Annotated in this window: 62 protein-coding genes (2 of these 62 running past the window's edge); 17 read left to right on the top strand and 45 right to left on the bottom strand. The window is 70.0% G+C overall.

All coding sequences use genetic code 11. From position 1 onward, the window contains the following. Positions 1 to 129 carry the final stretch of an alpha/beta fold hydrolase gene (locus ACYVF6_RS20080; RefSeq protein WP_460523493.1) on the top strand. 672 nt of this gene lie to the left of the window's left edge, so the window shows 129 of its 801 coding nt (coding positions 673–801); its start codon lies off the left edge, out of view; the stop codon is at positions 127 to 129. A gap of 10 nt (positions 130 to 139) precedes the next feature. On the opposite strand, the gene ACYVF6_RS20085 is transcribed toward ACYVF6_RS20080, so the two are convergent. Genes ACYVF6_RS20085 through ACYVF6_RS20100 form a run of 4 tightly spaced genes read right to left on the bottom strand, consistent with a single transcriptional unit; the run spans position 140 to position 2,706 of the window. Continuing rightward, positions 140 to 448 carry a nucleoside triphosphate pyrophosphohydrolase family protein gene (locus tag ACYVF6_RS20085; protein ID WP_460523495.1) on the bottom strand — a complete coding sequence of 103 codons (309 nt, stop codon included), beginning with the start codon at positions 446 to 448 and terminating at the stop codon, positions 140 to 142. Positions 449 to 460: 12 nt separating this feature from the next. Then, positions 461 to 1,378 carry an esterase/lipase family protein gene (locus tag ACYVF6_RS20090; RefSeq protein WP_460523497.1) on the bottom strand — a complete coding sequence of 306 codons (918 nt, stop codon included), beginning with the start codon at positions 1,376 to 1,378 and terminating at the stop codon, positions 461 to 463. A 59-nt stretch (positions 1,379 to 1,437) separates the two neighbouring features. Continuing rightward, the gene (gene trhA / locus ACYVF6_RS20095) at positions 1,438 to 2,118 is read right to left on the bottom strand and encodes a PAQR family membrane homeostasis protein (RefSeq protein WP_460523499.1); all 681 of its coding nucleotides are present in this window, start codon (positions 2,116 to 2,118) and stop codon (positions 1,438 to 1,440) included. A 48-nt stretch (positions 2,119 to 2,166) separates the two neighbouring features. Beyond that, positions 2,167 to 2,706: a GNAT family N-acetyltransferase gene (locus ACYVF6_RS20100; protein WP_460523501.1), complete on the bottom strand. Its 540-nt coding sequence runs from the start codon at positions 2,704 to 2,706 to the stop codon at positions 2,167 to 2,169. 30 nt (positions 2,707 to 2,736) lie between these two features. Between ACYVF6_RS20100 and ACYVF6_RS20105 the strand changes: the two genes are divergently transcribed. Then, complete coding sequence (locus ACYVF6_RS20105) at positions 2,737 to 2,886, top strand: DUF3885 domain-containing protein (RefSeq protein WP_460523503.1); 150 nt, start codon at positions 2,737 to 2,739, stop codon at positions 2,884 to 2,886. Here ACYVF6_RS20105 and ACYVF6_RS20110 read toward each other — a convergent pair. After that, entirely contained in the window at positions 2,883 to 4,529 is a 1,647-nt protein-coding gene (locus ACYVF6_RS20110) for an ABC-F family ATP-binding cassette domain-containing protein (RefSeq protein ID WP_460523505.1), read from the bottom strand. The genes ACYVF6_RS20105 and ACYVF6_RS20110 overlap by 4 nt on opposite strands. Before the next feature lie 211 nt (positions 4,530 to 4,740). Between ACYVF6_RS20110 and ACYVF6_RS20115 the strand changes: the two genes are divergently transcribed. Next, positions 4,741 to 5,574 (top strand): sugar phosphate isomerase/epimerase family protein, encoded by an 834-nt coding sequence (locus ACYVF6_RS20115; RefSeq protein WP_460523507.1) that lies wholly within the window; start codon positions 4,741 to 4,743, stop codon positions 5,572 to 5,574. Here ACYVF6_RS20115 and ACYVF6_RS20120 read toward each other — a convergent pair. Then, entirely contained in the window at positions 5,547 to 6,410 is an 864-nt protein-coding gene (locus ACYVF6_RS20120) for a GNAT family N-acetyltransferase (protein ID WP_460523509.1), read from the bottom strand. The genes ACYVF6_RS20115 and ACYVF6_RS20120 overlap by 28 nt on opposite strands. Before the next feature lie 70 nt (positions 6,411 to 6,480). Here ACYVF6_RS20120 and ACYVF6_RS20125 point away from each other — a divergent pair, with 70 nt between their 5' ends. Then, positions 6,481 to 6,918: a pyridoxamine 5'-phosphate oxidase family protein gene (locus tag ACYVF6_RS20125; RefSeq protein WP_460523511.1), complete on the top strand. Its 438-nt coding sequence runs from the start codon at positions 6,481 to 6,483 to the stop codon at positions 6,916 to 6,918. Here ACYVF6_RS20125 and ACYVF6_RS20130 read toward each other — a convergent pair. Together ACYVF6_RS20130 and menD are read right to left on the bottom strand one after the other, a co-directional pair. Continuing rightward, on the bottom strand, positions 6,913 to 7,266 hold the full coding sequence (locus tag ACYVF6_RS20130; protein ID WP_460523514.1) for an MmcQ/YjbR family DNA-binding protein: 354 nt from the start codon (positions 7,264 to 7,266) through the stop codon (positions 6,913 to 6,915). The genes ACYVF6_RS20125 and ACYVF6_RS20130 overlap by 6 nt on opposite strands. 150 nt (positions 7,267 to 7,416) lie before the next feature. Further along, on the bottom strand, positions 7,417 to 9,198 hold the full coding sequence (gene menD / locus ACYVF6_RS20135) for a 2-succinyl-5-enolpyruvyl-6-hydroxy-3-cyclohexene-1-carboxylate synthase (RefSeq protein ID WP_460523516.1): 1,782 nt from the start codon (positions 9,196 to 9,198) through the stop codon (positions 7,417 to 7,419). A gap of 200 nt (positions 9,199 to 9,398) precedes the next feature. Here menD and ACYVF6_RS20140 point away from each other — a divergent pair, with 200 nt between their 5' ends. Then, positions 9,399 to 10,517: an AMP-binding protein gene (locus ACYVF6_RS20140; RefSeq protein WP_460523700.1), complete on the top strand. Its 1,119-nt coding sequence runs from the start codon at positions 9,399 to 9,401 to the stop codon at positions 10,515 to 10,517. Here the strand turns inward: ACYVF6_RS20140 and ACYVF6_RS20145 are convergent. Genes ACYVF6_RS20145 through ACYVF6_RS20155 form a run of 3 tightly spaced genes read right to left on the bottom strand, consistent with a single transcriptional unit; the run spans position 10,484 to position 13,042 of the window. After that, on the bottom strand, positions 10,484 to 11,329 hold the full coding sequence (locus ACYVF6_RS20145) for an arylamine N-acetyltransferase family protein (protein WP_460523518.1): 846 nt from the start codon (positions 11,327 to 11,329) through the stop codon (positions 10,484 to 10,486). The genes ACYVF6_RS20140 and ACYVF6_RS20145 overlap by 34 nt on opposite strands. Continuing rightward, positions 11,326 to 12,084, bottom strand: coding sequence for a GNAT family N-acetyltransferase (locus ACYVF6_RS20150; protein WP_460523520.1), 759 nt, complete (start codon positions 12,082 to 12,084; stop codon positions 11,326 to 11,328). Before ACYVF6_RS20150 ends, ACYVF6_RS20145 begins: the two co-directional genes overlap by 4 nt. Before the next feature lie 22 nt (positions 12,085 to 12,106). Then, positions 12,107 to 13,042 (bottom strand): LLM class flavin-dependent oxidoreductase, encoded by a 936-nt coding sequence (locus tag ACYVF6_RS20155; RefSeq protein ID WP_460523522.1) that lies wholly within the window; start codon positions 13,040 to 13,042, stop codon positions 12,107 to 12,109. 145 nt (positions 13,043 to 13,187) lie between these two features. Here ACYVF6_RS20155 and ACYVF6_RS20160 point away from each other — a divergent pair, with 145 nt between their 5' ends. Further along, on the top strand, positions 13,188 to 14,060 hold the full coding sequence (locus ACYVF6_RS20160; RefSeq protein ID WP_460523702.1) for a 1,4-dihydroxy-2-naphthoate polyprenyltransferase: 873 nt from the start codon (positions 13,188 to 13,190) through the stop codon (positions 14,058 to 14,060). A 57-nt stretch (positions 14,061 to 14,117) separates the two neighbouring features. On the opposite strand, the gene ACYVF6_RS20165 is transcribed toward ACYVF6_RS20160, so the two are convergent. After that, entirely contained in the window at positions 14,118 to 15,188 is a 1,071-nt protein-coding gene (locus ACYVF6_RS20165) for a MalY/PatB family protein (protein WP_460523524.1), read from the bottom strand. 37 nt (positions 15,189 to 15,225) lie between these two features. Then, positions 15,226 to 16,323 carry a PLP-dependent cysteine synthase family protein gene (gene cds1, locus ACYVF6_RS20170; protein WP_460523526.1) on the bottom strand — a complete coding sequence of 366 codons (1,098 nt, stop codon included), beginning with the start codon at positions 16,321 to 16,323 and terminating at the stop codon, positions 15,226 to 15,228. 224 nt (positions 16,324 to 16,547) lie between these two features. On the opposite strand from cds1, the gene ACYVF6_RS20175 reads away from it, so the two are divergent. Next, on the top strand, positions 16,548 to 17,777 hold the full coding sequence (locus ACYVF6_RS20175) for a rhamnogalacturonan acetylesterase (protein WP_460523528.1): 1,230 nt from the start codon (positions 16,548 to 16,550) through the stop codon (positions 17,775 to 17,777). 21 nt (positions 17,778 to 17,798) lie between these two features. On the opposite strand, the gene ACYVF6_RS20180 is transcribed toward ACYVF6_RS20175, so the two are convergent. From ACYVF6_RS20180 to ACYVF6_RS20195, 4 genes are read right to left on the bottom strand one after another with little or no spacing between them, the layout of a single operon-like run. Next, complete coding sequence (locus ACYVF6_RS20180) at positions 17,799 to 18,458, bottom strand: hypothetical protein (protein ID WP_460523530.1); 660 nt, start codon at positions 18,456 to 18,458, stop codon at positions 17,799 to 17,801. A 34-nt stretch (positions 18,459 to 18,492) separates the two neighbouring features. Next, a complete protein-coding gene (locus tag ACYVF6_RS20185; RefSeq protein WP_460523532.1) occupies positions 18,493 to 18,744 on the bottom strand; it encodes a DUF4229 domain-containing protein in 252 nt (83 codons plus the stop codon). A 17-nt stretch (positions 18,745 to 18,761) separates the two neighbouring features. After that, positions 18,762 to 19,715 (bottom strand): threonine ammonia-lyase, encoded by a 954-nt coding sequence (locus tag ACYVF6_RS20190; protein ID WP_460523534.1) that lies wholly within the window; start codon positions 19,713 to 19,715, stop codon positions 18,762 to 18,764. A gap of 11 nt (positions 19,716 to 19,726) precedes the next feature. After that, on the bottom strand, positions 19,727 to 20,089 hold the full coding sequence (locus tag ACYVF6_RS20195; protein ID WP_460523537.1) for a winged helix-turn-helix transcriptional regulator: 363 nt from the start codon (positions 20,087 to 20,089) through the stop codon (positions 19,727 to 19,729). A gap of 90 nt (positions 20,090 to 20,179) precedes the next feature. Here ACYVF6_RS20195 and ACYVF6_RS20200 point away from each other — a divergent pair, with 90 nt between their 5' ends. Beyond that, entirely contained in the window at positions 20,180 to 21,352 is a 1,173-nt protein-coding gene (locus ACYVF6_RS20200; protein ID WP_460523539.1) for an MFS transporter, read from the top strand. Here ACYVF6_RS20200 and ACYVF6_RS20205 read toward each other — a convergent pair. Then, the gene (locus ACYVF6_RS20205) at positions 21,349 to 21,804 is read right to left on the bottom strand and encodes an Lrp/AsnC family transcriptional regulator (protein WP_460523541.1); all 456 of its coding nucleotides are present in this window, start codon (positions 21,802 to 21,804) and stop codon (positions 21,349 to 21,351) included. The genes ACYVF6_RS20200 and ACYVF6_RS20205 overlap by 4 nt on opposite strands. 110 nt (positions 21,805 to 21,914) lie before the next feature. Here ACYVF6_RS20205 and ACYVF6_RS20210 point away from each other — a divergent pair, with 110 nt between their 5' ends. From ACYVF6_RS20210 to ACYVF6_RS20220, 3 genes are all read left to right on the top strand, one after another. Then, entirely contained in the window at positions 21,915 to 22,094 is a 180-nt protein-coding gene (locus ACYVF6_RS20210; RefSeq protein WP_460523543.1) for a hypothetical protein, read from the top strand. Positions 22,095 to 22,164: 70 nt separating this feature from the next. Beyond that, on the top strand, positions 22,165 to 22,557 hold the full coding sequence (locus ACYVF6_RS20215) for a PLD nuclease N-terminal domain-containing protein (RefSeq protein WP_460523545.1): 393 nt from the start codon (positions 22,165 to 22,167) through the stop codon (positions 22,555 to 22,557). Between the two features lie 125 nt (positions 22,558 to 22,682). Then, positions 22,683 to 23,840, top strand: coding sequence for an aminoglycoside phosphotransferase family protein (locus tag ACYVF6_RS20220; RefSeq protein WP_460523547.1), 1,158 nt, complete (start codon positions 22,683 to 22,685; stop codon positions 23,838 to 23,840). On the opposite strand, the gene ccsB is transcribed toward ACYVF6_RS20220, so the two are convergent. From ccsB to ACYVF6_RS20305, 17 genes are all read right to left on the bottom strand, one after another. Continuing rightward, a complete protein-coding gene (gene ccsB, locus ACYVF6_RS20225; protein ID WP_460523549.1) occupies positions 23,837 to 24,892 on the bottom strand; it encodes a cytochrome C assembly family protein in 1,056 nt (351 codons plus the stop codon). The two genes, ACYVF6_RS20220 and ccsB, sit on opposite strands and share 4 nt — an antisense overlap. After that, positions 24,889 to 26,541 (bottom strand): cytochrome c biogenesis protein ResB, encoded by a 1,653-nt coding sequence (gene resB, locus ACYVF6_RS20230; RefSeq protein WP_460523551.1) that lies wholly within the window; start codon positions 26,539 to 26,541, stop codon positions 24,889 to 24,891. Before resB ends, ccsB begins: the two co-directional genes overlap by 4 nt. A 3-nt stretch (positions 26,542 to 26,544) precedes the next feature. After that, positions 26,545 to 27,312, bottom strand: coding sequence for a cytochrome c biogenesis CcdA family protein (locus ACYVF6_RS20235; protein WP_460523553.1), 768 nt, complete (start codon positions 27,310 to 27,312; stop codon positions 26,545 to 26,547). Positions 27,313 to 27,334: 22 nt separating this feature from the next. Continuing rightward, positions 27,335 to 27,949 (bottom strand): TlpA family protein disulfide reductase, encoded by a 615-nt coding sequence (locus ACYVF6_RS20240; protein WP_460523556.1) that lies wholly within the window; start codon positions 27,947 to 27,949, stop codon positions 27,335 to 27,337. Next, a complete protein-coding gene (locus tag ACYVF6_RS20245; protein WP_460523558.1) occupies positions 27,949 to 28,593 on the bottom strand; it encodes a histidine phosphatase family protein in 645 nt (214 codons plus the stop codon). Before ACYVF6_RS20245 ends, ACYVF6_RS20240 begins: the two co-directional genes overlap by 1 nt. Positions 28,594 to 28,598: 5 nt before the next feature. Further along, on the bottom strand, positions 28,599 to 29,915 hold the full coding sequence (gene hemL, locus ACYVF6_RS20250; protein ID WP_460523560.1) for a glutamate-1-semialdehyde 2,1-aminomutase: 1,317 nt from the start codon (positions 29,913 to 29,915) through the stop codon (positions 28,599 to 28,601). 707 nt (positions 29,916 to 30,622) lie between these two features. After that, positions 30,623 to 30,874: a hypothetical protein gene (locus ACYVF6_RS20255; protein ID WP_460523562.1), complete on the bottom strand. Its 252-nt coding sequence runs from the start codon at positions 30,872 to 30,874 to the stop codon at positions 30,623 to 30,625. Between the two features lie 159 nt (positions 30,875 to 31,033). Next, positions 31,034 to 31,615, bottom strand: a complete 582-nt coding sequence (locus ACYVF6_RS20260; RefSeq protein WP_460523564.1) for a hypothetical protein — start codon at positions 31,613 to 31,615, stop codon at positions 31,034 to 31,036. After that, on the bottom strand, positions 31,612 to 32,586 hold the full coding sequence (gene hemB / locus ACYVF6_RS20265; RefSeq protein WP_460523566.1) for a porphobilinogen synthase: 975 nt from the start codon (positions 32,584 to 32,586) through the stop codon (positions 31,612 to 31,614). The genes ACYVF6_RS20260 and hemB overlap by 4 nt, the downstream gene beginning before the upstream one ends. Before the next feature lie 59 nt (positions 32,587 to 32,645). Further along, entirely contained in the window at positions 32,646 to 32,801 is a 156-nt protein-coding gene (locus ACYVF6_RS20270; protein ID WP_460523568.1) for a hypothetical protein, read from the bottom strand. 9 nt (positions 32,802 to 32,810) lie between these two features. Next, positions 32,811 to 33,233 carry an NUDIX hydrolase gene (locus ACYVF6_RS20275; protein ID WP_460523570.1) on the bottom strand — a complete coding sequence of 141 codons (423 nt, stop codon included), beginning with the start codon at positions 33,231 to 33,233 and terminating at the stop codon, positions 32,811 to 32,813. A 14-nt stretch (positions 33,234 to 33,247) separates the two neighbouring features. Further along, positions 33,248 to 34,867, bottom strand: a complete 1,620-nt coding sequence (locus ACYVF6_RS20280; RefSeq protein ID WP_460523704.1) for a bifunctional uroporphyrinogen-III C-methyltransferase/uroporphyrinogen-III synthase — start codon at positions 34,865 to 34,867, stop codon at positions 33,248 to 33,250. A gap of 23 nt (positions 34,868 to 34,890) precedes the next feature. Then, complete coding sequence (gene hemC, locus ACYVF6_RS20285) at positions 34,891 to 35,811, bottom strand: hydroxymethylbilane synthase (RefSeq protein ID WP_460523572.1); 921 nt, start codon at positions 35,809 to 35,811, stop codon at positions 34,891 to 34,893. A gap of 8 nt (positions 35,812 to 35,819) precedes the next feature. After that, entirely contained in the window at positions 35,820 to 37,184 is a 1,365-nt protein-coding gene (locus ACYVF6_RS20290; RefSeq protein ID WP_460523574.1) for a glutamyl-tRNA reductase, read from the bottom strand. Beyond that, entirely contained in the window at positions 37,181 to 37,987 is an 807-nt protein-coding gene (locus ACYVF6_RS20295) for a redox-sensing transcriptional repressor Rex (protein WP_460523576.1), read from the bottom strand. The genes ACYVF6_RS20290 and ACYVF6_RS20295 overlap by 4 nt, the downstream gene beginning before the upstream one ends. A gap of 140 nt (positions 37,988 to 38,127) precedes the next feature. Next, entirely contained in the window at positions 38,128 to 38,367 is a 240-nt protein-coding gene (locus ACYVF6_RS20300) for a glutaredoxin family protein (RefSeq protein WP_460523578.1), read from the bottom strand. Continuing rightward, positions 38,360 to 39,865: an acyl-CoA synthetase family protein gene (locus ACYVF6_RS20305; RefSeq protein WP_460523580.1), complete on the bottom strand. Its 1,506-nt coding sequence runs from the start codon at positions 39,863 to 39,865 to the stop codon at positions 38,360 to 38,362. The genes ACYVF6_RS20300 and ACYVF6_RS20305 overlap by 8 nt, the downstream gene beginning before the upstream one ends. Before the next feature lie 173 nt (positions 39,866 to 40,038). On the opposite strand from ACYVF6_RS20305, the gene ACYVF6_RS20310 reads away from it, so the two are divergent. Then, positions 40,039 to 40,908: an HAD family hydrolase gene (locus ACYVF6_RS20310; RefSeq protein ID WP_460523582.1), complete on the top strand. Its 870-nt coding sequence runs from the start codon at positions 40,039 to 40,041 to the stop codon at positions 40,906 to 40,908. Positions 40,909 to 41,044: 136 nt separating this feature from the next. Here ACYVF6_RS20310 and ACYVF6_RS20315 read toward each other — a convergent pair whose 3' ends face one another. Further along, complete coding sequence (locus tag ACYVF6_RS20315) at positions 41,045 to 41,239, bottom strand: hypothetical protein (RefSeq protein WP_460523584.1); 195 nt, start codon at positions 41,237 to 41,239, stop codon at positions 41,045 to 41,047. 36 nt (positions 41,240 to 41,275) lie between these two features. Here ACYVF6_RS20315 and ACYVF6_RS20320 point away from each other — a divergent pair, with 36 nt between their 5' ends. Both ACYVF6_RS20320 and ACYVF6_RS20325 read left to right on the top strand, forming a co-directional pair. Continuing rightward, on the top strand, positions 41,276 to 41,848 hold the full coding sequence (locus tag ACYVF6_RS20320; protein ID WP_460523586.1) for an ECF subfamily RNA polymerase sigma factor, BldN family: 573 nt from the start codon (positions 41,276 to 41,278) through the stop codon (positions 41,846 to 41,848). Positions 41,849 to 42,011: 163 nt separating this feature from the next. Next, positions 42,012 to 43,316 carry a DUF5667 domain-containing protein gene (locus tag ACYVF6_RS20325; protein ID WP_460523588.1) on the top strand — a complete coding sequence of 435 codons (1,305 nt, stop codon included), beginning with the start codon at positions 42,012 to 42,014 and terminating at the stop codon, positions 43,314 to 43,316. 146 nt (positions 43,317 to 43,462) lie between these two features. Here the strand turns inward: ACYVF6_RS20325 and ACYVF6_RS20330 are convergent, their stop codons facing one another. From ACYVF6_RS20330 to ACYVF6_RS20355, 6 genes are all read right to left on the bottom strand, one after another. Next, a complete protein-coding gene (locus ACYVF6_RS20330) occupies positions 43,463 to 44,386 on the bottom strand; it encodes a lysophospholipid acyltransferase family protein (protein ID WP_460523590.1) in 924 nt (307 codons plus the stop codon). Further along, positions 44,379 to 45,422 carry a Rossmann-fold NAD(P)-binding domain-containing protein gene (locus tag ACYVF6_RS20335; RefSeq protein WP_460523592.1) on the bottom strand — a complete coding sequence of 348 codons (1,044 nt, stop codon included), beginning with the start codon at positions 45,420 to 45,422 and terminating at the stop codon, positions 44,379 to 44,381. The genes ACYVF6_RS20330 and ACYVF6_RS20335 overlap by 8 nt, the downstream gene beginning before the upstream one ends. Positions 45,423 to 45,507: 85 nt before the next feature. Next, a complete protein-coding gene (locus ACYVF6_RS20340; RefSeq protein WP_460523594.1) occupies positions 45,508 to 45,609 on the bottom strand; it encodes a 30S ribosomal protein bS22 in 102 nt (33 codons plus the stop codon). A gap of 94 nt (positions 45,610 to 45,703) precedes the next feature. Beyond that, positions 45,704 to 46,900, bottom strand: coding sequence for an acetoin utilization protein AcuC (locus ACYVF6_RS20345; RefSeq protein ID WP_460523596.1), 1,197 nt, complete (start codon positions 46,898 to 46,900; stop codon positions 45,704 to 45,706). Between the two features lie 52 nt (positions 46,901 to 46,952). Beyond that, a complete protein-coding gene (locus ACYVF6_RS20350) occupies positions 46,953 to 47,846 on the bottom strand; it encodes an ROK family protein (protein WP_460523598.1) in 894 nt (297 codons plus the stop codon). Further along, on the bottom strand, positions 47,843 to 48,334 hold the full coding sequence (locus ACYVF6_RS20355; protein ID WP_460523600.1) for a GNAT family N-acetyltransferase: 492 nt from the start codon (positions 48,332 to 48,334) through the stop codon (positions 47,843 to 47,845). Before ACYVF6_RS20355 ends, ACYVF6_RS20350 begins: the two co-directional genes overlap by 4 nt. 194 nt (positions 48,335 to 48,528) lie before the next feature. Here ACYVF6_RS20355 and trpS point away from each other — a divergent pair, with 194 nt between their 5' ends. Then, entirely contained in the window at positions 48,529 to 49,512 is a 984-nt protein-coding gene (trpS, locus tag ACYVF6_RS20360; RefSeq protein WP_460523602.1) for a tryptophan--tRNA ligase, read from the top strand. Positions 49,513 to 49,520: 8 nt separating this feature from the next. Here trpS and ACYVF6_RS20365 read toward each other — a convergent pair whose 3' ends face one another. Next, complete coding sequence (locus ACYVF6_RS20365) at positions 49,521 to 50,261, bottom strand: CHAP domain-containing protein (RefSeq protein WP_460523604.1); 741 nt, start codon at positions 50,259 to 50,261, stop codon at positions 49,521 to 49,523. Positions 50,262 to 50,339: 78 nt separating this feature from the next. On the opposite strand from ACYVF6_RS20365, the gene ACYVF6_RS20370 reads away from it, so the two are divergent. Continuing rightward, the gene (locus ACYVF6_RS20370; RefSeq protein WP_460523606.1) at positions 50,340 to 51,221 is read left to right on the top strand and encodes a protein kinase family protein; all 882 of its coding nucleotides are present in this window, start codon (positions 50,340 to 50,342) and stop codon (positions 51,219 to 51,221) included. 32 nt (positions 51,222 to 51,253) lie between these two features. Here ACYVF6_RS20370 and proC read toward each other — a convergent pair whose 3' ends face one another. Then, positions 51,254 to 52,072 carry a pyrroline-5-carboxylate reductase family protein gene (proC, locus tag ACYVF6_RS20375; protein ID WP_460523608.1) on the bottom strand — a complete coding sequence of 273 codons (819 nt, stop codon included), beginning with the start codon at positions 52,070 to 52,072 and terminating at the stop codon, positions 51,254 to 51,256. 9 nt (positions 52,073 to 52,081) lie between these two features. Beyond that, complete coding sequence (locus ACYVF6_RS20380) at positions 52,082 to 53,536, bottom strand: helix-turn-helix domain-containing protein (RefSeq protein ID WP_460523610.1); 1,455 nt, start codon at positions 53,534 to 53,536, stop codon at positions 52,082 to 52,084. Positions 53,537 to 53,657: 121 nt separating this feature from the next. On the opposite strand from ACYVF6_RS20380, the gene aceA reads away from it, so the two are divergent. Further along, positions 53,658 to 54,645 carry the 5' portion of an isocitrate lyase family protein gene (gene aceA, locus ACYVF6_RS20385; RefSeq protein ID WP_460523612.1) on the top strand. The gene runs 344 nt beyond the window's last position, so the window shows 988 of its 1,332 coding nt (coding positions 1–988); it begins with the start codon at positions 53,658 to 53,660; its stop codon lies off the right edge, out of view.

The raw sequence follows: 54,645 nt of genomic DNA on the forward strand, positions 1-54,645 counted from the left end.
CTGCGCGCCGCGATCCCCGGCTCGCGGCTGGCCGTCTACGACGACACCGGCCATCTCGTGCTGTGGGAGCAACCGGAACGGGTCGCCCGCGACGCCGCCGCACTCGTCGCGTCCGTGACGACCGGTTGAGCACGCGGGCTCACCGCGGCCTGGCCTCACGGAGCACGCCGGTGCGTTCGTCGCGTTCGTAGACCCGCGCTGCGTTCTTGGCGAGCTTGCGTTCGATCTCCGCACTCAGGTCTACGCCGGTCATCTCGGCGAGGCTGAGCACGTAGATCGCGACGTCGGCGAGCTCTTCGCCGAGCTCCGGCGGCTGGTGGCGCCAGGCCTCGAACGCCTCGGTGATCTCGCCCTGGAGGTAGCAGAACTCCATGGGCACGTCAGTGGTGTTGAAGCCCTTCGCGAGCTTGTTCGCCCACGCCGTTCGCTGTGCTGCTTCGACGTCCATGACCGCCTATTGTCACGGAAGAACCGGCGGAACGAGACCGCAGTCGGGCTTGCGGGCGTGTGCCGGGTCGAGGGCGTTGCGGACCAGGCGCATCGCCACCGGATCGTAGGCGACGGCGACATGCTCGCTGACCTCGTTCGCGCAGACGTCCTGGAGCAGGACGTTGGTGACGCGGGCGCCCGGGCCGGCGGTGAGGAACTGGTTGGTGTACGGCGTGACCACCTCGTCGTACCTGCTGACGATCGTGGTGTAGGTGACGCCGGACACCGTGTCGTAGCCGGCGTCGAGCCTGCGGTTGACGGCCGAGCCGACCTGCTGGTCGGCGGCGGCCTGGCCGAGGACCGGAGCCGCCAGGCCCCACACGCGGAGCTGCTCGGCCAGCGCGCCGATCCCGTCGACGGTCGTGCCGTGGTTGCTCGGCGCCATGCCGACCAGGCTGTGCACCTTGCCGGCGCCGCCCTCGAACTTGAGGTACCAGCGCGGCAGCAGACCGCCGCCCTGGGAGTGGCCCACGATGTCGACCTGTTCGGCGCCCGTCGCCTGCAGCACCTTGTCGACGAACAGCGCGACCTCCGTCGCCGACTGCGGGACCGCGGCCGTGCCCTTGACCGCGATGCCGTGCTCGTCGCCGTAGTTGAGCGCGAAGACGCAGTAGCCGTCGGCCGCCAGCTCCGGCGCGACCATGCCCCAGTTGGCGTAGGAGTTGAAGAACGTGCCGTGCAGCAGCACGACCGGACGGGGGTGCGCCTTGGTGGGCCGGCACCGCCAGTTGTTCGCGCCCGGCGGGTCGGCGTTCGGGAACAGGACGGACGTCGTGATCGCGACCGCGGCGTCGACGACCCTCGTTCGTTCGGCCGCGTCGGCGGCCTGGGCCTGCGGGACCGCGGCACCAACCGTCAGCGAACCGGCAAGCAGGACAACGGTGGCCAACCGGCGAAAGCTCCACATAACCCGTGGAGCGTAGTGACGTTACGTACCGCCGTCTAGTGCTAAGCGTGAACGGCCAGCGAGATGCCGACGTAATGCGTGATGAACGCGAGGATCGTGAACGTGTGGAAGACCTCGTGGAACCCGAACCACCGCGGCGACGGGTTGGGCTTCTTGGTCGCGTAGATGATCGCGCCGGCGGAGTACAGCAGCCCGCCGACGATGACCAGCGTGGCGATCGCGACGCTGTCGTGGAAGAAGTCGGGCAGCCAGAACGCGGCCGCCCACCCGAGCGCGATGTAGACGGGTACGTAGAGCCAGCGTGGGGCCTTCAACCACAGCACCCGGAACGCGACGCCGATCAGCGCGCCACCCCACACCAGGCTGAGCAGGATCGTGGCGTTGCGGTTGTCGAGCAGCATCAGCGTGAACGGTGTGTAGGTGCCGGCGATGATCAGGAAGATGTTGGCGTGGTCGAGCCTGCGAAGGACCGCGGCGACCTCGGGCGACCAGTTGAAGCGGTGGTAGAGAGCAGAGCCACCGAAGAGCATCGCGGCGGTGACCGCGAAAACCGCCGTCGACACCTTGGCGACCGTGGTGGGCGCGAGAACAACCAACACGATTCCCGCCGCGACGGAGATGGGGAAGGTGCCGGCGTGCAGCCAGCCACGCAGCTTCGGCTTGACCGCCTTGACGGTCTCCTTGACCTCGTGGGCGGCGGTGCCGACGTCTGGCATGTGCATGGGGTGGCCCTCCCTTCGCGCGGTTTCGCAGAGCTCCTGCAGCCAACCCTACCGGTGAGTAACAAACGGCGAGTCGAACTCCGAGCGAAGGATGCCCATCACCACTGTGTCGACGTATCGCCCGGCGAGCCACTGGTGTTCCCGCAGGCGGCCCTCCTCCACGAAGCCGACCGCCCGGTACGCGCGGATCGCGCGCTTGTTGGCTGCGTGGGTGCGCAGCCAGACGCGGCGGAGGTTGGCCAGGCGGAACGCGTAGTCGAGCAGGAGCTGGATCGCTTCCCGGCCGTAGCCCTGGCCCCAGCAGTCCTTGGCGCCGATCGTGATGCCGAGTTCGGCGTGGCCGGCGGTCTCGTCGAGGTCCTGTAGGAGGCACGTCCCGATGAAGCGGCCGTCGACCTCGATGGCGAAGCGGCGCATCGGCTGCTGCTCCACCAGCCGCTCGTACCACTTCTCCAGCCGCTCCATCGACGTCGGTGACGGCAGGTCGCCGGCGGCGAGGTCGACCTCGGGGTCGTTGTAGTACGTGAGGAGTACGGGCAGGTCCGCGCGCGTCACGCCGCGCAGGGTCACCTGGTCGCCGGTGAACATCGCCCCAGTATGTTCGCGAGAATCGGCGACGTGAACCGGATTTCGCCCGAGGAGGTGAACGGAAGCCTGCATCATACGTACGACGGTGGCGCAGACTGCATCCTCGACACCACCGCCGAACGTGACCGGCTGCGCGCGGCCCACCCCGGCTGGTTGTCGCGACATCCCCAGGGGCTCTAGGCCGACTCCACCGTCACCTCACCGGCATCGACCCGGACGAGGTGGGTCGGCTGCACCGCGGACAGCAGCTTGCGGTCGTGGGAGGCCAGGATCAGCGTGCCGTCGTACGACGCGAGTGCCTGCTCCAGTTGCTCCACCGCCGGCAGGTCCAGGTGGTTGGTCGGCTCGTCGAGCACCAGCAGGTTCGCCTGCCGCGCGACCAGCAACGCCAGGTCCGCCCGCGTCCGCTCCCCCGGCGACAGCGAGCCCGTCAGCCGCAGCACGTCGTCGGCTTCCAGGCCGAACTTCGCCAGCAGCGAGCGCGCCTCCGTCTCGTCGAGACCGGACGCCGACCGGAACGAAGCCAGCAGCGCCTCCGACGGCGACATCCCCCGCCGCACCTGGTCGATCTCGCCGATCACGACTCCACGGCCGAGCCAGCGCGAGCCGGATGTCGGCTCGAGCGTCCCCAGCAGTACGGAGATCAGCGTCGACTTGCCCGACCCGTTCGGCCCCACGACCACCAGCCGGTCGCCGTAGCGGATGTCGAGAGACACCGGCCCCAGCTGGAACGACCCCCGCTGGACCACCACCGACGACAGCCCCGCCACCCGGTCGCTGCTACGCGAAGCAGCGTCCAGCGACAGCCGCAACTCCCATGGAGTACGCGGCTCCTCCACGGCCTCCAGCCGGTCGATCGCCTTCAGCGCCCGCGCCGCACCCGCCGCACCTTTCTCGGTGCGGTTGATCCGGAAGTCGCGCTGCGCCTTGTCGTTGTCGCGCGGGTGACGCTGCTCTCGTCCGACGCCGGACCGCGCCCATTCCTTCTGCCGCCGCGCCTGCTCGGTCAGCGCCTCGCGCTTCTCCTCGTACTTCTCGTACGCCTCCTGCGCCAGCGCCCGCGCCCGTTCGCGTTCCTCGAGGTAGACGTCGAAGCCGCCGCCGTAGACCGTGCCGGTACGCGAGAACTCGTCGATGTCCAGCACCGACGTCGACACCTTCGACAGGAACGTCCGGTCGTGTGACACCAGGACAAGCCCGCCTTGACGGCCGAGGAGGTAGTGCTCCAGCCGCTCCAGCCCGGCCACGTCGAGGTCGTTGGTCGGCTCGTCGAGCAGCAGGACGTCGAACCTCGCCAGCAGCACCGACGCCAGCGCCAGCCGGGCCAGCTGCCCGCCCGACAGGCCCGAGACCTGCGTCGGCAGCCGCGACGGGTCCAGGCCGAGCTCCGCGAGTACGCCAGGCGCGCGCACGTCCAGGTCGGCGGCGCCGAGCGCGAGGTAGCGCTCCAACGCCAGGGAGTACCTCTCGTCAGCGCCCGCCGCGCCAGCCGCGAGCTCCTGCGTCGCCGCCTCCAGCTCGGCCTCGGCGACCGTCACGCCGGTACGCCGGGCGAGATAGCCCTCCAGCGTCTCGCCGGCTCGCGCGTCACGCTCCTGCGGCAGCAGGCCGACCGTCGCCGTCGACGGGCTACGACGCACCACGCCGGAGTCGGGCGTCAGCTCACCTGCCAGGACGCGCAGGAGAGTGGTCTTGCCCACACCGTTCGGCCCGACGATCGCGAGCCGGTCACCAGCGCCGACAGCGGCCGAGACGCCGCCCAGCACGAGCTGAGGGCCGAGGAAGAGTTGGACGTCCCTGAAATCGATAGAACCAAGTAGCACTGACAACTCCAATGAGCCAAAGCGCCGTACAGAGATGACGGCAGCCGTAACGAGCGGAAAAGCAAGCTCGGGCTCACGTTGTCATTCAGTGTGCTCCTTCGTCGGGGACGCCTAGAAGCATAGCCCACCACGTCAACCTGGAAACCGATGTCCGAACCCGGTCGCCGCCCAATCGGGCATCTGGCCGGGCGCCTGGGAAAGACTGGAAGCCATGTACACGAGTCTCAGCCCCGGAGCACAGGGCATCAAAGTCGAGTTCGAGGAAGCCGTCAAGCTGGCGGCGGAGTTCGGCTACGGCGGGATCGACCCCGACCTCCGTTACCTTCGTACGCTCTCCGCAAGCGAACGCGCCGCGCTGCCCAACCGCCTTGCCGAGCAGGGATTGCGCTGGGGCTCGGGCGGTGCGCCGATCGACCTGAACGCCGACGCCGCGACGTTCGGCCGGCAGCTGGCAGACCTCGGCGAGGCAGCTGGCGTGCTGCGCGAGGCCGGCGTCGAGCGGGTCGGCACCTGGATCCGCCCGATGCACAACGAGCTGACGTACCGCCGCAACTTCGCCAAGCATGTCGAGCGGATCGCGCTTGCCGGCGAGGTGTTCGCGGCCGGCGAGCTGCGGTTCGGACTGGAGTACGTCGGGCCCAAGACGTTCTGGTCGACCGAGCTCTACCCGTTCGTGCACACGCTGAAGGAGGCGCGCGAGCTGATCGCCGCGGTCGGGAACCCGAACGTGGGCATCGTGCTCGACACGTTCCACTGGTTCACCTCGGGCGAGACGGCCGACGACCTGCGTACGCTCACCAACCAGCAGATCGTCGCCGCCGATGTCAACGACGCCTTGCCTGGTCGTACGGCCGACGAGCAGATCGACAACGAGCGCGGCATGCCCGGCGCGACCGGCGTGATCGACGTGGCCGGCTTCCTCGGAGCCCTGCGCGAGATCGGGTACGACGGGCCGGTCAAGGCCGAGCCGTTCATCCGCGACCTCGGCACGCCGCAGGAGGCGGCGGAGAAGACCGCTCAGGCGCTGCGTTCGGTGAACTTGTAGATGACGAGGTCGGCGACCGGACGGTAGCCGACCGCCGCGTAGATCTTGTTCGACGTCGGGTTGGCCAGGTCGGTGTAGAGCGCACACCGCCTGGCACCCGCGTCGAGCGCACCTTGGGTGACGGCCGCGACCAGCGCGGAGGCGTACCCACGCCCGCGCAGCTCGGGCGGCGTGTAGACCGGGCCGACCCTGGTCACGCCGGCGATCGTGTGTGAGATGCCGGTGTACGACACCGGGCGGCCGCCGTCCTCCCAGACGAACGCCCGGTCCTCCAGCAGCCGGGCGTCGACGTTGGCGCCGGCGGTGCCGGAGGGTACGCCGAGGCCGCTCTCGGCCTCCAGTTCGAACGCCTCGGTCCAGGCGACCAGCAGGTCGCGGTCGTGCTGCCCGGCCAGGCGCGGCTCGCCGGTCACCGGGCGGGCCGGGATCACCTCGGCGACGTCGTGCAGGCGCTGGCGCATCGTCACCTCGACGCCGCAACCGGTGCGTTCCGACCAGATCCGGGCGAACTCCGTGGCGTACTCGAAGATCCCGGTGACCCCCGGCGCGTCGGGGCAGACCTTCAGCAGCGCGTCGGCAAGTGCCTCGATTCCCGGGAGGGGCATCGCGGTCATCATGACCTGGAACGGCGGCGTGTGCATCGCGGCGCCGACGACCTGGCCACCGGCCTCCTCGAGTACGGCGGCGAACGTCGCTCGCGCACCGGCAGGAGGCCGGGCGTCGCGACGGGAGAGGACGTTGCCCAGGATCACGGAGTGCAGTGCCGGCTCGCGTTCCAGCCAGGCGTGCGCCTGCTGCCAGAACACTTCGGCATCACTGGTCGTTTCGCACCGCATGCCGGGCAGACTAGACGACCCGCGAGCGTTGGGAGAGGTGTTCTCGCCGACAGCCGAAAGGATCCCGATCGTGACCGACATCTCGGCCTTCGCCGGCCTGGTTCCGCTCGACCATGGCCTCTGCGTACTCAGCACCGCGCGCCCGGACGGCAGCCTCCAGTCGTCCGTGGTCAACGCCGGTGTGCTGCCACACCCGCTCACCGGCATCGAGGTCGTCGGGCTGGTGGCGATCGGAAGCTCGCGCAAGCTCAGCCACCTGCGTGCCGACCCACGAGCGACGATCGTCGTCCGGGCCGGCTGGCGCTGGGCAGGAGTCGAGGGCAACGCCGACCTGATCGGCCCGGACGATCCGCGCCCGGAAGTCGACAGCGAAGCGCTGCGGATCCTGCTGCGTGACATCTTCACGGCCGCCGGCGGCACCCACGACGACTGGGACACCTACGACCGGGTGATGGCAGAGGAGCGGCGGACCGCGGTGCTGATCACGCCGGCGCGGGTGTACTCATAGCCCGAGCTTGGCGCGCTCCGCCTTGGGCAGCTGACTGACGACCCGGTCGTGAGAGTGCTCGATCATCTCGATCAGTTCGTCGTCCTCGATCGACCCGTCCAGCACGACGGTGTTCCAGTGCCGCTTGTTCTGGTGATAGCCAGGTGTCACGGCCGGGAAGCGCGCCCGCAACTCCAGGGCCAGCTCCGGCTCGCACTTGAGGTTCACGCTGGCCGGGTCGCCTTCGAGCGGCAGCAGCGCGAACATCCGGCCGCCGACCTTGAACACCGCGACCCCATCGCCGAACGGATAGTCCTCGACCGCGTTCGGCAGGCCCGCACACACGCGAAACACCTCGTCCCTCGTCATGGCGGCCACGCTAGCGCCGCGTCGGGCCGGCCGGCTCCGCCGGCCGGTCCAGGCCGCGAGGAAGCCGACGCCGCCCGGCTCGCCGGCGTACGTGGCGATCGGCCGGGACCGTCCCTCGCACGGCGTTCCTCCCAGTCCGACGGACACTTCTCAGCCGCTGAGGGAGGCGAACACCGCCTTGCGCAGCCGGTCGTGGAGCTCTCGGGTGCGGGAACGGTCGATCGGAACCTCCACCAGCCGCAGGCCGCGGGCCCTCGACAGCGCCGCCTGCAGTTCTTCGCCGTTGGTCGCCAGGGTGTACGGCGTGCGGGTCGCCGCGGCGAGAGCGGCGATGTCGACACCGTGCGGGGTGCCGAAGAGGCGCTCGAACGACTCGGAGTAGGTCGGCGCGCCCTGCTCCAGCGTGGAGAAGATGCCTCCGCCGTCGTCGTTGACGATGACGACCGTGAGGTCGGGCCGAGCCTCGTACGGGCCGCGGACCAGGCCGTTCGCGTCGTGCAGGAACGTGAGGTCGCCCATCAGCGCGTAGGCCGGGCCGGTCCGGTGCACCAGTGCGGCACCGATCGCGGTCGAGACCGTGCCGTCGATGCCGGCGAGTCCGCGGTTGCCGATCACCTTGCGATGTGCCCGCGGGTCGATCCGGCCGCCCTCGTCGACCAGGCGGTTGTCCCACGGGAGGCCGGCGAGGTCGAGGTCTCTTACGGGGTTGGAGGAACCCGCCACCAGCAGGCCTCCACCCGGCACCGCCGAGGCGACCTCGCGCGCCACGTGCAGTCCGGTGTAGCGCGGCTCGCGCAGCAGGACGTCCTCCACGGCCTCCCGCGCCGTCTGGTCGGCGGCCAGCCATCCGGCCAGCCAGGCGTCCGGCTCGCGCCGCCCGGCGCCGTCGGTCGTACCCTCCAGCGCCACCGTCGCCGTCACGCGGGTCGCACGGTGTGCCGGGTCGGGCCAGGGCGGGCGCCGGGCGACCACGACGATCTCGATGTCGTCGCGTGCGAGCAGCCGGCTCACCGGCCGCGACAGCGTGGGCCAGCCGTAGACGACGACCCGCTGGATGCCCTCCACCAGGTCGATCCCGGAGTCGAGCAGCAGGCGGTACGGCCCGAGTGCGTTCGGCCCCGAGCGCGCGCCGCTGGTCGGCTCGGCGAACAGCGGCCAGCCAGCGGTCTCGGCCAGCCAGCGGGCCTGCGCCTCGGCGCCGTCACCGGCGACGACGACGGTTCGCGGGCCGGCCTCCAGCCAGCTGATCCGGTCGGTCGCGAGCCGCTCGATCCGCGTCCAGCGCACGTTGCCGCGCCGCCCGGACAGCGACTCCGGCCAATCGCCCGAGCCCTCCTCGACGTCGGGCACCAGCGGCTCGCGGAACGCGAGGTTGAGGTGTACCGGCCCGGGCGCGCGATCGCGGAAGCCGCGAGCGACCGCGAGCGAACGGTTGACCAGCTCGCGCCAGTAGGCGTTCTGGCCCGCCCGCCGCTCCGGCGCGCCCACTTCGTGGAACAGGCGCACGGCGTCGCCGTACAGCTTCACCTGGTCGGTCGTCTGGTTGGCACCGACTCCGCGCAGCTCGGGCGGCCGGTCGGCGGTCAGCACGATCAGCGGTACGCCGGTGTGGCTGGCCTCGAGCACGGCCGGATGGAGGTTGGCCGCGGCGGTGCCCGACGTGCACACGATCGGAACCGGCCGGCGCGACGCCTTGGCCAGGCCGAGCGCGAGGAACCCCGCGCTGCGCTCGTCGACGCGTACGTGCAGGCGGACCCGGCCCTGCTGGTCGGCGCCGTGGAACGCGAACGCCAGCGCGGCACTCCGGGATCCGGGCGCGATCACAGCTTCGCGTACACCGCAGCGCCACAGCTCGTCGACGAAGACCTGAGCCAGTGCGGTCGACGGGTTCGGGATCCGCGGCCGCTGTCTCGGGCGGGTTGGATCAGTCACGGTGCAGCGTCCCCACGCCTGATCATGAGCGCACCCTCCTGCCTTTCGTGCTCCGACAAAGCGACAGTCTGGTCAAGCTTTGGCAAGGCTGTCGCAAACCGTTACGAAAGATGCCCTCGTAGCCTTGCCTGGTGGATACCCGCCACACAAGGCCCATCACGCTCTCGGCCGCGACCTACGACGACGTGTCGCACACGCTCGTGCCTGCGCTGGAGCGTGCCCTCGCTGGCCAGGGCCCGGCCGTCACTCCGCTCGGCCAAGACCCAGGTGACGACCGTATCCGAGCCGCTTTGTCCAGGGAACTCCCCCTCTCCGAGTCACTCCCTGGCACACGGCCCGCTGTGGTGCTGCCCACATCGGGTTCCACCGGCGAGCCGAAGCTCGTCATGCTGTCCGCCGAGGCGCTGCTGGCCTCGGCTTCGGCGACCTACGAGCGGATCGGCGGCCCGGGCGCCTGGCTGCTGGCGCTCCCTGCGACGCGGGTCGCGGGGCTGCAGATCCTGGTCCGTTCGCTGGTCGCAGGGACCTCGCCGGTCCATCTCGACGGGCTCGGCGAGTTCGCGGCAGCGACCGAACGGCTGGCCGGAGCCGGTCGCAGGTACACCTCGCTGGTGCCGGTGCAGCTCTCCCGCCTGCTCGACGCGGGCGTGGCGGCCGTCGACGCGCTGCGGTCCTACGACGCGGTCCTGCTCGGTGGCGCCGCCTCTTCCGCTGCCCTGCTGGAGCGCGCGCTGGCGGCGAGCGTGCGGGTGGTCACGACGTACGGCATGACCGAGACCAGCGGCGGCTGCGTCTACGACGGGGTCCCGCTCGACGGAGTACGGATCGAGCTCGGCGCGGACGGCCGGGTACGGATCGGTGGACCGGTGGTCTTCTCGGGCTACCTCGGCCGGCCGGACCTCACCAAGGAGGCGCTGGCGGACGGCTTCCACGTCACGCAGGACCTGGGCCGGCTCACGCCCGACGGCCGCCTCGAGATCGTCGGCCGGGTCGACGACACGGTGATCTCGGGCGGCGTCAACGTGCCCTTGCAGGCGGTCGAGGCCGCACTGGCCGGGCTGCCGGGCGTCGCCGAGGCGGCTGCCGCCGGGCAACCGGATCCCGAGTGGGGCGCGCGCGTGGTGGCCTACCTCGTCCTCAGGCCAGGTGCTGAAGCGCCGAGCCTGGAAGCGGTCCGGGCCCAGGTGGCGGCGACACACCCACGGGCGTACGCGCCCAAGGAGGTGCACATCGTCGCCGCCCTGCCCTTACTCCCCTCCGGCAAGCTCGACCGGGCCGCGCTGGGTCAGGGCCGGCCGCCGGCCACCCAACTCTCGTGAGCGGTCCGGACCCGCTTCCACATCTGGCTCAACGCCTCGTCGTCGATGTCTGCGAGGCGCAGCCCGAACGTGTCGTACAGCAGGCCGAACCACTCCGCCTCGTCCAGGACCTCGCGCTTGCGTACGCCGTCGGCGGCGGCCTCGGTGAAGACGCAGCCGCGCAGGGTCAGCGCGCGGTCGGCCAGTCGCTGCTGCACGACGAGCTTCTGTACGAACGACGAGGACGGTGACGTCGAGAGCTCGGCGTGCATCGCCTCGAAGGCCTGCAGGGGTACGGGTTCGGTGTCGAGGTCGAAGCCGGGAATCGAGGCGCGCTCGTCGTGGTGGAAGCGCCAGTAGCGATCGTCCAGGCGTTCCCAGCGGTAGGCGAACGGGTGCTGCTCCAGCGCGGCTTCCGCCAGCGGCATCGGATCCCTGAAGCCGTCGCCCAGGCCGACGTCGACCACCCAGGTCTCCCCCGGCACGTCGACCAGCGGCACGAGGTGCTCGCCCCAGCCGGTGTCGGGATGGCCGGTGACCTTGCCGCGCGCCAGCCGCACGTCGTATCCCAGTGTCGCCAGCAGGCCGGCGAGCGTGCCGTTCAGGTGGAAGCAGTAGCCGCCGCGCCCGGTCACGATCCGCCGCGCGGAGTCCGCGGGCTGGATGGTGGTCCGGCGGCTCAGCTGGATCTCGAGGTTCTCGTACGGAACCCGGTCGAGGAACGCCCGGTGCAGCCGGACCAGCTCGTCCGGCCCGCGCTCGGGACCCGGCTCGAACCCGATGTGCTCGCAGAGGGCACGCAGGAGCTCGGCGTCGTATGGGAGAAGGCTCACGCTGCCGAGCTTCTCACCGGCACGCAAGCCGCGCCGAGCTCTCGCCACCGCATGCCCATCCGGTGATAGAGCCCCAGTGCTCCGGTGTTCGCGCTGTCGACCATCAGCGCGGCCCGGCCGTGCTCACGTACCAGCGTGTCCAACGCGAGCCGGAACGCCACCAGCCCGAAGCCCTGCCGTCGCGCCGTGGGTCGGGTCGCCACCCCGGCCAGGTAACCGACGCCCGGCGCGCTCCAGGCGTCGGCGGCAACGGCCGCCAGCTCGCCGTCTGCGTCGACCGCGCCGGCCCAGCGGCGGACGCCGGCGAGTCCGGGTCGCGCGTAGGAGTTCGGGTACGCGTCGTACAGCAGCTCGGCCACCAGCGCGTCCCACCGCGGCTCGAGCCAGCGGGCGCCGGCGTCTTTACCGGAAGTCGGTGCCGGCCGGTCGGTCTGCATCCAGCCGCACCGCCGCGCCAGCTGGAGGCTGGACACCCGGTCGACGAGGCTGCTCACCAACTCGGAGTCGCCGATCGGCCGGTACGTCGGGCCGACTTCGGCCAGAACCTCGGGGATCAGTGCGCCGACCTGCTTGGCTGGACCGTGCACGACCAGCCGGTCGCGGCAGGAGAGGTACGGCGAAGCGACCGCCACAGCGTCGCGACGTCGCCACGCGCGCACGCCCGGAGCGAATCCCTGACCTGCCCACATGACCAACGCGTCGTCGTCGCACGCGCGCCGGAGCTCGTCCTCCGACGCGATCTCCCACCAATGCATGGATTTACTTTAATGCACATGCTTATGCATTCGCCAGGAGTCCGGCCAGTGCCTCCAGTTGGGCGAGCTGGATCCGGCGGTCCAGCGACCCGACCCGCAGGATGACGTGCCGCGCGCCGGCGGTGGCGTACCGCGTGACCTGGGCCGCGATGTGCTCGGCTGGGCCGGCGACCAGCGCCTGGACGGTCTCGACGTACTCCAGCGGCGCGCCGTAGTAGGCCTGGCAGTACGTCGAGAGCGCCGCCCGGCCCTCCTCCACCGATGGCGTGAGCAGGGCGGTCAGGTAGAGGCCGGGAGTCACGGAACGCTCGGACGCCGCCTGCCGGACGTCCGCGAGGCCGGTCGCGTAGTCGGCCGGATCGGGCGGGTACGGCAGCCAGCCGTCGTACAGCCGGCCCGCCCGCTCGCGGGCCCGCGGCGTGTCGGCCGCGAGCCAGATCGGCGGGCCCTGGGGTTGCGCCGGCGGCGTCACGCCGAGCAGATCCTCGTAGTGGAGGACCTTGCCGTGGAACGTCGTCGCGTCCGGGTCGGTCCACAGCTGCCGCCACAACGCCACGATGTCGTCCAGCCGAGCGTTGCGCCGCGCGAACGGCACGCCCACCAGGTCGAACTCCCGCTCCGAACGCCCCGGAAAGCCCGCGCCGACACCGACCACGAGCCGGCCGTCCGACAGCAGGTCGAGCGAGGACAGCGCCTGGGCCATCGGCACCGGATGGTGGTACGCCGGCACCAGCGCGGCCGTGCCCAGGCGTACCCGCTCGGTCACGGCGGCCACCGCGCCCAGCAACGGCAACGGCGCGACCCGCGAACGGGCGATCGAGTCGCCGCTCCACACGGAGGCGAAGCCGAGCCGCTCGGCCAGGCGGGCCACGTCGATCAGGTCCCGCGTCCGCCAGCCGCCGCCGAGCGCGGCCTCCCGCGCGGGCAACAACACACCGAAATCCACGTCGTTGTTCATGCCGAAATCGTCCGGCGCCTGGTGTCGCCGGGCAATTCCCCGCCGGGAATGACCACGGGTGCTCGGTCATCTGGCCGCCAGCGGAGCGACAATGACCTTGCACCCGTGGTCATTTAGGTTCTGCCAGGTGGCACACTGCCTGATCGTGGCCACTCCCGCGCAATGGCTGGAGGGCGCGCGCCTGCGCACCTTGCCCGCCTCGATCTCGCCCGTCCTCGTCGGCACCGGTGCGGCCGCTGCCGCCGGGTCGTTCGTCGCCTGGAAGGCCGTGCTGGCTCTGGTCGTCTCGCTGGCGCTGCAGGTCGGCACGAACTACGCCAACGACTACTCCGACGGCATCCGCGGTACCGACGCCGATCGTGTCGGGCCGTTGCGGCTGGTGGGCTCCGGCGCTGCGTCGCCGAAGGCGGTCAAGCTGGCGGCGTACGCCTGCTTCCTGGTCGCGGCGGCGGCCGGGCTGGTGCTGGCGCTGACCTCCGCCTGGTGGCTGATCCTCGTGGGCGCGGTGTCGATCGTGGCCGCGTGGTTCTACACCGGCGGGTCGAAGCCCTACGGCTACCGCGCGCTCGGCGAGGTCAGCGTGTTCGTGTTCTTCGGCCTGGTCGCGGTCATCGGCACGACGTACGTGCAGACGCTGACGCTGATCTGGCCCTCGATCGCCGGCGCGATCGCGATCGGCGCGATCACCTGCGCGATCCTCGTCGCCAACAACGTCCGCGACATCCCGACCGACGCCGAGGTCGGCAAGCGCACGCTGGCCGTCGTGATGGGCGACCGGCGCAGCCGGCTGTTCTATGTCTTACTGGTTGCCACGCCGTTCGTGGTCGCGATCGTGCTGGCGTTCACGACGACCCCGTGGACGCTGCTGGCGCTGATCTGCGCCCCGCTGGCCGTCCGCACCTCGATCACCATGCTGCGCGGCAGTACGGGCCGCGCGCTGATCCCCGTCCTCCGCGACACCGGGCTGGCCGAGCTCGCGTACGCCGTCCTGCTGGCGACCGGGCTCGCGCTGTACTGACATCGGCAGACGGCGGCGACCGGCGCCCCGTTCACCTCAGAGACTTCAAGGCCCGAGTCAGGGCAGGGCTCGCGCCATCCGGTCCACTGCCTCGGTGAGGATCGCGCGGGAGGTGGCGAAGTTCAGCCGGACGAAGCCCTCGCCGCCCGGGCCGAACGTCGGGCCCGCGTTGACCGCGACCTTTCCCTTTGCCAGGAAGGCTTCCGCCGGATCGTCGCCCAGGCCGAGGGCGCGGCAGTCGAGCCAGGCGAGGTACGTCGCCTCGGGCACCTCACAGCGCACACCTGGCAGGCGCATGGCCAGCAACTCGGCGAGCAGCCGGCGGTTGCCGTCGAGATAGGCGCGCGTGTCATCAAGCCACGACTCTCCCTGGGAGAACGCGACCTGGTTCGCCGCGATGCCCAGCGGACTCACCGCGACCTCGATCTCGCCCGGCAGGTCCGCGAACGGCTTCCAGGTCTCCGCGCTGGAGGCGAACACCGCCGCGCACTTCAGGCCCGGCAGGTTCCAGCCCTTCGACGCCGACACGAACGTCACCGAACGGTCGGCCAGGTCGCCGAGCGACGCGAACGGAACGTGGACCGCATCGCCGTAGGTCAGCGGGCCGTGCACCTCGTCGGCCAGCACCACGACGCCGTGCCGGCCGGCGATCTCCGCGATCGCGAGCAGTTCGTCGCGGTTGTAGACGGACCCGGTCGGGTTGTGCGGGTTGCACAGCAGCAGCGTCGAAACGTCCTGCCTGGCAAGGGCGTCCTCCAGCCGCTCCAGGTCGCCCAGCGGGACGGGCACCACCTGGCGGCCGGAGTAGCCGATCACCTCGAAGAACGGCGGATAGGCCGGCGTGAACAACGCGATCCCGCTGCCCGGCGGCGTCAGCTCGTACAGCGCGACAAGGATCCCGCGCATGATGTCGGGCACGGTCCGGCCGCGCGCCACGTCCGGTGTGAAACCGAACCGACGTTGGGAGAACTCGGCGAACGCCGCCTCCACGCCGCCCGGTGCGGCGTAGCCGGTGTCGCCGCGTTCGATCATGTCGTGCAGCACAGCTTTGATCGGCTCGGCCAGCGGGAAGTCCATCTCCGCGACCCACGCCGGCAGCACGTCCGGGGCGTACTTGCGCCACTTCATGCTGCGACGTTTCCGTAAGTCCGCAAGCGAAATCTCGTCAAACGGATGAGTCACCCGCAGTCCTCCATTCGCCGGTCTTGCCGAAGTGGTCGATGATCTCGGTGTACTGCGCCAGATCGATGCCCTGCTTGGCGATCCAGGCGTCGTCGTAGTAGGTGTGGGCGTAGCGGTCGCCACCGTCGCAGATCATCGTGACCACGCTGCCCTGCTCGCCGGCCGCGATCATCTCCGAGATCAGCGCGAACGCGCCCCAGAGGTTGGTGCCGGTCGAGCCGCCGGGTCTGCGTCCGGTGACCTTGGCCAGGTGGCGCATCGCAGCGATCGAGGCGCCGTCGCGGACCTGGATCATCCGGTCGACGACCGTCGGCACGAACGAGGGCTCGACCCGCGGCCGCCCGATGCCCTCGATCCGCGAGCCGGACGCGGTGCGACCCGGGTCGTCGTGCGTCCAGCCGGCGAAGAACGCCGAGCCGTCCGGGTCGACGACGCACACCTGGGTGTCGTGCCTTCGGTAACGGACGTAACGGCCGATCGTCGCGGACGTGCCGCCCGTACCGGCCCCGACGACGACCCAGCGCGGCACCGGATGGCGTTCGGCGGACAGCTGCTCGAAGATGCTCTCGGCGATGTTGTTGTTGCCCCGCCAGTCGGTCGCCCGCTCGGCGTAGGTGAACTGGTCCATGAAGTGACCCTTGGTGACCTGCGCCAGCCGGTGCGACTCGGCGTAGATGCCACAGGGGTCGTCGACCAGGTGGCAACGGCCGCCGTAGAGCTCGATCAGCTCGATCTTCTCCGGGCTGGTGTTCGCCGGCATCACGGCGACGAACGGGAGGCCGAGCAGGCGCGCGAAGTAGGCCTCGCTGACGGCGGTCGACCCGCTGGACGCCTCGATGATCGTCGTATCCTCGTGGATCCAGCCGTTGGCCAGCGCGTACAGGAACAGCGACCGGGCCAGCCGATGCTTCAGGCTGCCCGTGGGATGGACCGACTCGTCCTTGAGGTAGAGATCGATCCCCCACTCGGGCGGCAGGGGGTAGACGTGCAGGTGCGTGTCGGCGCTCCGGTTGGCGTCGGCCTCGACGCGGCGGATCGCCTCGGACGACCACGCCCGGTCGGCCTGGGTGGTACATGACATACAGCGAGGTTAGCTCCCGCAGCGGGCGGCGGAGCGGGTCGAGTCGCCTGGCGGCCGCGCCCGATTCGACTACGCCCTGACCGTTCGCCGGTCCCGGGTAACCGCTCGTCGCACCTCGGCGTCGAACGACGTTGACAGCCAACAGGACCGTTGCAACTCTTCACACGTTACGTGAAAGCGCTTACCGGCCGGGATTCCGCAACCTGGAGGGATGGATGAACAGCATGCGCACCGCCGCCGTGGTGGCCCTGGTCGCCGTGGTCACCGCGGCCTCGGCGGCACTGACGGGCACAGCTCCGGCCGCTGCGGCCCGGTCCGCCGAGCTCGGACCCACCGCGACCGGGCCCACGATCTACATCGCCAGCGACTCCACCGCCCAGACCTACAGTTCCGCCTACGAACCACAGGCGGGCTGGGGCCAGATGCTCAACCGCTACTTCACCTCCGACGTGACCGTGACCAACCGCGCGATCGGCGGACGGAGCTCACGAACGTTCATCCAGGAAGGGCGGCTGGCCACGATCCTCAGCCAGATCCAGCCGGGCGACTACCTGTTCGTGCAGTTCGGCCACAACGACGCTTCGATCAACATCCCGGAGCGCTACACCTCGCCCGCCGACTACAAGGAATACCTGCGCAACGACTACATCCGCGGCGCCCGCGCCAAGGGCGCGATTCCGGTGATCGTCACGCCGGTCTCGCGGCTGTCCTACAACACCTCGACCGGGCAGTTCAACGTCTCGTTCCCGGAGTACGTCAACGCGGCTATCGCGGTGGCCCAGGAAGAGAACGCCAAGCTCATCGACCTGTCCGCCTCCAGCCGGGCGTACCTGAACTCGATCGGCCCCGACTACGCGAAAGAGGTGTTCCTGCACACCGATCCGGGCGAGTACCCCAACCGGCCGGACGGCACGGCGGACAACACCCACTTCCAGAAGTACGGCGCCCTGCAGATGGCCCGGCTGGTCGCGCGTGGCGTCTCCGGGCTCGGCGTACCGCTGTCGGGCTACGTCCGCGACACCGTGTCCGACGTCTACGACTTCGGCCCGGCCGGCACACCGGTCGCGTCGTCGTACCAGGCGGTCACGGCGACCACGACCTACTCGTCGGCGCGCGGTTACGGACTGATCGGCACCGGCATCATCGAGCGTGATCGCGGCACGGCGCTGAACGGCATCCAGCGGGACTTCGTGGCGCTCTTCAACGGCCAGTACGAGTTCCGCGCCCAGGTACCGGCCGGCGCCTACCAGGTGCGCGTCTACGCCGGCGACGCCACGGGCACGGCGCGGACGAACGTCGCGCTGGAAGGCAGCGTCACCGGGCGGCTGGCTCCCAGCTCGAACACGGCGAGCTGGCGGGACTTCACCGTCACGGTCGGCGATGGCGTGCTGAACCTCGTCGTCTCCGGCGAGACCGGCCACCTGAACGGCCTCGACATCCTTCCCGCCGCGTAGAACACGGCGGGCGGCAAGGGGTCAGACGCCCGCGGCGGACCAGTCGAACGTGCTCGGCGGATCGGCCTGCTGGGCGGCCGTGCCGTAGACCAGCGCGATCTCCTGGTGGTCCTGGAGAATGATCGCCGCGGCGTTGCCGGAGTAGGGCTTGCCGTCGACGTACACGCGGAACTGCTTGCCCGCGATCCCCTTCAGCCCACCGAGCGTGGTCTCGGTCAGCGCCACGTCCCACTCGGTCATGAACTGGCCCAGTGAGAACGGCACCTTCACCGGCGACTCGATGTGCACCACGCCGGAGGTGTCGTGGGTGTGCAACGGGCTGATCTGCCGTCCGACCAGGTCGATGCCGAGGTTGGCCGGCACCTCGACCGGTTCCCCGTTCACGATCACGTCGAGGTGGGCGTGGATGTGCTCCACCTGACCCTCGGCGCCCAGCATCGGCAGGCCCGCTGCCGCTACCCGCGCCTGCGCGTCGATCGGGGCCTGCCACGGCGGCTGGCTCGTCCGGCCCTCGGCCGTGAGGCGCGGCTTGGCCGGGATCTCGGTCACCTGATCCGGCTGCCGGGTTTCCTGGCTCTGCTGGCTCTGCTCAGCCGACGGCTTCGGCGACCCGGAGCCCGATCCCTTGGTGGGGGCCGCACCGCTGCCGCACGCGGCGGTCAGCAGCAGCGTCGCCGCCACGGTGGTACCTGCAACCAGCGCACGAAACGACCGGTCAGTCAACGTCTTCCCTGCTCCTGGACTCGTTGATGCGGCGCCGCACCCGGTGTGCGACGCCCGACAGTGCCTGGCCGGCCTGGTCGCCCTGCCTGCGAAGCAGCAGCAACGACAGCCCGGACGTGAACAGCAGCGACAACAACGCGATCAGCCAACCCGACGCGAGGTTGCCGAACAGGAGGTACAGCACCGCGAAGCACGCCGCGAAGACGACGAGCCGTAGCAGGAGGTACTTGGCGAGGGTGTGCACGATGGTGGCAGCGTACGTCAGGAAGTCAGTACGGAAGCCAGCAGGTCCGGCTCGAGATTGCCGCCGGAGACGACGGCGACGACCGGGCCGGGCGGCAGCATGTCGGCGTGCTCGCGGTAGGCGGCGACGGCGAGCGCTCCCGACGGCTCGGCCACGATCCGCGACTGCCTGGCCACTACCCCCATGGCCTCGCGGATGGCGTCCTCGCTCACCGTCAGCACGTCGTCGACCCTGGCCTGGATATGGGCGAAGGTCCGCTCGCAGATTGCCGTGCGTACGCCGTCGGCGATCGTGCGGTAGCGCTGCTCGATCGGCCACTCCACCAGGCGGCCGAGCCGGAAGCTCTCCTCCGCGTCGGCTGCGAGTGCCGGCTCGACGCCGACCACGCGTACGTCCGGCAGCAGCGCCTTGAGTGCCGTCGCGAGGCCGGAGATCAGCCCGCCGCCTCCGATCGGCGCCAGTACGGTGGCGACCGACGGCAGGTCGGCCGCGATCTCCAGGCCGATCGTGCCCTGGCCGGCGATCACGTCGTCGTGGTCGTAGGGCGGGATCAGCGTGTAGCCGTGCTCCTCGGCCAGCGCGCTCGACGTCGACTCGCGCAGCTTGCCGGGGACGACCACGACCTCGGCGCCCAGCGCCCGGACGGCCTCCATCTTGACCTGCGGGCTGGCGTCCGGCATCACGACCGTGGCCTTCACCCCGAACGCCCGCGCGGCGTACGCCACGGCCTGCCCGTGGTTGCCGGACGAGTGGGTGACGATGCCGCGGGCGCGTACACCGTCGGGTAGCGCGCCGATCGCGTTCAGCGCGCCTCTGGCCTTGAACGCGCCGATCACCTGGAGGTTTTCCGGCTTCAGCCACAGCGGGCGCTCGTCAACGCCCCAGAGCGTCGGCACCAAGGGGGTGCGGACGACCTTGCCCTCGATCCGCTGAGCGGCCTGCCGTACGTCGTCGATCCCGATCAGTTCCACGCCTTACGACTCTAGGACGCGCATGCCACGTTGGCGTTGCGGACGGCTTCGAGGCGTTCCTTGTGCTCGCAGCCCCAGGCGCCGAGCGGGGCGAGCGCCTGGTTGAGCGCCGTGCCGTAGGCGGTCAGGGAGTACTCCACCTTGGGTGGCACGACGTGATGAACCTCGCGATGCACCACCTCGTCGCGCTCGAGCTCGCGGAGGTGCTGGATCAGCATCTTCTCGCTGACGCCGTCGAGCGCGCGCCGGAGCTCGCTGAACCGCTTGGTGCCGAGCCCGAGCTCCCAGAGGATCAGCACCTTCCACTTGCCGCCCACCACGTCGATCGCGGCGTCCAGGCCGCACACGAACGTCTGGCGCTCGTTCGCCGCCATACTACTCACCTCCATGCTCACCATTGGGTAAGTACCCCACTAATTAGTCGGTACTTGTCTGCTGGAAAGCCTAGCCCTGACGATGGCCCGGTGCCTGTTTTCTCCTTGCTCCTAGTCGTCTTCGGCTTCACCACCGGCGAGTTCGTGATCGCGGGGATCCTCCCGGACGTCGCGGCCGGGCTCACGGTCTCGATCCCGGCTGCCGGGCTGCTGGTGACCGCGTACGCGTTCGGCATGATCGTCGGCGGTCCGGTGGTCACGGTCGCGACCGCGCGGGTCGGACGTAAGCCGCTCGTGATCGGGCTGATCGCGGTCTCGGTCGCCGGCAACCTGGGGTCGGCGGTCGCGCCCGGGTACGTGACGCTGCTGGCCGCGCGGTTCGTCTCCGGGCTGGTCGTCGCCACGTTCTTCGCGGTCGCGATCGCGACCGCGGTGTCGACGGCGCCCGAGGGCCGCGAGTCGTCGGCGGTGGCGCGGCTCACGCTCGGCCTCAACCTCGGCATCGTGCTCGGTACGCCGCTCGGCACGTTCATCGGCCAGCACCTCGGCTGGCGGGCGACGTTCGTGACGGTCGCCGTGATCAGCCTGGCGGCGCTACCGCTGGTGCTGCGGTACGTGCCGGACCAGCCCGGCTCGGGCGGTCGTCGCGGAGTAGGCCCGGACGAGCGCGGCGTCGCCGGCGAGCTGCGTGTGCTGGCCGGCCGCGACCTCCAGCTCGCGATCGCGCTGACCGCGCTCGGCAACCTCGGCGTCGTGATGGTCTTCACCTACATCACGCCGCTGCTCACGTCGGTGAGCGGCTTCGGCGCCGGCGCGGTGCCGTGGCTGCTGCTGGCGTACGGCGCGGGCGGCGTGACCGGCAATTTCCTCGGCGGCCGGCTGGCCGACCGGGCGTTGCTGCCGGCGGTGATCGGGCTGCTCGCCGCGCTGGCCTGCGTACTCGGGCTGTTCTGGGCCCTTGGTGGCGTGCCCGCACTGGCGGCGGTGCTGACGTTCGCGACCGGCCTGCTGGCGTTCGCGATCATCCCCGGCATGCAGGCGTACGTGGTGACCACGGCGAGCGCGGCGCCCACGCTGGCACTGGCGATCAACGCCTCGGGCTTCCAGCTCGCGGCCGCGTTCGGGGGCTGGCTGGGCGGCTGGGTGATCGGGAGCGGGCCAGGGCTGGCGACGCTCCCGCTCATCGGCGGCGCGCTGACACTGGCCGGGCTCGCGGTCGGGTACACCGCGCTGCGCCGGTCTCGTACGCGGGCGTACGGCTAGACGTCGGGAGCGGCGCCGGGTAGCCGGCCCTCCCACTTGGTCGACAGCACGAGCGTGGTCCGCGTCCGCGCGATGCCGTCGATGCGGAGCAGGCGGCCGAGCAGGTCCTCCAGCGCCTCGACGCCCGGCACGCGGACCTTGACGAGGTAGGACTCGTCGCCGGCGATGTACCAGCAGTCCTCGATCGGCTCGACCTGCTCCAGCCTGGCGACCACCGCGCCCTGGTCTGCGCCGTCGGACAGCAGCAGGCCGATGAACGCGGTGACGTTCAGGTCGAGTGCGGACGGGCGTATCCCGGCGTGGTAGCCGGTGATGACCTGCTTGTCCTCCAGCCGGCGGACCCGCTCCTGAACGCTCGGCCCGGACAGTCCGACCAGCCGGCCGAGCTCGGCGTACGAGGCGCGGGCGTTGTCCCGCAGGGCCGCCACCAGCCGGGCGTCGACCTCATCCATAGACGACCTCCAGAAGTCATCGGTAATTCGTTAGGCAATCTGGTCCGCTTGCCTTAAGATCGTAGGTACAAAGACTAAGACACTAGCTAAGAAGAGGTTCGACACCACAGATGCACCTTGGATCCATTGAGTTCACCACGGTCCGCCAGCTCCCCTCGCTCGGCATGAACTCCTTGGCGAGCGGTCCTCGCGTCCCGACCCAGTCCGAAGGCTCGGTGTTCCGCGCGCTCAACGGCGAGCACACCCGCCTCCTGCGCCGCGTGCGCCGGCTCCGCCGTCGCGCCGGCTGACATCGATCCGTAACCTCCCAAGTCCGCGGCCGGTCGCCTGATCGGCCGCGGTCGTTCTACCCTCATACACATGACTCGGGCACTACCCGCCATCATCACGATCGCGCTCGCGATCTTCTGCCTGATCGACCTCGGCATGACGCGGGCCGGCGAAGAGGTTCGCATCCTGCCCAAATGGGCCTGGGTCTTCATCATCCTGTTCTTCCCCATCCTCGGCCCGATCGCCTGGCTGTTCGCCGGCCGGCCGAAGAACGACGCGCCGCCCCGCCCGCTGCCGCACACCTCCACCCCTCCCCTCGCCCCCGACGACGACCCGGCCTTCCTGGCCGACCTGGAGCGCAAGCAGCAGGCCAGCGAACGCGAACGCCTGCAGAAATGGCAAGCCGAGCTCGAACGCCGCGAACGCGAACTCGGCACCGACGACACCCCCTCAGACGGCGACAGCGACGGCAAGTCCGGCTGACGCCTGCCCGCGCCCATCGTCACCGCGGGGACTCCTCGGCTGCACCTGGGGCTGGCAAGAGACCACCACCGCCTATCTCGCCAATCTGGTTGACCGCTGCCCCCAGCTGGCTCTAGCTTCTGGCAATGAACGATGAGGCCCTGTCCGGCCAGGTGATCGAGTCCGCTGCTGCCGCGCTCAGCGCGCATTTCAAGACGCCCGTCCAGGTGATCGGGCAGGACCTGATCCGGGACGGACGGTCCAAGGTGGCCCGGCTCCAGCTCGCCGGTGCACCGGTCGGCAGCACGATCGTCAAGCTCGCCGGCGACAACCGGGCGCTGTGGTGCAACGAGTACGCCGGCCTCGCGTTCCTCTCCGGGCTACCCCGGCCACCGAGCGTCGTCCCCGGGTTTCAGGGCGGCGACCGGGAGCTCGGGCTGGTCCTGATCGAGGACTTCGGCGCCGAGCACAGCCTCGCCGACGTCCTGCTACACAGCGACGCCCAGACGGCCCGGCGAGCGATGTTCGGCTACGTCGACGCGCTGCTCGGGGTGCACCTGCCGACGTTCGGGCGCGGGGAGGAGTACGCCAAGCTGCGCGCGAGCCTGTCCGAGGACGACGGAGGCATGACGCAGACCCTCGGCAAGACGTGGGAGCTGCTGACCGAACGGCTCGCCGAGCTGGACAAGACCCTCGACCCGAGCCAAGCCGAGCCCGCCAAGCAGTGGATCGCCGCCGTCCTCGAGGCGGACAGCTCCTGGCACGCGTTCACCGTCAACGACTGCTGTCCCGACAACAACCAGGTCGCCGCCGACGGCAGGGTGCGGCTGTTCGACCTGGAGTTCTGTCACGTACGCCACGCGCTGATCGATCTCGCCTACGTCCGCACCACGATGCCGACCTGCTGGTGCCTGCGCCGCTTCCCCGAAGGGCTCGACGCCGAGCTGGTCGCGCACTACCGCGACCGCCTGCTCGCCGAGCGCCCCGAGCTCACCCGCGAAGGCTTCGACAGTGGACTGGCCGCCGCCGAGGCCTACCTCGCACTCGTCAACCTCTCCTGGCACATCGACCGCGCGACCCAGCCAGGCGGCGCCGAGACCGCGTACTTCGAGGAGAAGGACTTCCACATCCCGTCCAGGCGCCAGATGGTGCTGCTCCGCCTCGACGAGCTGGCCAGGACGACGAGCCGGCAGCCGGAGCTCGCCCCGCTCGGCAGCCTCGCCGCCCGGATCAAAGAAGCGGCCCGCCAGGCCTGGGGCCCGGTCGAGCCGCTTCCGCTCTATCCCGCGTTCAGCAGGACCTAAATACCGGCGTACGAGTGCAGGCCGGAAAGGAACACGTTCACACCGATCAGGTTGAACAGCAGCGCGCCGTACGCCACCAGCGACACCCACGAGACCTTGTTCCGCCAGCCGGCCGTCGAGCGCGCGTGGAGGTACGCGGCGTAGCTGACCCAGGTGATGAACATCCAGGTCTCCTTGGGGTCCCAGCCCCAGTAGCGGCCCCATGCCTCGGCCGCCCAGATCGCGCCCGCGATCAGCGCGAACGTCCAGATCGGGAACGCGAACGCGTGCAGGCGGTACGCCACCCGGTCGATCGCCTCGGCCGAGGGCAGCCGCGAGAGGTAGCCGGAGCCGGCCTCGGCCTTACCGGCGATCAGCCTGCGTTCGTACCGTGCCTTCACGAGCTGGAGCACACTCGTCAGCGCGCCGATCGTGAACACGCCGGTCGCCGTCACGGCAGCCGACACGTGGATCACCAGCCAGTACGACTGCAGCGCCGGGATCAGCCCGGCCACCGGCGTGTAGAGCCAGACCAGCGAGATCCCCATCACCACGAGCGCGAACCCGGTCAACGGCAGGCCCAGCCAGGTGAACTTGAAGCGCGGCATCAGCACGACGTAGGCCAGCGCGATGATGAACGTGCCGGTCGTCGCGAACTCGTACATGTTGCTCCACGGCACCCGGCCGGCCGCGAAGCCGCGGCAGACCACGCCGAGCCCGAGCAGCAACGTGCCGAGGATCGTGAGCCCGATGCCGATCCGCGAGAACTGGTCGACGCGGTACTGCTGGTTCCAGGCCGCCTTGGCCTCCGGATCGGGTTCCTCAGCCGACCCCGCGACCGTAGCCGTGTCCGAACTCGCGATGGAGTCGGCGATCGGATCGGCCGGGGCTCCGGCACCCACACTCGCGGCGACCTTGGCCTGCATGGCCCGGACCTTCGTGGCCGCGACCTGCGCCGTCCGCCGTTCGCGCGTGAACGCCCACTCCCCCGCGTGCGCCAGGAACGCGAGCACGAACACCGCCGTCGCGGCGTACATGAAGTTGTCCGACCAGCCGGCCAGCAACGTGTTCACTTCGAAGCCTCCTCCGCGGCGGCCTTCCGCCCGAGCCCGGTGGTGATCTCTTCGATCTCGGCGGTCAGGTCGCCACCCTCGGTCTTGTCCAGTCCGGCGACCGCGACAACGGTACGTTCACCGTCCTGGGTCACGCGCACCCAGGCTCGCCGCCGACGTACTACAAGCGATAGTAGCAGCCCGCCGAGCGCGAGGATGGCCGCCACCAGAACGACCGGAGCGCCGGGGTTCCGGCTGACCTGAAGGTTGACCCAGCGGCTGTACCCGTCGAACGTCACCGTGCCGACCCCGCCGGGCAGCTCGGCCTTCTCCCCCGGCTCCAGCGCGATCCGGTACGCGTCACCGTTCGCCGAGCGCAGCTGCGTCAGCTTGCCGGTCTCGAGCCGGTAGACCGACTGCGGCGCACCGGCGTCCATGCCGAGGTCGCCCTTGTACGCCGTGAGGAACACCGAGGGAGCCAGCGCGTCCGGGAACACCGAGATCGGCCCGCTCTTCGGGTCGAGCACCGCCGTCGGCAGGAAGAACCCCTGCAGCCCGAGCTGCTCGGGCAGCGCGTCCGGCGCCTTCACCACGCCCGACGAGGCGAAGTTGCCGTCCTGCGGCAGGAACGGCACCGGCCCGGAAAACGCCACATGCCCGTTGCCGTCGCGGATGGTGAAGCGTGGCGCGTAGCCGTGCCCGATCAGGTGCACCAGCGAGCCGTCGACGTCCAGCGGGTGGTTGAGCTTCAGGTGGTACGGCTTGGGGGTGTCGCCCGGCTCCTCGGTGTAGGACAGCAGCGCGTCGAACACCCGGGCCTGGCCGCGGCTCTCGCCCTCGGTCTCGAACTTCACGTCGAACTTCTTCACGGAAAGCGCGAACGGCGGCAGCTGGCTCTCGGAGAAGAACCGTCCGCTCTGGAACCCGTCGTACTGCGTGACGGTGTTGGCGAAGCCGTTCCCGACCACGACCAGCGCCGTGCCCTTGAAGCCGAACAGGCTACCGATCGCGATGCCGATCAACACGCCCACGATCGCGACGTGGAAGAGCAGGTTGCCGGCCTCGCGGAGGTAGCCGCGCTCGGCGGCCAACGAGGACCTGTCGTCGACGACGCGGTAGCGCCGGCCTCGCAGCACCTGCTTCGCCTTGGCCAGCACGGCTTCCGGTGACTCGTCGGTGGTCCACTCGCGATGCTCCGGCAGCCGCTGGAAGTTACGCGGGGCCGCCGGCGGGCGGGCCCGCATCGCGCGCCAGTGCTGGACCGTCCGCGGGACGATGCAACCGAGCAGCGAGACCAGCAGCAGCATGTAGATGCCGGCGAACCACGCCGAGCCGAACACGTCGAACAGGCCCAGCTTGTCGTAGACCGCGCCCAGCGTGGGGTTCTGCTTGATGTAGTCCATCACCTCGACGGGGTTGACCCGCCGCTGCGGAATCACCGAGCCGGGCACGGACGCCAGCGCCAGCAGGAAGAGCAGCAGCAGCGCGGTGCGCATCGAGGTCAGCTGCCGCCAGGCCCAGCGCGCCATACCGAGCACACCGATCGGCGGCGCCGGCGGTCGCGGCGGCGCCGGCTTGGTCGTGCCCGGCTGGTCCGGCTCGGCAGCCTCGGCAGCTTTGCCGGCCTTGCCGGCTTTGCCGGCCTTGGTGGTCTCGTCGGTCTGTGTCACGCGTCATACCGCCGTCTCGAAGCCGGTGATCCACTCGCGTAGCGGCCAGATCAGGTCGTTCCACAACCCCGTTACGAGCAGCACCCCCACCGTAACCAGCAGGATGCCGCCGGATCGCGTCACCCATGCCTGATGCCGGCGCACCCAGCCGAGCGCGCCCAGCATGCGCCGGAAACCCAGCGCCACAAGGACGAACGGGATGCCGAGGCCGAGCGCGTACGCCAGCGTGAGCAGCGCACCACGACCGGCCGTACCCTCGTTCGCGGCCAGCGTCATGACCACACCGAGCGTCGGCCCGATGCACGGCGTCCAGCCGAGACCGAACGTCACGCCGAGCAGCGGCGCCGCGCCCAGTCCGACCGCCGGAACCCGGTGGATGCGGACATCCCTTTGCAGCCAGGGGATCAGGCCGATGAACGCCAGCCCCAGCACGATCGCGACCACCCCGAACACCCGCATCAGCAGGTCGGCGTGCAGCACGAAGAAGCTGCCGATCGCGCCGAACATCGCGCCCGCGGAGACGAACACCAGCGAGAAGCCGGCCACGAACAACGCCGCTCCGGCGAGCATCCGCCCCTTCCGGCCCGACTCCAGGTCAGCACCGGACAGCCCGGTGACGTACGACAGGTAGCCCGGCACGAGCGGCAGCACGCAGGGGGACAGGAACGAGACCAGCCCCGCTACCAACGCGACCGGAATCGCGAGGAACAGCGAGCCCTGTAACGCGGTCTGGGCGAAGCCGTCGGCGACGCCGGTGGCGGCAGTACTCATCACTGGCATCACTGGCATCGCGCTATTGCCCGAGCCCCACAACGTCGAGCGCGAGCTGCGTCACTGTGGTCTTGGTCACCGGGCCGAGGATCATCGCCGCCACGCGTCCCTCCGCGTCGATCACGACGGTACTGGGGATCGCGCTGGGCGGGATGATGCTCCGGAAGCCCAGCAGCTGCTCACCGTTGGGGTCGAAGACGCTGGGATAGGGCACCTTGTAACGCCGGACGAACGCCTGCGCGGGCTCGACCGTCGCGTCGCGGGTGTTGATGCCGACGACCGCGACCCCACGACGTTCGAGCGCCTGGCTCGCCTCCACGAGGTCGGGAGCCTCCTTGCGGCAGGGCGGGCACCACGAGCCCCAGACGTTGAGTACGACGACCTTGCCCTTGTAGGCCGCGAGGTCGAGCGGCTTGCCGTCGAGCGTCCTGCCCTTCAGCTCGGGCGCGGCCTTGCGCTCGCCCGGCGGGATCGTGGTGACACCACTGCCGGAGACGTACCGGACATCGCCGTTCGAGCTCTGGTCGGGCGCGCCGCCGTTGCCACTGCAGCCGGCTGCGAGCAGGGCGGCGGCGAGGGGCAGAAGAAGGGCGAGCTTGCCCAGACGAGACAGACGACCGTTGGCTGGAAGCCTCATCACGCCCCTGCGACAAACTTCTTCGACACCTGAACGGGCAGCAGGTCGCCGGCCGGCTCGGAGTATTCGACCGAGACGATCCGGTCGCCGTCGTAGACGAAGGACGTCAGGCTGGCCAGGGTGCACTCCCGCTTGCGCGGGTCGTGCCACAGCCGGCGGCCCTCGACGTAGGAACGCACGGTCCAGATCGGCAGCTGGTGTGAGACCAGCAACGCCTCGCGGCCCTCGGCTGCCTTGCGCGCGTCACCCATCGCGGCCAGCATGCGCACGACGATGTCGCGGTAGGGCTCGCCCCACGACGGGCGCAGCGGGTTGCGCAAGTGCCACCAAGCGCCCGGATGGCGCAGCGCGCCGTCGCCGAGGCCGAACTTCTGGCCCTCGAAGAGGTTGGCCGCCTCGATCAGCCGATCGTCGGTGGCGACCGGCATGCCGAACGTCGTCGCGATCGGCAGCGCGGTCTCCTGGGCACGTTCGAGCGGCGAGGCACCGAGGTGGACGATCTTGCGGTCGACGACCGACTCGGCGATCCGTTCGGCCATCTTGCGGCCCAGCGGCGACAGGTGGTAGCCGGGGAGCCGGCCGTAGAGGATCTTGGCGGGGTTGTCGACTTCACCATGCCGGAGCAGATGCACGATCGTCTTCACGGTGACTAGTCTCCTTCCGGCGTGGCGGCGGCCGCCGCACGCGCTGCCTGCTCGGCCGCGGTCTCGATGCGGGACAGCGCCTCGTCGTCGTGCGCGGCACTGACGAACCACACCTCGAACGCACTCGGCGGCAGGTGCACTCCTCCATCAAGCATCGCATGGAAGAACGCACGGAACCGATGTTGCGCCTGCGATCGCGCTGCGTCGAAGTCGCGTACGCGGGGCGTTGTCGCCGGGTCGACGAAGAAGATGTTGAAGAGGTTTCCGGCGAACTGCGGCAGGTGGGGCACGCCCTGCTTGCTGAGCGCGTCGCTGACGATCCTCGCGACGGTTTCAGCGGTCTTGTCCAGCTTGGCGTAGAGCGCGTCGTCGGCCAGGCGGAGCGTGGTGAGGCCGGCGGTGGTCGCGATCGGGTTACCGGAGAGGGTTCCGGCCTGATAGACGGGGCCGGAGGGCGACAGCTCGGCCATGTACTCCTGCCTGCCGCCGAACGCGGCCGCCGGGAAGCCACCACCCATCACCTTGCCGAACGTCATCAGGTCGGGCGTCACGCCGTCGATGCCGTACCAGCCCTGCTTGGTGACACGGAAGCCCGTCATCACCTCGTCGGTGATGAACAGCGCGCCATGGGCGTGGCAGGTTTCGGCCAGAAACGCGTTGAAGCCCTCGTCGGGCGGGACGGCGCCCATGTTGCCGGCGGCGGCCTCGGTGATCAGGCAGGCGATCTGGTCGCCGGCCTGCTCGAACGCCTCGGTGACCGCCTGCTTGTCGTTGTAGGGGAGCACGATCGTGTCGCCGGCCTGCGCGCCGGTGACGCCCGGCGTATCGGGAGTGGCGAACGTCGCGACGCCGGAGCCGGCGGCGGCCAGGAGTGCGTCGACGTGACCGTGGTAGCAGCCGGCGAACTTGACCACTTTCGTACGTCCCGTCACGCCTCGGGCGAGGCGGATCGCGGACATCGTGGCTTCCGTACCGGAGGAGACGAATCTCACTTGCTGGACCGGTGTGCGGGAAACAATTTCCTCGGCCAGCTCGACCTCTGGGACCGTGGGAGTGCCGTAGGAAGTGCCGCGGCTCACGGCCTCGGTGACGGCTTTGATCACCTCGGGATGCGCGTGGCCGAGGATCATCGGCCCCCAGGAGCCGATCAGGTCGACGTACCTGTTTCCGTCGACGTCGGTCAGATAGGCGCCCTGAGCTGCGGTGATGAACCTCGGCGTGCCTCCGACCGCGCGGAAGGCGCGGACCGGTGAGTTCACCCCACCAGGCGTGACGACGCTCGCGCGGCCGAACCAGGACTCCGAGGCAGGTACGGTGGTCACCCGGCCATTGTGGCACCCGGACCTGGGCGCGCTTCCCGCGTGGCAGGGCCGCGCGGAGGGTGCCTGATGTCACGTTATGGGATCTTGAGAAGGCCGTAACCACTCTGATGTCTCATCGTTGAACCACGCGACGAGGCCGGGTCGTACTGGGTGCAGATCCCTACAGGCGGGAAAATCCTGTAGGATCACGCTGGGGAGGATGACTTCTAGTGTGTGGAAATCGCCCCAAGCGAGCTAGCCTTTACATAGTGACTCCAGCGACTTCCGTGCGCGCCGACAGGCTGCGCGCGGTCTGAGCTGGCTCGGCGCCCTCACCCCCCCGGGCGCGCCGGGCCTCCTCGGCCGCTTGGGTGCCGGGTTACCTCCCCCCCGACCCGGCACCCAAGCGGCCCCCTTCCCTTCGGGTGGAGTGTGCTCGCGGAAAGCGCGAGCCGTCGCCTCGGTCGGCTTTTCTCCCGGGGGGCGACCCCCCGGACCCCCACCGCGCCTTCGCTTCCGGGCGTGCGCTTGCTCGTGGTTGAGGCCCTCCCCCGAACACCACCGCTTCCCCGAACAGCACCGCTCACCACCGTCCGCTTCCTGCGGGCGGTCGCTCGGGCTGGGGCTCTCCGCTAGGCGGGATCGGGCCCGTTGGCTTCGCGGGCGGAAGCGGTCGGCGGGCTTTCGACCTTCTCCGTCACGTGACCTGGTGGACGATCGGGCCAGGCTCACGTGACAAGGCGAGCGGCACTGTCGTCCTGCTCGACCGTGGCTCCGCGGAGCAAGGCGTTCCTGACAGCTGGATCCGGGTCGGCCGGGCGGTCCAGCGCGGCGCGGCGGCTGTCCTGCTGGTCAACTTCTCCACCATCGCCGGCCGGATGGCCGGTGATCGGGGTGGCGTAGTACCGCGACGAGCGGATCCGTGCACGGTTCGCGAGCGGCGGTCGCAGGCCTACGACGTCGCCACGCGACGCCGGCACGCGCGCCGTGGTCACCGAGGCTGTCGCGCGAGCTGTCGGTGACCGCTCGGCCGAGCTCCGGCCGGCGCTAGCACCGGACAATGACCACGGGTGCTCGGTCATTTCGCTGCTGCCAGGTGAACTTGCCACGGGTGGGCGGCAATGACCTCGCACCCGTGGTCATTGCGACGCCGGCGTCCAGGACGTCGGGTGGAAGCGGGCGCCTGGCTGCCTCGGCGGGTTCTGCTGCCGGGTGGCCGGGCGTCCGGCGTTCAGCGTCTCGGCCATGATCCCGACCGCGGCGACCAGCGCCGCCGCGCCCAGGATGTCGGGCCCGCCTGCCAGCTTGTCCCACTCCACAGCGTGCGAGCCGTGGACGACGAGGCACTCGGCGCCGTCCGGCCAGAAGCCGTAGCCGAGCGCGGTCTCGACCTCGGTGTCGCGGTCGCGGTAGGCGAACGCCGAGCTGACCAGGCCCGGCGCCGGCGTACGCAGGATGCCGTCGCGCTGGGCGGTCTCGGCGAGCATGCGGTAGAGCCCAGTGAGTTTCGAGTCGGTGCCGAGCACCGGCCGCCAGGCGGCGAGCGTCGCCCGGGTCAGTGGGAGCGAGGCCACCGCAGTGCCCACAAGCTCGCCGGCCCAGGCGAGCGCGTCCGGGGCCACCGTGAACGGGCCGAGGCGTACGAATGCGTCGAACTCCGCCTTCGCCACCTCGTGCTGCCGGCGGCCCTCGGCGTAGAACGCCTGGAGGTCGCGGCTCACCGCAGGCGGCGGGCCGCCTCGACCGCCCAGTAGGTGAGGATCACGTCGGCGCCTGCCCGGTGGATCGAGGTCAGCGCCTCGTCGATCGCGCGCTCGCGGTCGATCCAGCCGTTGGCCGCGGCGGCCTCGATCATGGCGTATTCGCCGGAGATGTTGTAGGCGGCCACCGGGATGTCGACCGAGTCGCGCACCTGGCGTACGACGTCGAGATAGCCCAGCGCCGGCTTCACCATCACCAGGTCAGCGCCCTCGGCGACGTCGAGCGCGGTCTCCCGCAACGACTCGCGCGCGTTGGCGGGATCTTGCTGGTAGGTCTTGCGGTCACCCTGCAGCGACGACCCGACCGCCTCGCGGAACGGCCCGAAGAACGCCGAGGCGTACTTCACGGCGTACGCGATCACGCCGACGTCGGTCCGGCCGGCCGCGTCGAGCGCCTGGCGTACGACGCCGACCTGGCCGTCCATCATGCCGCTGGTGCCGAGCAGGTGGGCGCCGGCTTCGGCCTGGGCGAGTCCCATCGCGGCGTACCGCTCGAGCGTGGCGTCGTTGTCGACCGAGCCGTCGGGCGCGAGCACACCGCAGTGGCCGTGGTCGGTGAACTCGTCGAGGCACAGGTCGGACATCACGACGGCCGCGTCACCGATCTCGGCGATCACCTCGCGAATCGCGACGTTGAGGATGCCTTGGGGATCGATGCCGCCGGAGCCGACGGCGTCCTTCTCCAGCGGCACGCCGAACAACATCAGCCCGCCGACACCGGCCTCGACCGCCTCGACGACGGCCTTACGCAGCGAGTCGAGCGTGTGCTGCACCACACCCGGCATCGACTGGATCGGCAACGGCTCGGTGGCGCCCTCGCGGACGAACATCGGGAGCACCAGCTGCCGTGGACGCACCTCGGTCTCGGCGACCAGCCGCCGCATGGCGGGCGTCTGCCGCAGCCGACGGGGCCTGCTTACGGGAAAACCCATAGGCCCAAGAGTAGTGAGCGCGGCAAAGCGGCGCTTTCCGCACTCGCGCCAACTTTCCCTTAGGGCCGGTGCAGCAGCTCCAGCCCGGCATCGACCATCGGCACCCGCGGTAGCCCTGGCAACGCGGACAGCTCAGTTCCGCTGGTGTAGCGGCTCAGCAGGATCCGGCCGCCGTCCACGCAGACACCGAAGGTGGCCACCCGGGTCCTCGGCACGAGCGGAGGCTACTGCGACGCGGCCCGGCCGTCGGCCGGTCGCCCGCGCAGCAGGTCCAACCCCGGGCGGACGATGCCGCTCTGCGCCAGCTCCTCCACCGACGCCAGCGGCACCCACGCCGCCTCGTCGGAGGAGCCGTCGACCTCGTGGGTCAGCTCGCCGCCGACGATCCGGACCTCGTACAGCACCGAGACCATGTGGATCTCCGCCTTCGACCACACGTGCGACGTCACGCCCAGCAGGCGAACCACCGAGACGATGTAGCCGGTCTCTTCCTTCACCTCACGGACCACGCCGTCGAACGGATCCTCGCCGAAGTCGACTCCACCGCCGGGCAGCGACCACCGCCGGTCCCCGTCGCTGAAGCGCGTCAGCAGGATCCGATCGTCGGACACACAGACGCCGTACGCACCCACCCGCACCTTCGACATCGCGACGAAGGCCCCTACTTCACCGGTGTCGGTGCCGTGGGCGTCGGAGCGGCGGTGGAAGCCGACGACCGGCGACGCGAGCCAGGCTTGCGCTCCGACGGCTTGGTCACCGGCTCACCGGCCTCGACCTGGGCCTCCCGGCGTGCGGTGCCGAAGTCGGCCAGGGCCTCGGCCAGCGCCTCGACCGACGGCGACTCCGCGCGTACGTCGACCCGCAGCCCGTGCTCCTCGGCCGTCTTCGCCGTCTGCTCGCCGATCACCGCGATGATCGTCGTCGCGTGCGGCTTGCCCGCGATGCCGACCAGGTTGCGCACGGTCGAGGACGACGTGAACGCCACCGCGTCGAACTTGCCGGTCTTGATCGCCTCCCGGGTGGGCGCGGGCGGCGGCGCGGCGCGCACCGTGCGGTACGCCGTCACGTCGTCGACCTCCCAGCCCAGCTCGACCAGCCCGGCGACCAGCGTCTCGGTCGCGATGTCGGCCCGCGGCAGGAACACCCGGTTGATCGGGTCGAGCACGCGGTCGTACGGAGGCCAGTCGTCGAGCAGCCCGACCACCGACTGGTCGTTGGCCGGAACGAGGTCGGGCTTGATCCCCCAGGCACGGATCGCCTCGGCGGTCTTCTCGCCGACCGCCGCGATCTTCAGCCCGGCGAACGCCCGCGCGTCCAGGCCGTAGTCCTCGAACTTCTCCCGCACCGCACGCACGGCGTTGACCGAGGTGAAACCGACCCATTGGTAGCGGCCGGTGACCAGGCCGGTGATCGCGCGGTCGAGCTGCTGCGGGTTGCGCGGCGGCTCGACGGAGATCGTCGGCACCTCCTCGGGCACGCCGCCGTACTGCCGCAGCAGCTTGGACAGCACGCCTGCCTGCTCCTTGGTGCGCGGCACCAGCACCCGCCAGCCGAACAGCGGCTTGGTCTCGAACCACGACAGCTTGTCGCGCGCTGCCACGGCCTGGCCGGCCACGAGGACGAACGGACCGGCCAGCTTGGACGCCTTCACCTCGGCGGGCAGCGTCTCGAGCGTCGCCTCGATCGTCTTCTGGGCGGTCGTCGTGCCACCGATCGTCACCGACGCGGGCGTGGAGCCGTCACGGCCGGCCTTGATCAGCAGGCTCGTGACCTCCTTGACCGCCTCGGGCACGTTCAGCAGAACGAGCGTCGCGGTGCCTGCGGCGAAGGTGTCCCAGTCGGGCTCGCCGACGCCGAGGTCGGCGACGCGGGCGTCGCGGACCTTCCCGGCCAGCAGCGGGACGCCGGCGTAGGTCGGCACCGCGGTCGCGGTCGCGAGCCCTGGCGCCACCTCGTACGGAACGCCGTGCCGGACGAACGCGGCGACATGCTCGCCGGCGTGCCCGTCGATGAACGGGTCGCCGGGGTAGAGCCGGACGACGTGCTTGCCCTCCTTGGCGTGCCGGGCGAGCACCCGGCCGGCCTCCGCGGGCGTCACGGTGTCTTCGGTGAGCTCGAGCCGCTCGGCGTCCTGGCTGACGTACGCATCGACCACGGGGGCGAGGTTGGTCAGATCGCCTGCCACCACGTCGGCACGGTTGAGCAGATCCTTCGCGCGGGTCGTGACGAGGGCGGGGTCGCCCGGGCCAACGCCGACGAAGGACACCGAGCCTTGAGCCATTTTCGTGGTCTTGGTTTTCGCGGTCACTTAACGTGTTCCTCGATCAAACGGATGGCGCCCTCGGCGAGCAGTGCGGAGGCGAGCTCACGGCCCAACTCCTCGGCTCTGTCGAGAGGCCCCGATGTGGACAATCGGAAGCTGGGAGAACCTTCCACAGCCACCACCGCAGCCGACACACGAAGCGTGTCAGGCTCGGTGACCGTGGCAAATGCTCCCACAGGTGCGGAACATCCCGCTGCCAACGCGTTGAGCACGGCGCGCTCCGCGGTGACAGCTGCCCTGGTACGTGGGTCGTCCAGGCCGGCGAGAACCCGCACCACTTTCTCGTCGGCGGTTTGGCACTCGACCGCGAGCGCACCCTGCCCGGGGGAAGGGAGGATCTGGTCGGGCGTGAACTCTTCGGTAACCTCGTCGGCTCGACCGAGCCGGGACAGCCCGGCCATCGCGAGCACAACGGCGTCGTACTGACCGTCGCGCATCTTGCCGATTCGGGTGTCGACATTTCCGCGAATCTCGACGTACGTCAAATCGGGCCGGAGCATGCGCAGCTGCGCCATCCGCCGCATCGAGCCCGTACCGACCGTCGAGCCGGCCGGTAACTTCTCCAGCGTCAGGCCGTCGCGAGCGATCAGAACGTCGAACGGGTTCTCCCGCGGAGGTACGGCGGCCAGCGTGATGCCCTCGGCCGGATCCGTCGGCAGGTCCTTCAGCGAGTGGACGGCGACGTCGATCTCGCCGGCCAGCAGCGCCTCGCGGATCGCGCTGACGAACACGCCCGTGCCACCGATGCGGCTCAGCGGCGCGCGGTTGCGGTCGCCCTCGGTGGTGACCTCGACGACCTCGACGCTCTGCCCGGCCGCGCGTAGTGCGTCGACCATCAGACCGGTCTGCACCAGCGCCAGCTTGCTGCGCCGGGTGCCGACCCGCAGGGTTCGCCCAGTCATGCCATGAGTCATGCCGGGTCCCCCTCGCCGGTCTCGGGCTCGGTTAGCTGTGCGTTCTCCTGGCCCACGCCGTCCGGCTCGGGCGAGCTGAGCGCCTCGATCGTCGCCGGGTCGAGCGCGAACAACTCGCGCAACGCGTCTGTATAAGAGGTCTCGACCGTCTGCTCGGCCAGCTGCTTGACCCGGATCGTCGGCGCGTGCAGCAGCTTGTCGACGACGCGCCGCATGGTCTTCTCGACCTCGGCGGCGGTCTGGTCGGGCAGGCCGGGGAGCCGCGCGTTCAGCCGGGTCAGCTCCGCGCGAACGACCTCGGCGGCCATGCTGCGCAGCGCAACGACGGTCGGCGTGGCGGCGGCCGCGCGGCGGTTGCCGGCGAACGCAGCGAGCTCGTCGGCGACGATCTGGCGGACTTCCTCGACGGTGGTGCCGACCGCGGCGGAGGCGGCGGCGTGGTTGTTGAGCGCCTCGCCCAGCTCGGCGAGGCCGATCAGGGTGACGCCCGCAAGCTCTCCGACCTCCGGCGCGACGTCGCGCGGCATCGCGAGGTCGAGCACAACCTGCTGACCGCCGGAAGGAACGCCGGTGAAGTGGCCGCTGCCGAGCACGGTGCCGATCGCGCCGGTGCACGTGACCACGATGTCGGCGTCCGGGATCGCGTCGGCTACCTCGTCCAGCGCGCGGGTGGTGCCGCCCACCGAGTCGGCCAGCCGGCGCGCCGGCTCCGGCGACCGGTTGGCGATCGTGACCGCGGCGTTGTAGTCGCGGGTCGCGACCGTCGCGGACAGAGCCGCCATCGAGCCGGCGCCGACGATGAGCACGCGCGGCCGGTCGAGCGGCGAACCGAGGGCGTGCTCGGCCAACCGGAACGAGGAGCTCACCACCGAACGCCCGGCCCGGCCGAGCTCGGTCTCGGTGTGCGCCCGCTTGCCGACCCGCAGCGCCTGCTGGAACAGCTGGTTGAGCGACGGCCCGACGGTCTCGGCGTCCTGTGCCTTGCGCAGCGCCGTCTTGACCTGCCCGAGGATCTGAGTCTCGCCGACGACCATCGAGTCGAGGCCGCAGACCGCCGAGAACAGGTGCGCGACGGCACCATCCTCGAACCGCACGTTGAGGTACGGCGTCAGCTCGTCCTGGGACAGCCCGCTGTGCCGGGCCAGCAGCTGCGCGATCTCGTCGACCGCGCCGTGGAAGCGGTCGACCTCGGCGTAGACCTCGACCCGGTTGCACGTCGCGATCACGACGGACTCCGAGACGTGGTCGCACGCCAGCGCGTCGAGCAGCAGCTTGGTCGCGGCCTGCGGAGTCAGGGCGGCCCGTTCGAGGAGCTCGACCGGAGTCGCCTTGTGAGACAGGCCGATGACCAGAACGCTCACTTGTCACCTCCCAGCGCGCCGTCCAGCGCACCATCCAGATCCTGGCGTTCCCGCCCCAAGGATGATGTGGTGTCGGCGCTGCCGTTCGCAACGTCGTGGATGTCGTCGACCACGGCACCATCGACCTGGGACAAAGCCTTGCGTTGTTCGTGGTAGGCGAGGATCTGCAGCTCGGTCGACAGGTCGACCTTGCGGACGTCCACACCCGAGGGCACCTCGAGGACGATCGGTGCGAAGTTGAGGATGCTGGTGATTCCGGCGCCGACCATCCGGTCGCAGACGTCCTGCGCCGCCGCGGCCGGGGTGGCGATCACGCCGATCGCGACTCCGTGCTCGGTGACCACGGCGTCGAGGTCGTTGTAGGCGCGGATGGCGTGGTTGCCGATCCGCTCGCCGACCTTGGCCGGGTCGGCGTCGAGCAGGGCCACGATGCCGAAGCCGCGGGACAGGAAGCCGGAGTAGTTGGCCAGCGCGTGGCCGAGGTTTCCGATCCCGACGATCACGACCGGCCAGTCCTGGGTGAGTCCGATCTCACGGGCGATCTGGTAGCGGAGGTACTCGACGTCGTAGCCGACGCCTCGCGTACCGTACGAGCCGAGGTACGACAGGTCCTTGCGCAGCTTCGCGGAGTTGACGCCGGCGGCGCGAGCCAGCTCCTCACTCGAAGCGGTCGCCGTGCCGCGTTCGGCGAGTGCGGTCAGGGCACGCAAGTAGACCGGCAATCGCGCGACGGTGGCTTCGGGGATGCCTCGACCAGGCCGAGGCTCCGGCTCACGCGGGGTGCGGAAACGCGGCGAACTCACTTCTCTCCTGACGTGCGGCCACCGGACTCTGCAACGGATCGGATGGGGTGGCGAAGTCCAAGCCTAGGACTTTGTGAACGTGCGAACAAATCGAGCGCTCAGAGTGCGTAACCAGACGGAAACAGAGCGCGACGTTCTGGTCAGGAGAGCGCGGCGCGCAGCCGGTCGGGGTCGACCCGCCAGAAGTCGTGCTGCTTGCCGTCGACGTACGTCACCGGGATCTGCTCGCCGAACCGGCGGAAGAGGTCCTGGTCGTCGAGGATCGAGACCTCGTTCCACGCGACGCCGAGCTCGCCACACACGTCGGCGATCACGTCACGGGCGTCGTCGCAGAGGTGACAGCCCGGCTTGCCGTAGAGCGTGACCCTCGGCTCAGCCATCAGACGGCTCTCGCAGCCGAACCTTCGCGATCTTGCCGGTCGCCGACTTCGGCAGCTCGGCCACGAGCTCCACGACCGACGGGCACTTGAAGCGGGCCAGCCGGAGCTCGCAGTACTCGCGTACGTCCTCTGACGTCACATCGGCATCCGGCTCGGTCACGACGTAGGCGCGGACCGCCTCGCCGGTCTCGGCGTCGGGCACGCCGACCACCGCCGCCTCGAGCACGCCGTCGAGCCCGAGGATGACCGCCTCGACCTCGTGCGGGTAGACGTTGAAGCCCGACACGAGCACGAGCTCCTTGCTGCGGTCGACCAGGAACAGGTCGCCGTCGGAGTCGAGGTAGCCGAGGTCGCCGGTGGCGAACCAGCCGTCGGCGTCCGGCCCGCCCTCGGCCTTCGGCCAGTAGCCGGAGAACAGGTTGGCGCCACGGACGAAGATCTCGCCGGGGTCGTCGGGCAGCAGGTCGCCGCTGCCGATCCGCACCTCGACGCCGGGTAGCGCCGAGCCGACCGATCCGAGCTTGCGGGTCTCGGAGCACAGCGTGCTCGACACCGCCGGGCAGGCCTCGGTGAGGCCGTAGCCCTCGTGCACCACGATGCCGGTCGCGGCCTCGATCTCCTCGGCGGCCGACACCGGCAGGGGCGCGGCGCCGGACACCATCAGCCGTACGCCCTTCAGCCGCTCGGCCAGATCCGGCCGGCCGGCCCAGGCGACGAACACCGGCGGCGCCACGGGGATGTTCGTCACTCCTTGTTCGGCTACGAGGTCGAGCGTCTGCTCGGCGTCGAACCGGCCGGCCAGGACCAGCCGCGCACCGGAACGTACGGACGCGCCGAGCACGCCGTTCAGCCCGAAGACATGGAAGAACGGCACCAGGCCGAGCACTACGTCGTCGGGCCCGATCGCGGGCGGGTCGATCGCGGCCACCTGGTCGAGGTTGGCGACCAGCGCCCGGTGGGTGAGCATCGCCGCGCGCGGCGCCGAGCTCGTGCCGGACGTGAAGAGCAGGACGGCGAGCGCCTCTTCGTCGGCCAGGGGCGCGATCGAGACGTCCGGAGCCGACCGCAGCAATTCGTCGAACGTCAGCTCACCCGGCTCGGCCGCGACGCCCGTCGCGACGACAACGGCGTCGGACCCGGCGCAGCCCTGGCGTACCGCCGCGATGCTGGACTCGTCGGCGACCATCAGCCGCAGCCGGGTGGCGCGTACGACGTGCTCGATCTCGGGCGCCGGCGCCAGCGGGTTGACGGGCACCGCGACGTAGCCGCCGCGCAGCGCGCCGAAGTAGCCGACGACGAAGTCGATGGTGTTGGGAAGTGCCAGTCCGACGCGGTACCCGGGCACCAGGCCGGCACCTGCCAGGCCTGCCGCGGCACGGTCGATTCGCTGGTCGAGCTCCGACCAGGACAGCCGGTTCTCGCCGGCGACCAGAGCGACCCGGTCGGGTGTCTTTCGCGCGACATCCCGCACCAGGTCCGCGACGTTCACGACGACCACGCATCGGAGTCTGGCACATTCGCGAAACAGTTGCCGGACGGGCCGGACCGACCCGTCGCGCACACCCGATCGCAGGCGTACGGAACGTCGCCGGCCCTCTCCGGCTCCGGTCAGGGCTTTGTTTGCCTCGAGGGGTCGCGCGAACCGGGCCAAAGGTCCTAAGCTCGGGGTCCATGACGTCCGCGACGCCTGTGGGTCACCAAGCAAGCACGCCACAGGCTGGCGGAGCGGCGGCGTTCTTCGACGTGGACAACACGTTGATGCGTGGAGCGTCGTTGTTCTACCTTGCGCGAGGTCTGCACGATCGCAAGTACCTTCCGGCCACTCAGATTCTCAGGGCCGGATGGCTGCAGCTGAAGTTTCAGGTGGTGGGCTCGGAGAACCCCGAGCACATCCGCCTGGCTCGCGAGACGGCACTGACCTTCATCAAGGGCTGGTCGGTGGCCGATATCACCGACCTGTCGGAGGAGATCTTCGACGAGGTGCTCGCGACGAAGGTATGGCCGGGCACGCACGCGCTCGCACAACAACACCTGGACCGGGGGGAACCGGTCTGGTTGGTGACCGCCACGCCGGTCGAGATCGCCAAGGTGATCGCGTCCAGGCTTGGTCTGACAGGTGGCCTTGGTACGGTCGCCGAGTCGAAAGACGGTTACTACACCGGGCGGTTGGTTGGCGAGTTGCTGCACGGAGACCGGAAGGCCGAAGCGGTACGCGAGTTCGCGGCCCGCGAAGGGCTCGACCTGTCGAAGTGCGCTGCGTACTCCGACTCGTCCAACGACATGCCGTTGCTTTCCATGGTCGGCATGCCGTATGCGGTCAACCCGGACCGCAGGCTGCGAGCCCACGCTCGCGCCAACGGGTGGCGGATAAGGGATTTCCGACGTGGCCGCCGGGCCATGCGGGCGGGACTGGCAGCTGCCGGTTTCGCCGGCGCGATCGGCGGTGCGGCGGTGGTCGGCATGGCGCTGGGCCGCGCAGGCTTCGGGCTCCGGCGCAAGCGCAGGAAACAAGGACTAAAAGGAATCGTTAACCGACAGTAGTTTTCTGCTACGGAGTGTTCCCGTCACGCCGAAAAGTGCTTACGATGCTCGAAGAGACCGCGACCACATCCCTGCTCGGGGGCAGGAGCAGACGCCGATGAACACAAGGCGACCAGCCCGTGCTGATCGCGCCGGGCTAGTCGAGTTGTACGCCCTCCTCCAGGCCGTCCTTGCAGAGGCCGAGCCGGCGTTCGTTTCCGGAGTAACAGGCGATCCGGGAACAACGCCCGCCACCGGAGGTCAGGGCGGCGCCGACGACGTTCGGCTCGGCTGGCTGTTGCAGGCAACCCACAGCCAGACCGCGAAGCCGCGCGCCAACGGTGGCACCCACGTTGCCTCCATCACGCGTGCAGGCACGCAACAGGATGTGGACGACGCAACCGACGACACCCAGACCACTCGTGTCGTCGCCCTGGTCGAACTTGCCAAGAAGGGCGACGCGGAGGCCTTCGGACAGCTCTACGACAACTACGTGTCGACGATCTACCGCTACATCTACTACCGGGTCGGTGGTCACGCTCTCGCCGAGGATCTGACCAGCGAGACGTTCCTGCGCGCACTGCGATCACTGACCTCGTTTCGCTGGCAAGGGCGCGACTTCGGCGCCTGGCTGGTGACCATCGCACGTAACCTCGTCGCCGACCACTTCAAGTCGGGCCGGTTCCGGCTCGAGGTGGCGACCGGCGAGATCCTCGACTACGACTCGGCCGCCGACGGCCCCGAGGACGACGTGCTCGCGATGCTCACCAACGAGGCACTGGTGGCCGCGCTCAAACAACTCGGCACCGACCAGCAGGAATGCCTGGTGCTGAGGTTCCTGAACGGGCTTTCCGTCACCGAAACGGCACGCGTGCTCGGCAAGAGTGACGGAGCCATCAAACAGCTTCAGCTTCGGGCGATCCGCAACCTCGCCAAGCTGCTGCCCGACGGCTTTCGATAGGGCCTCCGTGAAACTACAACGGGCTTCCGGACGTCTGACCTTGGCCGGATAGCAGTCCCGTGCGTAACTACCGGCTGGCATAGGTCGTTGATCGAGATGTCTGATTCGACGGCAGTTGCCAGAAAGCCCCCAAAAGCCGTCCGCACCTGTAAGGAGTCCGCCGATGACCTCGCTCCTGGCTACGCGCCGGCGCGCTGAGGAGTTCGCGCGGCATATTGAGGAGCGACGGAACTCTCACGACCCCACGATGGCTCCCCTGCTGGAGATCGTGGGCCGGCTGCGTCCCAGCGAGGCGGCCGAACCGGCACCGGTGTTCCGTTCTGCCTTGCGCGAGCATCTGATGGCGGTGGCCGCCGACCTTCCGGCAGCGGCCAGGACCGAGCCGATCCCGCAGCGGACGGGCGTCCGGGTGGCGCCCACCAGGGCACGGGTCACAGGGTTCGCGACCGCGTTGGCGGTTGCTGGTGCGTTGGTCGCGGTCGCAGCGGTCGCGCGTGGTTCGCTTCCCGGTGACGCGCTCTACCCCGTCAAGACCCGGTTGGAAGGCGCGCAGGTCGCGGTCGCCAGCAACCCCGAGTCGCGCGGTCGGCAATACCTCGCACAGAGCGAACGGCGTCTGGAGGAGATGTCGAAGCTCGTCGAGAAGACGCCGGTCAGCCAGCAGGATCCCGAGCAGCTCAAGCTGCTGGGCTCCACGTTGCGCGACTTCACCAAAGACTCGAAGCAGGCCGGCAAGCTGCTCACCGAGGCGTCCAAGTCTTCGAAGGCTGAGGACAAGGCGGCAGCGGTGCGGCAGCTCCACAAGTTCGCCACCGAGTCCCAGGGCCAGCTCGCGACGATCGGGCCGTCGTTGCCGCCCGACCTCGCTTCCGACTACGACAACGCGATGGGCACGCTCGACGAGCTCGACCAGTTGGTGGCGCAGTTGTGCACCTCTTGTCTGACCGACGGCTTATTCGGCCAGAGCAACCTGACCGATCCAGACAGCCAACCCGGTCCACAGGACGACACCACGGCCACAGCCACAGACGGCGACGATCAGACAACAGGGCGGCAGCTACCCTCACCCGGGAAGACTCCCGGGCCTTCGCCGTCTCAGACCGTGGGGGGTTCTCCGCTGCCTACGGCCACGCTGGAGCTGCCGGAGCTACCCCCGCTGCCGACGTTGGGCCCTAAGCCGCCGGGATCCACGGCGCCGACGATCCCGCTCGACCTCTCGACCCTGCTGACCGACACCGTCCCGGTCGACAGCTTGCTGCCGCTGCTGGTGCCGCTCAACCTCGGCCCGGCCGACCAGCAGACCGACCCGGCGCCCACCGACACACCGGCCACCCCGCTGCCGTCCACACCGATGACGCCACAGCCCACCACTCCCTCGCCGACCACCACCTCCACCGAAGACGGCGGCCTCCTGGACGGCGTCATCGACGGCGGCGTCCTCGGTGATCTGCAGCTCCCACTCCTGTAGCCGCGGCAGCCGGTAGCTGCGGTTCACGTTGCCGCTGCCCTCGACTCGGCTGACCCGCTCCACCCGCGCGTCCGACCATGCGAAGGCTCCACGGCGCCACCGTCCTGCGCGGGCCGGCGGTCGGCGATGGCGCTGGGCTGCTCGACTCAGGGCATGAACGGGTCGGGGCGGTCCAGCAGCAGGGCGTACAGCGTGCGCTGGATCGTCTCGCGGATTTGGTCGGTGAGGTCGAAGACCACCGTCGGGTCGTCGGCGGCGTCCGGGGGGAAGGTGCTGGTCTGCACCGGCTCGCCGAACTCGATCAGCCACTTCGACGGCAGCGGCACCAGACCCAGCGCGCCCAGCCAGGGGAACGTCGGCGTGATCGGGAGGTACGGAAGGCCGAACAGCCGGGCCAGCGGCGCGAGGTTCGCGATCATCGGGTACGCCTCCTCGGCGCCGACGATCGAGCACGGGATGATCGGCACGCCGGTCCGCAGCGCCGACGCGACAAAGCCCCCGCGGCCGAAGCGCTGCAGCTTGTAGCGCTCCGAGAACGGTTTCCCGATCCCCTTGAAGCCCTCCGGGAACACCGAGACCAGCTCGCCGGATCCCAGCAGCCGCTCGGCGTCCTCCGTGCACGCCAGCGTGGTGCCGGTCTTACGCGCGAACTCCGACACGAACGGCGTCTTGAAGATCAGATCCGCACCCAGCATGCGTACGTGCCGGGACGACGGGTGCTCGTCGTGGACGGCGACCATCGTCATCAGGCCGTCGAGCGGCAGCGTCCCGGAGTGGTTGGCGACGATCAGCGCACCGCCCTCGTCCGGGATGTGCTCGATGCCGCGCACCTCCGTGCGGAACCAGGTACGGAACAGCGGCCGCAGCGACGGCAGGAAGAACGAGTCGGTGAGGTGCTGGTCGAAGCCGTGCTCGTCGACGTCGTAGTCGCCGGTGAGCCGCGTGCGCAGGAACGCCAGTACGTCAGCCGCTACCGCTGGAAGCCCGTCAGAGGAGTGCTCCGGCGGACCTTCCTGCTCGTTGTCGCCCGCTCGCAGCGGGATCACCTTCGCGGGGCCGTTGTCAGGCACGGTCGTCCACCTCCTCACGCGGTTCTACCCCGAGAGCCGAGGCCACTCCATGCTCGGCCGCCCGGATCCGATCCGCGGACAGCGGGCCGGCCTCGACCGCGTCGGCGAACGACTCGAACGCCTGGGGTGTGCTGTAACGCGGCTCGAACTTCAGGTCCTCGCGCATCCGGGCAGTGTCGACGCCACGCCCGTACGTCAGGAAGGCCACCTGCTCGGGCGTGAAGTCGGCGAGCTTGGTGGCCCGGAACAGCTGCCCCATCGGCCCGACGGCGAACGGCGGCACCGGCACAGTCGGGCGGCCGAGCCGGCGCAGGACCTGCGACAGCATCAGCACGTCGTGGCCCGCGATGTTGATCACTCCGGTCGTGTCGCCGACCGTCGCGAGCCGCAGGGCTTCGAGGACGTCGTCCTCGTGGGTGAACTGCAGCCGCGGGTCGAAGCCGAGGACCGTGGGTACGACCGGGAGCGAGAAGTACTGCGTGAGCGGGGTACGCACACCCGGCCCGATCGCGTTCGCGAACCGCAACGTGGTCGTGAGGACGTCGGGACGCCTGCGCGCGAAACCGCGGACGTACCCCTCGATCTCGAGCGAGTCCTTGGCGAACCCGGACCGCGGCAGCTCGCGCGGCTCCATGTCCTCGGCGAACATCGCCGGATCCTTCGCCGAGGCGCCGTAGACCGTGGTCGACGACTTCACCACCAGCCTGTGGACATGCGGCAGCCGCTGGCAGGCCGCCAGCAGCTGCATGGTGCCGATGACGTTGATTTCCTTCATCGCCGCGCGACCACCGGCATGTTGCGGTGTGGAGATGACACCGAGGTGCACCACGGTGTCGACCTCTTCGCGGGCCAGGACCCGGACGATGGCAGGACTGCGGATGTCCGCACGTACGAACTCCGCCGCACCCAGATCGTGCGGCGGGGGTACGACATCGACGCCGATCACCCGATCGACGGCAGGGTCGGAGGCGAGCACACGCGCGGACCTACCTCCGAGGTACCGGGAAACTCCCGTGACCAGGACGACCCGCGACATGTGCACCTCCAGCGAAGCGCTGTGGCTGTGCTTATCCACCCCCGGCGGGCAAGCCCGCCATTGGCCCGCCCCACTCCTACTTTGGCTACTTGCCCAATCTCCTGCGCTGAACGCGAGTGCGCTTGAGCAGCTTGCGGTGCTTCTTCTTCGCCATACGCTTGCGGCGCTTCTTGATAACAGAGCCCACTCGGCTCCCCTTCAGTCGTGGTGAGGCGGATTGTTCAGTCTGGAGTACGCCGACGGGCGCCCAGACTCACGAGCGTCCATAGCGTACCTGTCAGTCAGTAGTCGAGGTCCAGGCCATGGCTCGGAAACACCGCGCGCATGGTCGCGAGGATGGTCCGGTCCACGTCATCGGCCGGGTCGAAGCCCTCTGACCAGTCACGAAAGGCGGTGTCGGCGCCATCGGTCATGGTCTCCGGGACCTCCCTGCCGGCGAGCGAACGCGCGGTGTCGAGCCAGGTGTGCGGGACCGGGGTTTCCGGATCCGCCGGGCTGCCGCCGACGATCGCCAGCAGGTGTGACCACGTACGTGGTACCACGTCGATCAGGGCGTAACCGCCGCCTCCGGTCGCGATCCAGCGGCCGTCGCAGACCTCGTGGGCCAGTTCGTGGACCGCGAGCGCCGCCGCCCGCTGGCCGTCGACACTGAGCGCCAGGTGGGCGAGGGGGTCGAGCCGGTGGGAGTCGCAGCCGTGCTGGCTCACGATCACATCCGGTACGAACGCGTTCAGCAACGGCGGAACCACGGCATGGAACGCCCGCAGCCATTCGGGATCGCGGGTGCCGCCGGGCAGCGCGACGTTGACGGCCGAGCCCTCGGCATCGTCGCCGCCGGTCTCGGTGGGGAACCCGCTGACGTACGGGAACAGCGTGTGCGGCGTCTCGTGCAGGCTGATCGTCAGCACGCGCGGGTCGTCGTAGAAGATCTCCTGTACGCCGTCGCCGTGGTGGACGTCGAGGTCGAGGTAGGCGACCTTCGGGCAGCCGGCGTCCAGCAGCCACTGGATCGCGAGCGCCGGGTCGTTGTAGACGCAGAACCCGCTGGCCTGGTCGGGCATGGCGTGGTGCAGGCCGCCGGCCACGTTGGCGGCGTGCAGCGTCTCGCCCTCCCAGACCATACGCGCGGCCTCGACGCTGGCGCCCGCGATGTGGGCGGACGCCTCGTGCATGCCGGAGAACGTGGGGTTGTCGGTGGTTCCGAGGCCGGCGTCGAGGTTGCCGAGGCGCGGGTTCTCGCTGGCAGCGCGGACGGCCTTGATGTACTCGGGATCGTGGACGGTCGCCAGGAGCTCGTCGGGCGCGGTCGAGGCCTCGACGACCGGCAGGCCGTTCGGGGAGCTCTCGGTGCGCAGGATGCCGAGCTCGGCGGCCAGCGCGATCGTCAGCTTGACGCGGACCGGATTCAGGGGATGACGCGAGCCGAAGTCGTACGCGGTGAGTAAGTCGTCGTACACAAGACAAGCCGGTCCCGTCATGGCCCCAGCCTAGGGGCACTCCGTCCCGGCGGAAATGACCACGGTTGCTCGGTCATTTACGTTCGGCCGCCAGCAGGGCCGCGCCGAGGATGCCGGACTCGTCGCCCAGTTGGGCGGGCACGACCCGCGGGTGGCGCTGGAACGTCAGCCGTTCCTCCAGCTGCTCGGCCACCGGCTTGATCAGCTGATCACCCGCCAGCGCCAGGCCGCCGCCCAGGACGACGATCTCCGGGCCGAACAGTGTCACGGCGGTCACCAGACCGGCACTCAGCGCGGTCACGGCCTCGTCCCAGATCGCCTGCGCCACCGTGTCTCCGTCCAGCGCGCGCTCGGCGACGACCCGGGCAGCGGTGACGCTCTCATCGCCGCTGCGTTCGGCGTAGCGGCGGGCCACCGACCGCGCGGAGGCGATCATCCCCAGGCAGCCGCGCTGCCCGCAGCCGCACAACGGTCCGTCGGGGTCGGCGATCGTGTGGCCGAGCTGCCCGGCGTACCCACCGCCGGTGAGCAGCCGGCCGTCAACGACCACGCAGGAGCCGATTCCGGTGCCGAGCATCACGAGCAGCGCGTTCTCCGCACCCCTGGACGCGCCGAGCCGCCACTCCGCGAGGCCGCCGGCCCGTACGTCGTGGCCGAGCGCGACCGGACGGCCGGTGTGTTCGGTGAGCCAGTCGCGGATCGGGACGTTCTCCCAGCCGAACGCCGCGGCCGTGACCGCCACGCCCGCGGGCTCGTCGATGATGCCCGGCACCGCGACGCCGATCGCCTCGGCGTCGGGGAAGCCGGCCGCGATGCCGGCGATGGTCTCGAGCACGCCGTCGGCGTCCTTCGGCGTCTCACGGCGAACGCCCTCACCCAGCACGTCCGCCCGGCTGCCGGCCTCGCTCACCGCGACGGGCAGCGCCTTGATCGTCGTACCGCCGACGTCGACTCCCAGGACGTTCACAGGGCACGCACCATCCTCAGCTCGGTGATCGACTCGTTGTGCGGCAGCTCGCCTCGCTCGCCGGTGAGCGTGAAGCCGCAACGCTCGTACAGCTTCAGCGCCGCCGGGTTGACCTCGGCCACCCACAGCTGGACGCGATCGACGCCGAGGCCCTTCGCCCACGCGAGGACCGCATCGACCAGCTCGATGCTGATCCCGCGCCCGCGGGCGTCCGGGCGTACCCACATCGAGACCAGCTCGGGCAGGCCGGTCTCGGGGTTGACGTAGCCGCCCGAGATGCCGACCGGGCCGTCGGCGAAGTCGGTGTGGTCGGCGACGTAGGTCACCGCGCTCGGCCGGGACAGCCGGGTACGCCAGTCGGCCTCGGTGAACGCGACCTCACGCGCATACGTCGAGCCGAACGCATCCGGCGACTCCTGCAGGGCGGCGAGCCGGATGTCGCGCATCTCGGCCCAGTCATCGGCGCTGAGCCGTCGCAAAGTGAGCACGTTCTCGACTATCCTGGATGCGTGCAAGCGCGACGACTGCAGGGTTGGCGGGCCGCCTAGGGCGGCCGGCTTCACGTCACGCGCACCGAAATCCATTTCGGGCCGCCCAACGACAAGGGCGGCCTTTCTGCTTGTCCGCAGGCGGCGGCTCTTGCTCGCCGGGGCGGCTCCCCTACGTATGAGGAGCCATCACCATGGAACGCACGATCTTCTCCGGCATCCAGCCGACCGGAAGCCTGACGCTGGGCAGCTACCTCGGCGCTCTGCGCCGTTTCGTCGACGTGCAGTACGAGGCGAACTGCGTCTTCGCCGTCGTCGACCTGCACGCGATGACCATGCCGCACGACCCGGAACGGCTACGGGCGACCACGCTCGAGACCGCGACGCTGTTCCTGGCCGCCGGCATCGACCCGGGCGCCTGCGTGCTGATCCGGCAGAGCGACGTGCCGGCGCACACGGAGCTGGCGTACCTCCTGGAATGCACGGCCCACATGGGCGAGCTGTCGCGGATGATCCAGTTCAAGGAGAAGGGCCGCGACAAGCCCGAGACCCGGGTGTCGCTGTTCACCTATCCGGCGCTGATGGCGGCCGACATCCTGGCCTACGGCGCGACGGAAGTGCCGGTCGGTGACGACCAGTCGCAGCACGTCGAGCTGACGCGCGACCTCGCGATCCGGTTCAACCGGAAGTACGGCCCGGTGCTGGTCGTACCCAAGTACACGCCCGCGCCCGTCGCCGCCCGCGTGATGGACCTGCAGGATCCGACCAGCAAGATGAGCAAGTCGCGGTCGGAGGGCGAGCTGGGCACGATCCGGCTGCTCGACCCGCCGGATGTCGTACGCCGCAAGGTGAAACGAGCCGTGACCGACACCGAGACCGAGGTGCGGTACGACACGTCGGCCAAACCTGGCGTGAGCAACCTGCTCGACATCCTGGGCGGCTGCACCGGCGAGACCGACCTCGAGAAGCTCGCGACGCGGTACTCGTCGTACGGTGCGCTGAAGGACGAGGTGGTCGACGCCGTGAACGGCTTGCTGGAGCCGCTGCGGGCGCGCTACTCCGAGCTCGCGGCGGACCGGTCGTACGTCGAGGCGAAGTTGCGGATCGGGGCGGAACGGGCGCGGGACAGGTCCGCCCCGATCCTGCGAAACGCCAAGCAGGCAATGGGACTGGGTTGACTGTCGCCTTATTCGACGATGGTGAAGCCGTACTTGTCGCCGAGCTTCTTCAGCGAGGCCTCACCAGGAATGCCGTCGGCAGCGTCGCCGGAGAAACCGCAGCGGCGCTGCCATTCGGCGTAGGCCGTGGAGGTCACCGGGCCGAACTGGCCGTCGGTCACGCCGCCCAGCAGGCTCTCCCGGCCGAGCGCGGCCTGGACCGTTCGTACCTGGTCGTCGGCGCTGGTCCCGTCGATTTCCTTGGCCGCGGCGACGAGCGCACTGACCGACACCTCGGCCGACAGGGGCACGATCACGGGATACTGCGGATAGCCGAACCCCGCGACGTTGGTCAGGTCGCGCTGGACGCGTTGGACAGAGCCGTTGCGATTGCCTTCGATCGTGCTGAACGAGCTGTCGGACGTCACTGACTCGACGAGTCCCGTGTGGGTGAAGCTCGTCGGGCTTCCGAAGTAGACGATCGCGCCGAGCCGTGGACGGTCGCCCCAGCGCTCGCGGTTCTGGAACCACTTGCCCTGCTGGGTGATCGACGCGGTCTGGTCGACGAGGTTGGGCTTGCCGGCCTGGTCGAAGAGCCAGGAGATGAAGATGGCGGCCCAGCCGGTGTTGACGCCGAACCAGGTGGTGAACTTGTTGATGTTGGATCCCGGAGGGTTGTCGCTCACACCGATCTGGCTACGTGCGAGAGCGATGACCTCGCGGGAATCGCCTAAGTCGAAGGCGTCGAGATCGTTCTCAGAGATAGACATGTTGCTCCCCCTTACTCATGCACCCGTTGGCGGGTTAGCGTAGCCGCTTTCGGGTGGGTTCGCAGGAGAGCGATAGGGATGAATGTGACGTCACCGGTGGTCGCCTGGCTGCGGGAGGTGTGGCCGGCGTACAGCTGGCAGAACGCGCACCTTCACCAGTCGTGCTTCCATGACGTCGCTGTGCTCGCACCTGAGGTGGTCGGACGAGCGTCTCGCCACGGCGAGCGGACCGAGCGGGTTGCGCGGGAGCATCGAATCCTGGATGCCCTTGTCGACGTTCGGCTGCCTTATGACGTCCCGCGACCGTTGTCCGGTGTGGTCAGCCGCAACGGCCGGACCGGCATGCTCATCTCGTTCGTCGGGGGCGAGCCTCGCCCAGACATCGCCTGGGAGGCGGCCGCCGGGCAGATCCGCTTGGCCATGGCCGCGATGGCGCAGGTCGCTCCCGGCCCGTTGAGCGATCGACTGCCGGAGCCGCGCAGCTGGTGCGGTGGCCGCCGATGGCCCGAGTTGGTGCGTCAACGCTTGTTGCCCCGGCTCCCACACGAGCTTCGATCCGTGGCCGGCGACGTCGTCGCCAATGTCCTCGATGCCGCGCAGATCGCGGGAAGCGCCCAACTCGTGCACGGCGACTTCGGCCCGCACAACTTCCTGTGGAGCGGTGACCAGATCGCCGGTCTCCTCGACTTCGATCACGCCTGTCTCGGCGATGCTGCCATCGACGCCGCGACGTTGATCAGCTTCTTCGGAGCCGAGCAGGTGGCACAGATCGTGAACCGCGAGGTGGTCGAGCGTGCGATGATCCACCGCGCCGGCCTCAGCTTGCAGCTCGCGACCGCGGCCGACCTCCTCGGCGACACCGCCCTGCGCGACCACGCGCTCGGCAACTTCGCCACCCGAAGCCGGACCGGCACCCTGTACGACCCGGGCGGCTGGACGCCCGATCGGCACGGCGCGTAGAAGCGTTCGCGTGACCGGCTCAGTCGGCTCGCTCAGTCGGCTGAGGCTGCGATCTCCCGGCCGCGGTCGCGGGCGGACTCGATGGCGTCGAGGACGGCTGCGCGGACCCTATGGCGTTCCAGCTCGCGGATGGCGTTGATCGTGGTGCCGGCCGGCGAGGTCACCGCTTCGCGCAGGGTCACCGGGTGTTCTCCCGTTTCGCGGAGCATGACGGCTGCGCCGAGGGCTGCCTGGACGACCAGGTCGTGTGCCACTTGGCGGGGCAGGCCCAACAGGATGCCGGCGTCGGTCATGGCCTCGACCAGGTAGTAGAAGTACGCCGGTCCCGAGCCCGACAGTGCCGTGACCGCGTCCTGCTGCGACTCCGGCACCCGGATCGTCTTTCCCAAGGGTTGCAGCAGTTCCTCGGTCAGCGTCAGATGCTCTGCCGTCGCGTGCGAGCCCGCCGAGATGGCGCTCATCGCCTGGTCGACGAGGGCCGGGGTGTTGGACATCACCCGGACCACGGGCGTTCCGTCCGGCAGTCGCTTCTCGAAGAACGAGGTCGGAAGGCCCGCGCACAGCGAGATCACCAGCTTGCCCGCCGGCACTCGCGCACCGAGGTCGCCGAGGAGGGTCGCCGCGTCCTGGGGTTTGACGGCGATGACCAGAACCTCCGCGGCTTCCGCGGCCTCGGCGTTGCTCACCAGCTTGACGCCGTAGCGTTCGGCCAGCTGCTCCGCCCGCTCAGGACGGCGGACGGTGGCCAGCAGCGCACCCGCCGGCCAGCCCGCGCGGAGCAGTCCGGACAGGATGGTTTCGCCCATTTTGCCGGCGCCGATGACAGCGACCGTGTGCGTTCCGGGGTTCATGCCGCCACCCTAATCCGGCTGCTCATCGGCGGCTGTGTGCCGGTCGAGGAAGGCGTAGACGTCGGTCTCGTCGACGCCGGGGAAGGTGCCGGGTGGCAGCGCCGCCAGTACGTGCGAGTGCGCTCGCGCCGACGGCCAGGCCAGTCCCTTCCACCGCTCGGCCAGACCAGCGGGCGGCCGCCGGCAGCAGACACCGCCAGGGCACTTGGACGCCGCCCGGTTGGAGGTGTCCCGCCCGCGGAACCACTTCGACGCTTCGTAGGGCACCCCCAGCGTCACCGCGAAGTGACGTTCCCGGCCCGGGTCCACGTGCGCGACGCACCAGTGGGTGCCGCCGGGTGTGTCGGTGTACTGGTAGTAGCTCGCGTACCGGTCCGGCGACGCGAAGACGCGGCGCCCGGCCCAGTGCCGGCACATCCGCTGGCCTTCGATCGCGCCCGTCGTGTCGGACGGGAAGACGAGCCCGTCGTTCTCGTACGCCTTGTAGATGATCCCGGTCTCGTCGTTGCGGACGAAATGGCACTCCAGGTCCAGCGCGTGCGTCGCCAGGTTGGTGAAGCGGTGCGCGGCCATCTCGTACGACACCGAGAACACGTCCCGGAGGTCCTCCACCGCGAGCGAACGATCCGCCTGAGCCTCCCGCAGCAGCGGCACCGCGGCCTGCGACGGCACCAGCACCGCCGCCGCGAAGTAGTTGGCTTCGACCCGCTGCCGGAGGAAGTCCGCGAAGTCGCGCGGCTGCGCGTGGTCCAGCACCAGGTGCCCGAGCGTCTGCAGCAGGATCGTGCGCGGCGTGTGCATGCCGAGGTCCTCACGCCGTACGAAGATCCGCCCGAACCGCAGGTCGGCGATGGATCGCACCGAGCGCGGCAGGTCCTCGACATATTGCAGCCGCAGCCCGAGCCGGGCGGCGATGGCCAGAACCAGGCTCTCCGACAGCGCTCCCCCGCGGTAACCAACCTGCGTGAGTACGTCGACCGCCGCCTGCTCGATCTCCGGGAAGTAGTTGCCGCGCTCGCGCATCTGCCGCCGCAGCTCGGCGTTGGCCAGCCGCGCCTCCTCCGGCGTCGCGGTCGGACGGGCGTCGCGGCGGCGGAGCTCGTCGAACAGCGCGACCAGGTGTTCGAGCACCTCGGTAGGTACCCGCTTGCCCGGCTGCAGCGGCGGCAGGTCGAGCGACTGGTAGAGCGGGTCCTGCTGGGCCTCCCGCAGCGCCAGCTCCAGCCGGGCCCGGCGGTTGGGCGGCTCGGGCGCGAGCAGGTCGTCGACCGTCACCTCCAGCGCGGCGGCCAGCTGCGTGAGCTGCGACAGCTTGGGCTCGCGATGGCCGTTCTCCAGCAGTGACAGCTGGGACGGCGACCGCCCTACGCGCGAGCCGAGCTCGGTCAGCGTGAGACCGCGGGCGCGCCGGAAATGTCGAAGCCGCTGCCCGAAGGTCGCGAGGTGAAGCTCCACGTCTTGCATTTCCGTAAAGAATCGCAGAACTTTCCAGTCGAGACCAGCTCAAGACCGCCAACAACGCGCAAAGAATCGGAAACAAGCCAGTCTTTGACCGAGAACCACCTCGACCTGGAGGGCAGTTGACATGATCGCCAAGACCGCCGAACAGCTGCGGACCGAGTGGAGCACCGACCCGCGCTGGCAGGGCATCGAGCGCACGTACACCCCCGACGACGTGCTCCGGCTGCGTGGCACCGTCCAGGAGGAGCACACGCTGGCCCGGCTCGGGGCGGAACGCCTATGGCAGCTGATCAACGACGAGGACAGTGCTCATCCGGGCCCCGCGGCCTGCGGCCGCACAGGCCCACCCCGCTCCTTCGTCAACGCCCTCGGCGCGCTGACGGGTGGCCAGGCCGTGCAGCAGGTGCGCGCGGGTCTGAAGGCGATCTACCTGTCCGGCTGGCAGGTCGCCGCCGACGCCAACCTGGCCGGCCAGACCTACCCGGACCAGAGCCTCTACCCCGCCAACTCCGTGCCGCAGGTCGTCCGCCGGATCAACAACGCGCTGCTGCGCGCCGACCAGATCACCCACGCCGAAGGCCGTACGGACGCGCCGTACTGGCTGGCGCCGATCGTCGCGGACGCCGAGGCCGGCTTCGGCGGCGTGCTGAACGCCTACGAGCTGATGAAGGCCATGATCGCGGCCGGTGCCGCGGGCGTGCACTGGGAGGACCAGCTGGCCTCGGAGAAGAAGTGCGGTCACCTCGGCGGCAAGGTGCTGGTGCCGACCGGTCAGCACATCAAGACGCTGCAGGCCGCGCGCTTGGCCGCCGACGTGGCCGGGGTTCCGTCGCTGGTCATCGCGCGGACCGACGCGCAGGCCGCGACGCTGATCACCAGCGACGTCGACGAGCGCGACCAACGGTTCCTGACCGGCGAACGGACGGCCGAGGGCTTCCACCACGTGCGCAACGGGCTGGAGCCGTGCATCGCGCGCGGACTGGCGTACGCGCCGCACGCCGAGCTGCTGTGGATGGAGACGTCGACTCCGGACCTCGAGGTCGCGCGGCAGTTCGCCGAGGCGATCAAGGCGGAGTACCCCGACCAGCTGCTGTCGTACAACTGCTCGCCGA

The organism is Flindersiella endophytica (assembly GCF_054779015.1).

What these genes read in the sequence shown, in the direction of transcription:
- ACYVF6_RS20210 (WP_460523543.1), top strand. Translation starts at nt 21,915, where the DNA reads ATGCACCTTGGATCCATTGAGTTCACCACGGTCCGCCAGCTCCCCTCG.
- ACYVF6_RS20130 (WP_460523514.1), bottom strand. Translation starts at nt 7,266, where the DNA reads ATGACGAGGGACGAGGTGTTTCGCGTGTGTGCGGGCCTGCCGAACGCG.
- ACYVF6_RS20345 (WP_460523596.1), bottom strand. Translation starts at nt 46,900, where the DNA reads ATGACGGGACCGGCTTGTCTTGTGTACGACGACTTACTCACCGCGTAC.
- ACYVF6_RS20115 (WP_460523507.1), top strand. Translation starts at nt 4,741, where the DNA reads ATGTACACGAGTCTCAGCCCCGGAGCACAGGGCATCAAAGTCGAGTTC.
- ACYVF6_RS20325 (WP_460523588.1), top strand. Translation starts at nt 42,012, where the DNA reads ATGACCTCGCTCCTGGCTACGCGCCGGCGCGCTGAGGAGTTCGCGCGG.
- ACYVF6_RS20275 (WP_460523570.1), bottom strand. Translation starts at nt 33,233, where the DNA reads ATGTCGAAGGTGCGGGTGGGTGCGTACGGCGTCTGTGTGTCCGACGAT.
- ACYVF6_RS20165 (WP_460523524.1), bottom strand. Translation starts at nt 15,188, where the DNA reads ATGAAGTGGCGCAAGTACGCCCCGGACGTGCTGCCGGCGTGGGTCGCG.
- ACYVF6_RS20120 (WP_460523509.1), bottom strand. Translation starts at nt 6,410, where the DNA reads ATGCGGTGCGAAACGACCAGTGATGCCGAAGTGTTCTGGCAGCAGGCG.
- trpS (WP_460523602.1), top strand. Translation starts at nt 48,529, where the DNA reads ATGGAACGCACGATCTTCTCCGGCATCCAGCCGACCGGAAGCCTGACG.
- ACYVF6_RS20155 (WP_460523522.1), bottom strand. Translation starts at nt 13,042, where the DNA reads ATGAACAACGACGTGGATTTCGGTGTGTTGTTGCCCGCGCGGGAGGCC.
- ACYVF6_RS20220 (WP_460523547.1), top strand. Translation starts at nt 22,683, where the DNA reads ATGAACGATGAGGCCCTGTCCGGCCAGGTGATCGAGTCCGCTGCTGCC.
- ACYVF6_RS20300 (WP_460523578.1), bottom strand. Translation starts at nt 38,367, where the DNA reads ATGGCTGAGCCGAGGGTCACGCTCTACGGCAAGCCGGGCTGTCACCTC.
- proC (WP_460523608.1), bottom strand. Translation starts at nt 52,072, where the DNA reads ATGAACCCCGGAACGCACACGGTCGCTGTCATCGGCGCCGGCAAAATG.
- ACYVF6_RS20195 (WP_460523537.1), bottom strand. Translation starts at nt 20,089, where the DNA reads ATGGCGGCGAACGAGCGCCAGACGTTCGTGTGCGGCCTGGACGCCGCG.
- hemC (WP_460523572.1), bottom strand. Translation starts at nt 35,811, where the DNA reads ATGACTGGGCGAACCCTGCGGGTCGGCACCCGGCGCAGCAAGCTGGCG.
- ACYVF6_RS20365 (WP_460523604.1), bottom strand. Translation starts at nt 50,261, where the DNA reads ATGTCTATCTCTGAGAACGATCTCGACGCCTTCGACTTAGGCGATTCC.
- ACYVF6_RS20175 (WP_460523528.1), top strand. Translation starts at nt 16,548, where the DNA reads ATGCGCACCGCCGCCGTGGTGGCCCTGGTCGCCGTGGTCACCGCGGCC.
- ACYVF6_RS20280 (WP_460523704.1), bottom strand. Translation starts at nt 34,867, where the DNA reads ATGGCTCAAGGCTCGGTGTCCTTCGTCGGCGTTGGCCCGGGCGACCCC.
- ACYVF6_RS20370 (WP_460523606.1), top strand. Translation starts at nt 50,340, where the DNA reads ATGAATGTGACGTCACCGGTGGTCGCCTGGCTGCGGGAGGTGTGGCCG.
- ACYVF6_RS20150 (WP_460523520.1), bottom strand. Translation starts at nt 12,084, where the DNA reads ATGCATTGGTGGGAGATCGCGTCGGAGGACGAGCTCCGGCGCGCGTGC.
- ACYVF6_RS20215 (WP_460523545.1), top strand. Translation starts at nt 22,165, where the DNA reads ATGACTCGGGCACTACCCGCCATCATCACGATCGCGCTCGCGATCTTC.
- ACYVF6_RS20085 (WP_460523495.1), bottom strand. Translation starts at nt 448, where the DNA reads ATGGACGTCGAAGCAGCACAGCGAACGGCGTGGGCGAACAAGCTCGCG.
- ACYVF6_RS20205 (WP_460523541.1), bottom strand. Translation starts at nt 21,804, where the DNA reads ATGGATGAGGTCGACGCCCGGCTGGTGGCGGCCCTGCGGGACAACGCC.
- ACYVF6_RS20235 (WP_460523553.1), bottom strand. Translation starts at nt 27,312, where the DNA reads ATGAGTACTGCCGCCACCGGCGTCGCCGACGGCTTCGCCCAGACCGCG.
- cds1 (WP_460523526.1), bottom strand. Translation starts at nt 16,323, where the DNA reads ATGTCATGTACCACCCAGGCCGACCGGGCGTGGTCGTCCGAGGCGATC.
- hemB (WP_460523566.1), bottom strand. Translation starts at nt 32,586, where the DNA reads ATGGGTTTTCCCGTAAGCAGGCCCCGTCGGCTGCGGCAGACGCCCGCC.
- ACYVF6_RS20380 (WP_460523610.1), bottom strand. Translation starts at nt 53,536, where the DNA reads ATGCAAGACGTGGAGCTTCACCTCGCGACCTTCGGGCAGCGGCTTCGA.
- ACYVF6_RS20240 (WP_460523556.1), bottom strand. Translation starts at nt 27,949, where the DNA reads ATGAGGCTTCCAGCCAACGGTCGTCTGTCTCGTCTGGGCAAGCTCGCC.
- trhA (WP_460523499.1), bottom strand. Translation starts at nt 2,118, where the DNA reads ATGCACATGCCAGACGTCGGCACCGCCGCCCACGAGGTCAAGGAGACC.
- ACYVF6_RS20310 (WP_460523582.1), top strand. Translation starts at nt 40,039, where the DNA reads ATGACGTCCGCGACGCCTGTGGGTCACCAAGCAAGCACGCCACAGGCT.
- ACYVF6_RS20100 (WP_460523501.1), bottom strand. Translation starts at nt 2,706, where the DNA reads ATGTTCACCGGCGACCAGGTGACCCTGCGCGGCGTGACGCGCGCGGAC.
- ACYVF6_RS20335 (WP_460523592.1), bottom strand. Translation starts at nt 45,422, where the DNA reads ATGTCGCGGGTCGTCCTGGTCACGGGAGTTTCCCGGTACCTCGGAGGT.